We start from the raw sequence: 54020 nt of genomic DNA on the forward strand, positions 1-54020 counted from the left end.
GAGTTGGCGATCGCGAGACCCAGGTCGTTGTGGCAATGGACCGAGAACACCGCCTTGTCGGCGTTCGGCACGCGCTCACGCACATTCGCGAACATGTCGCGGTACTCGGAGGGCGTGGCGTAGCCCACCGTGTCGGGGAGATTGATCGTCGTGGCGCCGGCCTTGATCGCCGCCTCGACGCAGCGGCACAGATAGTCGAGGGGCGTGCGCGTCGCGTCCATGGCCGACCATTCCACGTCCTCCACGAGGTCGCGGGCCTGGGCCACGGTCTTCAGGATGATCTCGACGACCTCGTCCTGGCTCTTGCGCATCTGGTGCGCGAGGTGGATCGGCGAGGTCGACACGAAGGTGTGGATCCGCGCCCGCTGGGCGTGGCGCACCGCCTCGCCGGCCCGGGCGATGTCGGCGGGAATCGCGCGGGCGAGCCCCGCGATGGTGGCGCGCTTGGTCCGCCGGGCGATCTCCGACACGGCCTCGAAATCGCCGTTCGACGCGATGGGAAAGCCGGCCTCGATGATGTCGACGCCCATCGTATCGAGCAGCTCGGCCACCGCGAGCTTCTCGTCGAAGGTCATGGTGGCGCCGGGGCATTGCTCGCCGTCGCGCAGCGTGGTGTCGAAGATCACGATGCGGTCGCGGGCGGAGGTGGTGTTCGTCGTGGTCATGGCATTACCCTGTCGCGGGCCGCCCGGCTCGAGATGGCGCGGCGCGGCGTGGTGCCCTCGCGGGCGGATTCGCGAATGGAAGAACTCCCCTGAAGGCCCAGGCGCGCGCCCGGACGGCCCTCAGGGGCGGGTAAGCAGAAGCGGAAGAGCAAGCCCGGCGCGGCGCGCGCGCGACCGCGGCGCCGTCATGGCGGCGCGGGCGATCTCGGGCGCTGAGCCGGCTCTGGCCAAGGCTCGTCTCTCCTGTCGGCGACCCACGCGGGATGGTCTCACGGCGCGGTGCAGCCCGTAGGTATCCCCGGAACGGCCGGAACACAAGCGAGCGCCGCGCACCCGGTGGATCAGGAGGTGCAGGCACAGTCCGGAACCCGTACGGCCGGCGGATCCGCGAGAACCGCCGCCGCCAGATCGTCGTAGAACAGCATCTGTCCGGCGGCCCAGTCCTCGAATTCCGCCAGCACTGTCGGATCGAAAAAGCTCAGGCGGCTGTCGGCGATCCGGATCCATCCGGCCGCCTCCGCCTCGGCGAGCAGGTTGCCGACATGCGCCCGGGACACGTCCAGCCGCTCGGCGAGGCCGCGCAGGCTGAGCGGCGCGGCCGGCGGCGCCCCGGGAATCGTGGCGGCGTAGTGGGCGCCGACGAGGGCGGCGAGCAGCGGGTAGCCGCAATCCCGGCCGGCGAAATGCAACACCCGGGGGAACGGCGCGATGAGCGTCCCGTGCCGCAGAACATGGGCCGCCGACCGGCGGACGAGTTCCCCGAGCCGGCCGGGCCCGTCGAGTCCTGCCGCGCGGCCCGGATCGCGACCCGCGACGGCGTCCATGGCGACGACGAACAGGCGCCCGGACCGGCCGATCTCGGTCACCAGGGCCGGCGAAGCCTGCAGGCATTTCACGCGTGCATCATCCGGATCCGCCACCGCCGTGACGAACCGCCCGGCCTTCAGGGTCGACACGAAGCCGGCCGTCTGCCGGTGGCTCAGTCCGACCATCGCCTGGAGCGCCGTCAGGGTCGGACGGGGGCCGCCATGGTGGCGCCACGCGTAGTCGTTGTGGATCAGCATGAACGAGACCACGTAGCGCCCGATCTGATTGAGCAGCTTGTGACTCGGCCAAACAATCTGCGACGGCTCGATCATCCCCTGGCAGTAACCGGCGACCGCCCCACGGAAATCGCGCTCGGACCGAAGCAGAGCGATCCGGTCCCGAAAATGATCGTCCAACATCCGCGCCTCGCAGCAGCCGGATCCATGCCTTCGGGATGCCCGGCGCAGCCCCTTCGGTCCAGTATTTCCTGCAAAGTTTGGACTCGGCGGTGAAGATCCGCAGGGGATACGATCCGGAGTGCTCGGCCCGCTGCTGCCGGGACGAGCGGCTCGCCGGGCTCGGCCGGCAAGGACGACGAAGGGGACCGCCAAGCGTGTGCGATCTGCATCGACCCTCCCTCTCACGGCGACTCTCACGGCGCGGCCTGTTGACGGCCGTCGCCGTCGGCACCCTGGCCGGCGCGTCCGCACCGCCGTTTCGCGCCGAAGCGGCCTCCGACGGGGCTCGGTCGAAGGCCATCACGCCCGAGGAGGCTCTGGCTCGGCTGCTCGACGGCAACGGCCGCTACGCGGCCAACGCGCCCGCCAACAGGGATTTTTCGGCCGGTCGCGCGGCGCGGGCCGCGGCTCAGCATCCGATCGCCTGCATCGTCGGCTGCGCCGATGCCCGGGTCGCCCCGGACTTCATCTTCGACCAGGGACCGGGCGACCTGTTCGTCGTCCGCGTCGCCGGCAACTTCGTCAACACCGACGGCCTCGCCAGCCTCGAATACGGCGTGTCCGTCCTGGGCGCCCCGTTGATCCTGGTCCTCGGCCATTCCGAATGCGGGGCCGTGAAGGCGACGATCGACGTCATGCGGACCAAGGCGGTGCTTCCCGGCCATCTCCCGGTGCTGGTCGACGCGATTCGGCCCGCGGTCGATCTGGCCGCGAAGGCCCGGGCGCAGGATCCCCTCGCCGAGGCCATCGCCCAGAACGTCCGGCACACCGTCGGACGGCTGGAGCAGTCCGGGCCGATCATCGCGGAGGCCGTCGCCGCCCAGCGGGTGAAGGTCGTGGGCGGCTTCTACGACATCGCCACCGGCAAGGTCGCGCTCCTCTGAGAGGACGCAGGCGCATCGACGATCGAGCCGGCGCCTTGCCAATGACGGGCCAGCCTCGATAAAGCCCGCCGGCACGTCGAGACCAACCCGCGAGACCGTCATGGCCAGCTACAAGCTCCTGCTCCTCCCCGGCGACGGGATCGGTCCGGAGGTGGCGGCCGGCATGCAGGTCGTGCTCGAGGCGCTCAAGGAGACCGGTCTCGCGACCTTCGAGACCGAGACCGACCTCGTCGGCGGCTGCGCGCTGGATGCCCATGGCAGCCCGCTCGCCGACGCGACCCTGCAGCGCGCCAAGGATGCGGACGCGATCCTGCTCGGCGCGGTCGGTGGGCCGAAATGGGCCGGCGTCGCCTACGAGAACCGCCCGGAGGCCGGCCTGCTGCGCCTGCGCAAGGAACTCGACCTCTTCGCCAACCTCCGTCCGGCGATCTGCTACCCGGCCCTGGCCGAAGCCTCGGCCCTGAAGAGGGAACTGGTCGAGGGCCTCGACATCATGATCGTCCGGGAGCTCACCGGCGGCGTCTATTTCGGCGAGCCGAAGGAGATCACCGTGCTGAAGGACGGCTCCAAGCGGGCGGTGGATACCCAGGTCTACACCACGGCCGAGATCGAGCGGATCGCCCATGTGGCCTTCGACCTCGCGGGCAAGCGCTCGGGACGTGTCGCCTCCGCCGAGAAGCACAACGTGATGAAGTCCGGCGTCCTCTGGAAGGAGGTCGTCACCAAGGTCCATGCGGAGCACTATGCCGACCTCCAGCTGGAGCACATCCTGGCCGACAACTGCGCCATGCAGCTGGTGCGCCGGCCGAAGCAGTTCGACGTGCTGGTGACCGACAACCTGTTCGGCGACGTGCTCTCCGACATCGCCGCCATGCTCACCGGCTCCCTCGGCATGCTGCCCTCCGCCTCGCTCGGCGCGGTCGATGCGGGCGGCCTGCGGCGCGCGCTGTACGAGCCGGTCCACGGCTCGGCCCCGGACATCGCCGGCCAGGACAAGGCGAACCCGATCGCCATGATCGGCTCGCTCGCCATGTGCCTGCGCTATTCCTTCGGCCTCGGCGACGCCGCCGACGCCCTCGACGGCGCCATCACCGACGCCCTGTCGGGCGGTGCGCGCACCGCCGACATCGCCGGCGAGGGCACGAACCCGATAGGCACCCGGGCCATGGCGGCGGCGGTGGCGGACGCGCTCCGCGCACGCGTCGGCTGAGACAGGACTTCGGCGCGTCTCAGCATCGGGGTCGGTCCCCAGCCGCGTGTTTCGACGCATGGCGGCCGGGCCCGACCTTCGCTATGACGCGCCCATCGAGGAATGGGAGCGTCATGAAGGCCGGAAACGGGGCGTCTGAGCGCGCGAGCGCGGATTTCGGCTTCGAGCGCGTGGCGCTCGACGAGAAGCAGGGGCGCGTCGACAGCGTCTTCCACTCGGTCGCCCGCCGCTACGACATCATGAACGACCTGATGTCGGCGGGCCTGCACCGGGCCTGGAAGGCGCAGCTCGTCTCGATGCTGCGGCCCTCCCAGAACCGGGCCTTCGCGCATCTTGACGTCGCCGGCGGCACCGGCGACGTCGCCTTCCGGGTCCTGGCCGCGGGCGGCCCTCGCACCCGGGTCACGGTTCTCGACATCAACGAGTCGATGCTGCGCGTCGGCGCGGAGCGGGCCCGGGAGCGCAAGCTCGACGAGGCCGGCGACCGGATCGCGTTCGTGACCGGGAACGCCGAGGCGTTGCCCCTGCCGGACGCGACCTTCGACGCCTACACGATCGCCTTCGGCATCCGGAACGTGCCGCGGATCGAGACGGCGCTCGCCGAGGCGCGGCGGGTGCTGAAGCCCGGCGGGCGCTTCCTCTGCCTGGAATTCTCCGCCGTCGACATCCCGCTGCTCGACCGGATCTACGACGCCTATTCCTTCAACGTGATCCCGCGCATCGGCGCCCGGGTCGCCGGGGACGCGGAATCCTATCGCTACCTCGTGGAATCGATCCGGAAGTTTCCGACGCGCGGCGCCTTCGCGGGCATGATCGAGCGTGCCGGCTTCCGGCACGTCACCGACCGGCCGCTCACGGGCGGGATCGTGGCGATCCATTCGGGCTGGAAGGTCTCTTGACCGCCGCCGTGCGCGACGGGAGCCAGCACCGGTGATCAGCGCCGCCATCAACCTGTTCCGCGGCGCGCGGGTCGGCTTCGTGCTGGCCCGCGAGGGCGCCCTCGCCTTCGCCGATCCCGCGGAGCTGCCGCCGCATCTGCGGCTCGCCCTGCGGCTCGGCCGCTCCCTCGAGCGGCCGGGTCTCGACGACGGCGCCGCTCGGCTCTCGGCGGCCATGACCCGCCTCGGCCCGTCCTACGTCAAGTTCGGGCAGTTCCTGGCGACGCGGCCCGACATCGTCGGCATGCGGGCGGCCTTCGACCTGGAGAAGCTGCAGGACCGGGTGCCGCCCTTCCCGCAGGAGGTCGCGCTCCGCACCGTCGAGACGGCGCTCGGCAAGCCGGTCAGTCAGCTCTTCGTGTCGTTCAGCGAACCGATCGCCGCCGCCTCCATCGCGCAGGTCCACAAGGCGATCGTCCAGGATGCGGACGGCACGCAGCGCGCGCTGGCCGTGAAGGTGATGCGGCCGGGCGTCCGCGAGCGCTTCATGCGCGACCTCGAGGTCATGCGCTTCATGGCCCGGGTGGTGCACGCCCTGTCCCCGCAGGCGGAGCGGCTGCGTCCCCGCGAAGTCGTGGAGATCCTCGCCCGCTCGGTGCTGATGGAGATGGATTTCCGCCTGGAGGCGGCCGCCGCCTCCGAGCTCGCCGAGAACACCAAGGACGACCTCGACTTCCGCGTGCCGAAGCCCGAATGGGAGCTGACCGCCCGCGAGGTGCTGTCGGCCGAGTGGATCGAGGGCACCCGCCTGCACAGCGCGGCGGAGATCGCCGCCCAGGGGCACGACCCGCAGACCATCGGGCGGACCGTCATCCAGAGCTTCCTGCGGCACGCGATCCGCGACGGCTTCTTCCACGCCGACATGCACCAGGGGAACCTGCTGGTGGACGCCGAGGGCCGCCTGGTGGCGGTGGATTTCGGTATCATGGGCCGCCTGGGCCCGAACGAGCGCCGGTTCCTCGCCGAGATCCTGCTCGGCTTCATCCTGCGCGACTATCGCCGGGTGGCGAAGGTCCATTTCGAGGCGGGCTACGTGCCGGCCCACCATTCCGTGGAGGATTTCGCGCAGGCGATCCGGGCGATCGGCGAGCCGATCCACCAGCGCCGGGCCGACGAGATCTCGATGGCCAAGGTCCTGACCCTGCTGTTCGACGTCACGGCCCTGTTCGACATGAGCACCCGCACCGAGCTGGTGATGCTCCAGAAGACCATGGTGGTGGTGGAGGGCGTCGCCCGCTCCCTCGACCCGCGGCTCGACATGTGGACCACGGCCGAGCCGGTCGTGCGCGCCTGGATCGCCCGCAACATGGGCCCGGTCGGCCGGGCGCAGAGCGGCCTGGAGGCCCTGCGTGTGGTCTCCGACGTGGTCGGCGATATTCCGGATCTCGCCATGCGGTTGAAGCGCGTGCTGGTGCGCCTCGACGAGGCCGGAACGGGCGATGCCCGCCGCCTGGAGCGCTTCGCCCGCAACGAACGCTATCGGGCGATCTGGTCGACGCTGGCTCTCTGGGCGATCGCCGCCGGGGCGCTGATGCTGGCGTTCCGCGGGGGGTGAACCCGCATCGCGGGTCCGCGCGACGGGGGTGATCGCACGGTCCCGTCGGGCGCTGCCGGGTCGGCTCGCCCGGCTCGTGTTGCGGTTTTCCGGTCAGTCCGCGCCGTCCATCGTCGGGACCAGGGCCCGCAATTCCCGGGCAAGTTCGCCGAGACCGGTCGATCCCTTGGCGAGCACCCGGTCGGCCTGACCGGCCAGTCGGCGCCGATCCTCGGCCGTGATGTCCTTGGCGGTGAGCACGACCACCGGCACGTCGCGGCTGTCCGGGCGCGCCCGGAGCGCCCGCAGGAAGGCGAAGCCGTCCATCTCGGGCATCATCAGATCCAGCAGGATCAGGCACGGCCGTTCCGACTCGAGGGTCGCGAGGGCGCGCAGGCCGTTCTCGGCCTCGCGCACCGGGAAGCCCTCGCGCTCGAGATAGGCGCAGACATGGCACCGAACGTCCGCCTCGTCCTCGACGACGAGGATCGGCCCGCTACCGGCCGTAGGTCGGAAGCGGTCGACGATCTGGCGCAGACTTCCCCAGTCGATCGGCTTCTGCAGGTAGTCGGTGGCGCCGAGCGAGAAGGCGAGGTTCTGCTCGTCCAGGACCGTCACCATCACGATCGGTGTCGCGCCGATCTCGGGATCGGCGCGCATGGCCCGCAGCACTGCCCAGCCGTCCATCTGCGGCATGGTCACATCGAGGAGCACCGCCCGCGGGTGCAGGCTGCGGGCGAGATCGAGCCCCCGCCGCCCGTCCTCGGCGACCGTTACCGAGAAGCCCTCGCGCTCCAGGAAGCGGGCGAGCAGATCCCGGGTCGCGGCGTCGTCGTCGATCACCAAGATGGTTCCGCGTTCGCCGGGACTGGCGGCGCTGTCCGCATCCGCTTCTTCCGCCGCACCGGTCTCGAAGCGGACCGGCAGGGTCAGCGTGAAGGTGGTGCCCTCCCCTTGCCGGCTCTCCACGGCGATCGCGCCGCCCAGCATCTCGGCGAAGGCACGGGTGATCGCGAGGCCGAGCCCGGTCCCGCCGAAGCGGCGCGTCGTCGAGGCGTCGGCCTGGGTGAAGCGCTCGAACAGCCGCCCCACCTGCTCCGGCGTCATCCCGATCCCGGTATCGGTCACGGAGAAGCGCATCGTCGTGTCGACCCGGGCGACCGACAAGGTGATCCGGCCGTTCTCGGTGAACTTCGCGGCGTTGCTCAAGAGATTGATCAGGCACTGGCGCAGCTTGGTGACGTCGGTGTGGGCGCTGCCCAGATCCGCCTCTAGCGCCAGCACCAGGGTGTTGCCCTTCTTGGCGATCAGACCCTCGACCGTGACCGCGACCTCCTGCACCACGGTGGCGACGTCGAAATCCTCGGCGTAGACCTCGACCCGGTCGGCCTCGATCTTGGAGATGTCGAGCACGTCGTTGATCAGGCCGAGGAGGTGCCGGGCGTTGGTCTCGATCTTCTTCATGTCGGCGACCAAGTCGGCCTCGCCGATATCCTCCAGCTCCTCCTGCACCATTTCGGAATAGCCGATCACCGCCGAGAGCGGGGTGCGCAACTCGTGGCTCATATTGGCCAGGAACTGGCTCTTGGCGGCGTTGGCGGCCTCTGCGGCGGCGCGGGCCGCCTCGATGGCGGCCTCGGCCTCCTTGCGTTCGGTGATGTCCGTATGGGTCCCGACCCATTCGCGCAGGGTGCCGTCGGATTCGAGGATCGGAACGGCGCGCACGCTCATGTGCCGGTATGCCCCGGAGGCCGCGCGGATCCGGTGCTCCGTCGCGTAGGGCTCCAGGCTGCTCAGGGCGCGGGACCACGCGGCCCGGGTGTGCGGGCGATCCTCGGGATGGACCGCATCCAGGAAGCCGAGCCCTGCATAGGCGGCCTCGTCCTGACCGGTGAAGCGGCTCCAGGCCACCTGGCGTCGGTGCAGGCTGCCCTCCGGGTTGGCGGTCCAGACGATGGCCGCGCTGGCCTCGATCAGCGAACGGAACCGCTCCTCGCTGCGGCGCAGACGGGCCTCGGCCAAATGGCGGATGGTCTCGTCGACCACGACGAGGCCGACGCCCTCCACGTTCTCATCGGTCGAGGCGCTCTCCACGCCCCGGAGCGGGTAGAAGCTCATCGAGAAGTGGCGGACACCGCCGGGAGCGGAGGGAGCCGGCACGGCCACCGGGACGTTCGGCGAGACCAGGCCGTCCTTCAGGGCCGCGGCGAGCTTCAGGGCGAGTTCTTCCCGGAGGGTCGGAAGCATGGCCCAGATCGGCGCGCCGAGATCGGCCCCGAAGCCGCGTTCGCTCATCGTGGCGAGCGCCCGGTTCATGTGCCGGATCTTCAGGTCGCGGTCGAGGAAGCCGAGGCCCACCGGCGCGTTGGCGAGCACGCCGTCGAGCAGGCGCGACATGCGCAAGGATTCCTGCCGGCGCACCAGAGCGAGGCGGGCGAGCAGCACGATCGCGCCCAGCGCCGCCGCCCCCGAGAGCAGGAACAGCAGGAGCCCGCGCCAACCCTCGATCGCCTGAAGGGTGGCGAGACGCTCCAGCGTCGCGGCCTGACGGGCTGCCGCCTCGGCGCGGATCGCGTCCATCAGCTGCTTGCCTTCGCCGGTGCGGACCAGCTCGATGGCCGGCTCGAACCCCTGATTGCGCCGCGCCGCCACGACCCGGGCCGCGAAGTCCCGCTTCTGCGCGATCAGTCCGGCGAGCGAGGGGCCGCCGGCGCGGACCGGATCCTGCGCGGCCGAGCCGAGGCCGGCGAGTTCCGTCTCGATCTTGGTGAGGGCGCTCGTGTAGGGGGTGAGGTAATCCTCGCTGCCGACCAGGACGAAGCCCCGCTCGCTCGTCTCCAGGTCCTTCACCTCGGAGATCAGGCGCTCGATCCCGGCGACGGTGTCGTTCGCGTGGGCCGTCGCGGTCCGGTCGGCCTCGCCGGTGAGGTAGTTCGCCGTGCCGCTGCCCAGGGCGACGACCAGCAGGACGAACGCCGCCGGGGAGCCCAGGAGCCAGCCGAGCGGGCCGGCGCTGCGCCAGTTCCGCCGACGCAAGGAGAAGATCGATCCGACGCGAGACGGGGCGCTCACGTCTCCACCAGCCCGGTGCTGGCACCCGACGCCTCGGAATCGGGCCGGCCGTGCGGCTGGGCGAGGTATTCCCGCGACCGCATCTCGATGAGTCGCGAGACGGTCCGGTCGAACTCGAAGGCCTCGCGGCCGCTCTCGGCGGTGTAGAGCTCCTGCGCGTCGGCGTCCGCGGAGGCCACGAGCTTCACGTGCCGGTCGTAGAGCGTGTCGACCAGCGTGATGAAGCGCTTGGCCTCGTTCCGGTCCGCCTCTGCCATGACCGGGATCCCGTCCAGAATGACCGTGTGGTAGGCGCGGGCGAGCGCCATGTAGTCGGAGGCGCCGAGCGGCTTGCGGCAGAGATCGTCGAAACCGAACCGGGCCACGCCGGTCGCCTGCTCGGGGACCTCCACGGCCCGGCCGTGAACCGTGACCGTCGCCGGAAGGCCCCGGACCTTTCCGGTCAGTCCCTTGAAGGCGGCGTCGAGGGCGGCGCGCGCCTTGGCGTCGGCGGGAACGTGATAGACGGCCGCGCCGCCGAGCTTCTCCAGTCGGAAGTCGGTACGGGCGTCGAGCCGGACGACGTCCACGCGCTCCTTCAGGGTCGCGACGAACGGCAGGAACAGCGCCCGGTTCAGCCCGCCCTCGTAAAGCCTGTCCGGCTCGACGTTCGAGGTTGCGACGATCGTGACGCCCCGCCGGAACAGGTGGTTGAACAGGCGACCCAGGATCATCGCGTCGGCGATGTCGGTGACGGTGAACTCGTCGAAGCACAGCAATGTCGCCTCGTCGGCGAGCTGGTCGGCCACCGGCCCAATCGGGTCGTCGCCCTTGACGGTGCCGGCCTTGAGCGCCTGCCGATAGGCGTGGATGCGTTCGTGTGCGTCAGCCAGGAAGCCGTGGAAATGGACCCGCCGCTTCGGCTCGGGGGCCGCCTCATGGAACAGGTCCATCAGCATGGTCTTCCCGCGCCCGACCGAGCCCCAGACGTACAGGCCCCGGATCGGTTCGGCTTCGTCCTTGCGCCGGAACAGCCAGCCGAGGGCGCTCGTCTTGCTGGCGCGCTTGCGACGCTGCAGGTCCAGGACCAAGCGGTCGAGGGCGCGCACCAGATGCCCCTGGGCCGGATCGCGCTCGATCGCCCCGGTGGCGACCAGGGCCTCGTAGCGCTCGTGGACCGGCCCAGGCGAGACCGCGCTGGCCCGCGCCGCCGGCGACGGGGCGATGTGCTTGCCGGATCTGTCGTTCACGCCGCCGGTTCCTCGCTGCTGGTCGCGGCACCGGTTCGGCACCCCCCGCGCCCGCGTCGGCGGTCAACGACCCGGGACCTGTTCCAGTGCCGCGCAAGCTCGGCCTGAATCAACCCCGCGGCTGAACAGTCGCAGGAAAGCGTCCCATCGGCCCTGCGCATGGCAGATCCGCCGAGGGTCAGCCAAGCGTTTCGCTGCATTGCACAACGACTTTGAGGATGCGAGATCCGCTCCGTCTTTGGGAGGAGCGTCCGGATCTCCCTGCGCGGCACCGCGCACGAACCGGAGCTTCATCATGGCGGCACAAGCCTTCGAGGGTCTGGCCCACACCGTCCGCCGTCTGTGGCCGGCCGACCGCACGGCGGTCCTGAACTATTTCCTGCGGCTGGATCCGGAGACCCGGGCGAGCCGCTTCATGGGCAATGTCAGCGAGGCCGGGGTCAGGGCCTACGCCACGCAGGCCCTGACCGCCGAGGGCGTGATGTACGGCGCGTTCGTGGGTGGTGCGCTGCGCGGCCTCGGCGAATTGCGGCCCATGGGACCGGGTGCCTCGCGCTACGTCCTGGGGCCGCATGCCGAGGCGGCCTTCGCGGTGGAGCGGGCATTCCGTCGGCGCGGCATCGGCGCCGCCCTGTTCGCGCGGATCGCGAGCTCGGCGCGGCATCGCGGCGTCGTCGATCTGCACGTGCGCTGCCTGTCGGGGAACGGACCGATGCTGCGGCTCGCGGCCAAGCACGGGGCGGCCCTCCAGCACGAGGGGCGTGAGATCGAGGGCGCCCTCCACCTCGCGCGTCCGACGCCGTTCTCCCTCTGGTACGAAGGGATCGCGGAGGCTTTCGACTTCACCCTGGCGGCAAGCTTTCCGGAGCAGATGCGGCCCCCGGCCTGAATCCGTGAGCGCCGTCCACGCGGAGAGCCCGCGCGCTCACCCGGCGGCGTCGCCGACGAGCGCGAAGGTCAGGAGATCGACCGACCGGGCCCCGCCGCGCAGCAATGCCCGAGCGGCAGCGTTGCCAGTCGCGCCGGTGGTCATGACGTCGTCCACGAGGAGGATCCGGCGCCCGCGGATCCGGTGCTGTTCGGCGGTTGCCACGCGGAAGGCGCCGCTCAGGTTCTCGGCGCGGGCCGCACGGCTCAAACCCACCTGGGACCGCGTCGCGCGGACGCGCACGAGCGCCGTGGCGACGAAGGGGAGCCCGGCCGATCGGGCAATCACCCGGGCCAGAAGGGCGGACTGGTTGAACCGCCGGCGCCACAGGCGTCCGCGGTGGAGCGGTACCGGGACCACGCAATCGGCGTCGGCGATCAGGGTTCGGCCGCTCGCGGCCATCATCCGGGCCATGACGCGGGCCAGATCGAGGCGGTCCTCGTATTTCAGGCGATGGACGAGGCGGCGCGCCACCGCGTCGTACAGGGCTACAGACCGGGCACGCTCGAAGACCGGCGGCTCGGCGATCGCCCGGGGTGAGAGCAGCGGGCCGACCCCGAGATCGACCGCGAACGGCGTCCCGTAGCGCTGGCAGACCGGCTCCTCGATCAGCCGCAGGCTCGACCAGCAGGCCGGGCACAGGGCGCCGGGATCCGCGGTGGCGCCGCCGCAGCCCGCGCAGGTGGGCGGATAGATCAGCGAGACGACCCCGCGCGGCAGTCCGCGCAGGGTCCTTGCGACGGCCTCGAGAGCCGTCATGCGGCGGACGCGCCGCCCGAATCCGCGCCTCTACTGGGCCGAGACCGGGCGCGCCTGCGGCGCCATCTGCTGCTGCTGCATCTGGCGGTCGCGGGCGTTGGCGCGGTGACGGCCGATGGCGCAGCCGGCCGCAGCGCCGACGAGGCCGTGATGGCCGGCATAGTGCCCCGCGATGCCGCCGACGATGGCGCCCTTGATGCAGCCCTTGGCTTCGGCACCGCCGGCGGCCGCGAGGGTGGTGAGGGCCACGGCGGCCCCGACGAGCATACGCTTCATGATCAATGCTCCATGACGAATCTCGGCCGTTTAAGCCGGTTGCAGCAGGAACAGCGACGCTGCCGAGTCGTTCCGACATTCTAGCGCGGCTCACGGATCCGTGCGCGCGGCCGTGCGAGAGGTGGCGCGGGACGGCTTCAGATGCCATCTCCCCCGCGATGGATGCTCCCTCCGCCCTGTTCGACACGGCCCTCGCCCGCCGTCGCCTCGCCCGAGCCCAGGGCCGCGGCTACGCGGGCTTCCTCGTCGATCGGCTCGCCGAGGATCTCGATGACCGCCTGGGGGCGGTCCTGCGCCGCTTCACTTCGGTGCTCGACCTCGCGACGCCCGTCCCGGTGGCGGCCCGGATGCTCGCGGCCCGGTATCCGGAGGCGCGGCATCTCCGTCTCGCGGCCCGGCCCGAGACGGGCGGCGGCCTGATCGTCGGCGACCCGGAGGCGCTGCCGCTGGCGGCCGGAAGCCTCGACCTCGCCGTCTCGCTGCTGAGCCTTCACGCCGTGAACGACCTCCCGGGCACGCTGATCCAGCTGCGCCGCGCCCTGCGGCCGGACGGGTTGTTCCTCGGCTGCCTGCTCGGCGGCGCCACCCTGACCGAGCTGCGCCAGAGCTTCGCCCAGGCCGAGAGCGAGGTCGAGGGCGGGATCAGCCCGCGCGTGGCGCCCTTCGCGGCGGTGCGTGAGGCCGGCGGGTTGCTCCAGCGGGCCGGTTTCGCCCTGCCGGTGGCCGATACCGATACGCTGACGGTCCGCTACGCCGATCCGTTCGGCCTGATGCGCGATCTGCGCGCCATGGGCATGACCAACGTGCTCACCGAGCGGCGGCGGACGCCGCTGCGGCGGGCGACGCTCCTGCGGACGGCCGAGATCTATGCCGAGCGGTTCGCGGATCCGGATGGGCGCGTGCGGGCCACCTTCGAGGTGCTGTGGCTTTCGGGCTGGGTCCCGCACGAGACCCAGCAGAAGCCGCTTCGGCCCGGGACCGCGAAGACGCGCCTCGCCGACGCGCTCGGAACCGTCGAGTTGAAGCCCGAAGGAGGGAGCACGCCATGAAGGTGCCTGGACCGGACCACCCGATCACCATCGAGCCCGAGCCCCGCCGCGTCCGCGTCGTCGTGGCGGGTGTCGCGGTCGCCGAGAGCCGGAACGCCCTCCGGCTGCAGGAGGCCCAGTATCCGCCAGTCTTCTACGTGCCGCGGAGCGACATCCGGGCCGATCGCTTCGTCGCCTCGTCGCGCACCACACACTGCCCGTACAAGGGCGACGCCCACTATTTCGACCTCGTCGTCGACGGCACCCGGCGCCCCGACGCGGTCTGGAGCTACGGGGACCCGTACCCGGCCGTCGCGGCGATCCGGGACCACGTGGCGTTCTATCCGGACCGGGTCGACGCCATCACGCTGGAGGACTGAGCCGGTCACCCGCCCGGTTTACCCGATTCAATCCCGGACGAGGCTCCAGAACCCGTGCTTGCGGCCGTGCGCCTGCCGCAGCGCCGCGCGGTAGGCCTTCGGATCCGGCTCGGCATCGCCGGCCGCGAGGCGCCCCGCCAGGGCGTCGAGTTCCGCGAGGTAGCGCGCCCCATGCGGGTAGGCGGCGCTGCGGCCGCCCTCGAGGATGGAGTCGAGGAGCCGGCGATACAGGATCGTGGCCGCCCGGGGGTGTTCCTGGGCAAGCGCCTCGGCCGCCGGCGCCAGCACCGCGTACTGATCGCCCTGCCAGATCCCGGGCCTCGCGACCACCAATCCGGCGGCGCGGCGAAGATCCGGCCAAGCCGTCAGGAAGGTCAGAGCCCGGTGCGGCTGCGGGAAGGCCTCGGCATGGTCGAGGGCGCGCTGGAGCGCCTCCTCGTCCTCGAAATCCGGAAGCTTGGCGAGGAAGGTCCGCAGCATCGGCGCGTCGAGTTCCCGCTCGAATCGGGTCCACCGGAGGAGCTGTGCCTCGTCGGACCGGCCGAGGGCATCGAGGACCTCGATCTCCAGCGACTGCCGTTCGCGCTCCGGCCCGCGCGTATCGAATCCCGCGATCAGATCCGCCCGCGTCGCGATGCGCAATCCCGGATCTTGCATGCGCCGGATCCAGTCCAGCGCCTCTTCCGCCCGTCCGGCGGCGAGGAGGCGCCGGGCAATCTCGACGCGGTTCTCCCGCCCCGGCAGCACCGTGCGCTCCAGGGCGATGAAGGCGTCCGGATCGCCGCGCCGGTCGGCTATGGCCTGCCGGAGGCGCAGGATCTGGATCCGGGCCGCCTGCCGATGATGCGTCGCCTCGCGGCGGGGATCGCCGCCCGTCGGCATCGCGGCGTCGGCCGCGGCGAGCCTGTCGTCGATCTCGGCAAGGGCCGACTCGGGCAGCGTCGGGATCATGTCCCCGAGGACGAGTCCCAGTGGACCGAACGGATCCGCCGCAAAGGGCTCGACGAGGCGTGCCGCCAACCCGGCAGCCTCCGCCGGAGGCAGGTTGCCCGCGATCTCCACGAAGGCCGTCGAGGCGCGATCGAACACGCCCTGCACCGCGCCGGTGCTGTCGTCGACACGGTTCAGGACCGCGTCGGCACCGTTGAGGAAGCGTCTCAGGCGATCGAGGGCGGCGCCCGCATCGAGGGGGCGCAGCTCGTCGAGGATCACCGTCACGGTGGCGTTGAGATCGGCCGCGAAGGTCCGTCGCTTCTGCCAGTCGATATAGCCCTGGGCCCCCTCCAGGGCCGTCAGCCGCCGGTCGACGATGGCCGCCACGGCGTCCGGCCCCTGGAGGGAAGCCAAAGCGGCGCTCACCAGCTTCTTGAAGGCGGGATTGCGCGCGGTCTCGCCGAGGATCAGCCCGATCAACCGGTCCGGGCCGAGCGCCGCCAGCGTTTCCGGCGACGGTGTCGTGCGGCGCACGCCCTTCGGGAGGGCGGGCGCCTTCCGGCGTCCCTGCGGCGGCGGTTCCGGTGTCACCCGCCGCGCGCGCGCCACGATGGCCTCCTTCGATGCGTCGGGTTCCACACGGCCGTCCCGTCCGCGCCGGCTACTCCACGACGCGGGCGCGGGGCCGATCGCTGCCCTGGGCGGTCTCGTCGTGCCAGCCGCCGGCCTGATCCTGGTAGCGGATGCCCTCGGTCGAGCCGGGGACCTGCTGCTCTGCCGCCGCGGCCTGGGCCGCCTGCAGCGCCTCTTCGCGACTCGGGAAGGTCTCGGAAAAGACGTCGCCGACCTTGTAGGCGAACCCGCCGTCGTGCTCGACGATGCGATAGGTAACCTCAGACATCACGCCTCCTGTTCACGCCCGGCATTGTTGAGCGCGAACCCGCCGGATGTGCTGGGGGTTCCAGGCGTGGTGCGTGGCGGCCTCCGATCCGCCGGAAAGTGCCGCTATCGGCAGCGGATCCCGATATCCAGACGATCCCGATGCAGCTTCGCCCGCTTCTCGCCCTCGCCCTCCTCCTGGTCGCCCGGCCCGCCAGCGCCGAGGAGGGGTTCCTCGACAAGCTCTTCGGCGGTTCCGGGCGCGGGACGCCGCCCAATCCGTTCGCCTCGAACTACCCGTCCGCGCCGCCCTCCGCGGAAGAAATCCGCGCCGTGCGGGCGCGGCGCGACGAACGCGGCGTCCGGCGCGGCCCGCTGCCTCCGGGCCGCATCCCGGAGGAGTGAGGCTCAGGCGTCGCCGACGACTCCGGCCGCGTCCTGGGCCTGAAGCACGTCCGGGCGCGGCATCGAGATGATGTTGTAGCCGGCATCCACGAAATGGACCTCGCCGGTGACACCGCCCGAGAGCGGCGACAGGAGGTAGAGGGCTGAGCCGCCGACATCCTCCAGGCTCACCGTGCGCCGCAGCGGCGCATGGGCCCGCTGGTGATTGAACATCAGCCGCGCGTCGGCGATCCCGGCGCCCGCCAGCGTCCGCATCGGGCCGGCGGAGAGCGCGTTGACGCGGATCCCGTCCGGACCGAGATCGCTCGCGAGGTAGCGGACGGACGCCTCCAGCGCCGCCTTGGCCACGCCCATCACGTTGTAGTTCGGCATGACCCGGGTCGCCCCGCCGTAAGTCAGGGTCAGCAGGGACCCGCCCTGCGTCATCCGCTTGGCCGCGCGCTGCGCGATCTCGGTGAACGAGAAGCACGAGATCGTCATCGTCCGCACGAAATTCTCGCGGGTGGTCACGTCGACGTAGCGGCCCTTGAGCTGCGCCTTGTCGGAGAAGCCGATGGCGTGGACCACGAAGTCGAGGCCGCCGTCGAATCGCGCATCGAGGGCCTCGAAGGTCGCATCCACGGAGGCGAGGTCCTCGACGTCGCAGGGGAGGACGAGATCCGAATCGAGTTTGGCGGCGAGCGGTGCCACGCGGCGTCCCAAAGCCTCGCCCTGGTAGGTGAAAGCCAGGCGCGCGCCCTGGGCGTGCAGCGCCTTGGCGATACCCCAGGCGATCGAGTGATCGTTCGCGACGCCCATGATCAGGCCGCGCTTGCCTGCCATCAATCCCGTCATGCCGACTCACATCCTGACCAAGCACGCCGCCCCTACCAGGCGGGGACGGTCCGCGATCCGCGCAAGCGAACCGCCAAAGGGTGCCTTAGCGCGGCTCGCCGTGCGTTCCAAACCGGTCGGCGGTCGGACGGCAGGCAAAAAAAAGCCCCGCCTGTTGGCGGGGCGTTCCCGGCGGGGCGGCCGGACTCAGAAATGGCCGTCCGTATGCGATTGGGCCTCGTCGATGAGGGCCTGCTTGGCGTAGATCGCGGCGCAACCGGCGATGACCAGCCCGCTTAGCGTTCCGAAGATGAAAGTCCCCATTGCCACCACCAGATCTCAACATTCGGTAAACGCCGACCTCAAGCCGGCGGTTCCCTTCAGTAATCAGGCGTCGACGTGCTTCAGGACCAGGGTCGCATTGGTGCCGCCGAAGCCGAAGGAATTCGTCAGCACGTGCCCGAGCTGCGCGTCGTCCCGACGCGCCCGCAGGATCGGCATGTCGGCGAAGGCGGGATCGAGTTCGTCGATATGCGCGCTCTCGCAGATGAAGCCGTTGTTCATCATGAGCAGGCTGTAGATCGCCTCCTGCACGCCGGTGGCGCCGAGCGAGTGACCGGTGAGCGACTTCGTGGCGGCGATCGGCGGGCATGCGTCGCCCCGGCCGAAGACCTCGCGGATCGCCTCGATCTCCTTGTCGTCGCCGACCGGCGTCGAGGTGGCGTGCGGGTTGATGTAGTCGATCCGCGCGCCCTTCAGGCCTTCCATGGCCTGCCGCATGCAGCGGACGGCCCCTTCGCCCGACGGCGCCACCATGTCGTGCCCATCCGACGTGGCGCCGTAGCCGGCCATCTCGCCGTAGATCCGGGCGCCCCGCGCCTTGGCGTGCTCCAGCTCCTCGAGGACCAGAACGCCCGCGCCGCCGGCGATGACGAAGCCGTCGCGGTTGGCATCGTAGGCGCGGGAGGCCCGGGACGGCGTGTCGTTGTACTTGGACGACATGGCGCCCATGGCGTCGAACAGCACCGAGAGGGTCCAGTCGAGGTCTTCGCACCCACCCGCGAAGATGATGTCCTGCCGCCCGCCCTGGATGATCTCTGCGGCGTTGCCGATGCAGTGATTCGACGTCGCGCAGGCGGAGGAGATCGAATAATTCACGCCGCGGATCTTGAACCACGTCGCCAGGGTCGCCGAGGCGGTGGACGACATCGCCTTCGGCACCGCGAACGGGCCGATGCGCTTGGGGCCCTTCTCCCGGGCGATGGCGGCGGCCTCGACGATCACCCGGGTCGACGGACCGCCCGAACCCATGATGATGCCGGTGCGCTCGTTCGAGATGTCGCCCTGTTCTAGACCCGCGTCCCGGATCGCCTGATCCATGGCGACGTGGTTCCAGGCGGTGCCGCCGCCGTGGAAGCGCATGGCGCGCCGGTCCACCACGCCTTCGGGGTCGAGGGTCGGCGCGCCCGAGACCTGGCTTCGGAAGCCGTGCTCGGCGTAGCTGGCGTCGCGCGCGATGCCCGAGCGGGCTTCGCGCAGGGAGGCGAGCACCTCCTGCGTGTTGTTGCCGATGGACGAGACGATGCCCATCCCGGTGATGACGACACGGCGCATGATGGTGACACTACCTCCGTCGCGGCCTCGGTCGCCCGGGCCACGTACCGGTCAGCTAAGGTGACGCGGACACAATCTCAACCACCGAGATCGTCCGGCGTTGCGGCCGAGCCGCGAACCGGACGCCCGGCCGACGCGATTCAGCTCTGGAACAGGCCGACCCGCATGTCCTGAACCTGATAGACGCGCTCGCCGTCCGCTTCGAGCCAGCCGTCGCCGATGCCGAGGACGAGCTTGCCCTGACGGACGCGCTTCACGTCGACATTGTAGACCACCTTCTTCATCGTCGGCAGGACTTGGCCGGCGAGCTTCACCTCGCCGACGCCGAGGGCGCGGCCACGACCCGGCGAGCCGAGCCAGCCGAGATGGAAGCCCAGCATCTGCCAGAGCGCATCGAGCCCGAGGCAGCCCGGCATCACCGGATCGCCCTGAAAGTGGCAGGGGAAGAACCAGAGGTCCGGCCGAATGTCGAGTTCGGCGGTCACGTGGCCCTTCCCATGGGCGCCACCCTCGGCCGCGATGGACGTGATGCGGTCGAACATCAGCATCGGCGGAAGCGGCAATTGCGCGTTCCCGGATCCGAAGAGTTCGCCGCGCCCGCAGGCCAGAAGATCCTCGTAAGAATAGTGCGACCGGCGGTTCGCGTCCTGCGCTTGTGTCTCGGCGTCTGGCGGCATTGGGTTGGCTGTTTCCTCGGATGTGCGCGATCTTCACGTCGCGGGCGACTATACTCGGCCCGTCGGCTGGCGCGCGGGTTAGCACGGGGCGTCGCGCCTTCAAAGCCTGCGGCCGCAGGCATGCGGCAACGCTCGGGTTGCGACAGCCTGACCACTTCAATATACTCGGGCGACATCCGTTCCTTCAGGCCCCTCGTCGAGCGTTCAGTCCAGCGATGTCCGAACCGGTGCCATTCCAGGCCGTCTTCAACGGCCGGGTCCCCGCCCCCCAGTTGGAGGCCAACGGGACTCCGCGGCGCGGGTGCCCGCTGTCCGACCTCCGCGACCGCCTGCGTCGGGCCGGCCTGCGGCCGACGCGGCAGCGTCTCTCCCTCGGCTGGCTTCTGTTCGGCCGCGGCGACCGCCATCTCACGGCCGAGATGCTCTACGACGAAGCGATGCGCGCCAAGGTGCCGGTGTCGCTGGCGACGGTGTACAACACCCTCCATCAGTTCACCGAGGCGGGGCTGCTGCGCCAGCTCGCGCTCGACGGGTCGAAGGCCTATTTCGACACGAACCCGACCGAGCACCACCACTTCTACCTGGAAGACGAGAGCCAGGTCATCGACATGCCGGATTGCGGCATCACGGTTGATTCGCTGCCCGAGGCCCCCGAGGGGATGGAGATCGCCGGGGTCGAGGTGATCGTACGGCTGCGCCGCAGCCGGCCGGCGGGCCGCCGCCAGGGCTGACGCCGCGGTACGGCTCAAGGAATCATCAGGATCGTCGCAAAGGCCCGGTTTCGTCCGGGCCTTTGCGTTTGCGCTCGGTCGCGCGACACCGGAGCGCCGGCCATTCCGGTCGGGGTGCGGCGATCGGTGCCGGCATCGGATACCGTCTGCTGCGCGGTCCCGGTATGGGAGTGTCCGTGCCGGCCGGCATCGCCCGATGGCGATGATCGCGCCGAACGCTACTCCACGACCTCGTTCGGATAGACGCCCCACAGGCGGTTCTGGCGGATATAGCCATCCACGTCCCGCTTGTTCGGCAGGGCGACGATCAGGCGGCACCACGTGCCGGTGCAGCTCTTGACGCTGCCGATCACCCCGGTCTGAAGCTTGGCCTCGTCCTCGGCGCCGTCGTCGGCCTTCGCGCGCAGCGATACGGCAGCCTTCTCGACGCCCTTGTCGGGGCCGGCATTCACGATGGCGGTCCGGCGGCCGGACAGCAGGGAGTGCAGCACCCAGCCTTCGGTCCCCTCCGAATCGCGGATCCGGCGCCAGGTCTCGAACTCGCCGATGATCTCGACGGGCAGGCCGGCCCGCTGGAAGACCCAAAGGGTGCGGTGATCCTTGGAGGGGCCCTCGCGGAGGTTGACGCGATCGGTCTTCAGGCTCGCGTAGCGCGGCAGCGGCAGCTTGGTCACCGGTCCGACCCCAGCCTCGGGGCCTGCGGGCGGCGCCGCCCGGGCACCGGTCGCGAGGCCGCCGGCCAGCATCGCCACGACGGCGAAGCTGAGGCGTGACACGCGCATGGTCGTCTCCCTATCCAGACGTGGCGTTGGTGGGCGCCGGACCTGTCGAAAGCAGGGCCGGTTCGACACGCGGACCGGGCCGCATCCGATTGTGTTCCGGCCCACCTCTGGTAGAGAGGCCGATGGGTCGGAACTGGCTCCGGAACCGGCGCCTCGTGACCGATCCTGTCTGGCCGAGTTCGGTTAACGGACGCTTGCGGGAAGCGGTCCGGGCGGAAGCCGCCGGGCGCGTGCCGCAATCAGGGCCGCGGGGCTGACGGGGAGAGAGACGTGTCGAAGCGCAAGCCGCTGGTGGTCGTGACGCGGCGCCTTCCGGATGCCGTCGAGACGCGGATGCGTGAGCTGTTCGACGTCCGGCTCAATGCCGACGACGCTCCGCTGGCGGCGGACGATCTGGCGGCCGCTTTGCGCGAGGCCGATGTCCTCGTCCCCACTGTCACGGACGAGATCGATTCCGGCCTGATTGCCCAGGCCGGACCGAACCTGCGGCTCATCGCCAATTTCGGCAACGGCGTCGATCACATCGACGTGGCGGCGGCGCTGGAGCGCGGCATCACGGTCACCAACACGCCCGGCGTTCTGACCGAGGACACCGCCGATATGACAATGGCGCTGATCCTCGCGGTGGCCCGCCGGGTGACCGAGGGCGCGCGGATCATCCCGGATGACGAGTGGACCACGGGCTGGTCGCCGACCTGGATGCTCGGCCGGCGCATCACCGGCAAGCGGCTGGGGATCGTCGGCATGGGCCGGATCGGCCAGGCCCTGGCCAAGCGCGCCCGCGCCTTCGGATTGCAGGTCCATTACCACAACCGCCGCCGTGTGCCCGCCGCCATCGAGAGCGCCCTCGACGCCACCTACTGGGAATCCCTCGACCAGATGCTGGCGCGCGTCGACATCGTGTCGGTGAATTGCCCGCACACGCCAGCCACCTACCATCTGCTCTCGGCGCGGCGCCTGAAGCTGCTCAAGCCCGAGGCCATCGTGGTCAACACCGCCCGCGGCGAGGTGATCGACGAGAACGCCCTGGCGCGCTTGATCGAGGGCGGCGAGGTTTCGGCGGCCGGCCTCGACGTGTTCGAGCAGGAGCCCGCAGTCAGCCCCCGGCTCGTCAAGCTCGCGCGCCAGGGGAAGGTCGTGCTCCTGCCGCATATGGGTTCGGCAACCTATGAGAGCCGCACCGACATGGGCGAGAAGGTCATCATCAACATCAAGACCTTCATGGACGGCCACAGGCCGCCGGACCGCATCCTGCCCAGCATGCTCTGAGCAGCGCTGCGCCTTCGAAGGGCCTCAGGCCGCCAGCGGCTTTCTGGCGGCCTCGACGCTTTGGAACAGGCGCTCCGAGGTCGGCTTGAGGAAAGCGAAGTCGCATTCCGGGCTCTGATCGGAGAGGTCCTTCAGATCGGAATGGCCGACGCACAGCACCCTGCCCGGCTCCGCGCAGACCGCGAGGCGGTGCGCGCGTGCACCGGCGACGGAAGGCCCAATTCGCCCACGACACTGCCCGCGCCCGCCGCGAGACCGACTTCCGGCGTCCGGAAGCGTAGACGAGCCGCACGGATGGTCTGGCCGCGGTCAGAGGGCGTCGCCGGTCACCGCCTGCGGCTTGGCCATGCCCTGAACGCCCTGGAACAGGCGTTCGCTTGTCAGCTTCAGGAAGTAGAACCCGAATTCGGGGTTTTGGTAGTAGAGTTGCTTTACGTCCGAATAGGACACGCACAGCGCGTGGCCCGCCTCGACGCAGACCAACGACGCGGTTCGGGCATTGCCGGGTGACAGCAGACCCAGCTCGCCGACGATCCCGCCCTTGCGCACCTCGAGGCCGACCTCCGGGATCCGGAACACGCCGCTCTCGATGTAGTACATCTCGTCGGCGAGATCCCCCTTGCGGAACACCACCTCGCCGACGCCGAACGGGCGCCGCGAGCCGAAGGGCCGCAGCCATTCGAGGGACAGGTCGCCGTCGGCGGCCGTCTCCACGTCGCGGACGAGGCGCATCATCTGCCAGAGCCGGTAGGCATTGAAGGGCATCTGGATCAGCTCGGTGAGCACCACCGGCATGCTGCCGATCAGGATGCCGTAGGTGATCACGGCACAGCTTGCGCAGAGCGAGATGATCCGCAACGGAATCATCGTGCTCATGGCCGTCGCCGAAATGGTCAGCGCCGTCCCGAGATAGCCGATGCCCTCGACCCAATCCATGGCCGCCCCCTGAAGCGTGTCAGCCGGGGGATGCCTGTCTTGCCCCGCTCCGGCAAGCTTTTCGGGGCTTTCCGCGCAGCGGGGATCTCAGCCTGTGCCTGCACGGATACGCGTCCCGGCCCCGTCCGTGACGACCGCGGCCACGGCCTCGGCGGCCCGAACGCCCTCCTCGTAGGCGCCGCCGACGGTGCCCCACTGTTCCCAGGACAGCGCCTCGCCGGCGAACCAGACCGTATCGGCCACCGCGCCGCGCAGGGCCTGTCGCGCCGGCGCATGGCCCGGCGGGACTACCGCCCACGATCCGCGCGACCATCGGTCGTGGCGCCACGCGCTCACCGCCGGGATCGTGAGATCGCGCAGCCGTGCGCCGCCGAAATGCTCGGCCAGGACCGCGCGGACATGGCGGCGCACGCCGTCTGCGCCGGAGCCAGCGGCGTCGATCGCCGCCGCCTCGTGCAGGTCGAGTTCGTAATAGTGGAACGGCGTTCCGTCGATGCGGGTCAGAAGCCCCGGCGGCGCGTGACGCCCGCCATGGATCGCCGCGAGCCGGTCGCGGCCGCGGAACGGGCTCGACGGCCAGTGCAGCACCGCGTGCTCGTAGATGCCGGTGGTGAACCCGTCGATGGCGGCGCGGGCCGCATTCGGCAGCGGCGGCGAGAAGACCGGTCCCTCACGCAACACCATCATCGGCACGGTCACGATCACGGCGCGCGCGGCGTGCTCGGCTCCGGCCGCGGTGGTCGCGCGGACCCGGCCGCCCGACCAGTCGATCCGCGTCACCGCTGTCGCGAGCGCCACCGGCAACCCGTCCGCCAAGCGGGCGAGGTAGCTGCCGTAGCCGTCGGCGAGGAAGTAGTTGTCGCCGTATTCGAGGCTGGGGAAGTCCTGAAGCGAGACCTCGTTCAGCGGCCGGCCCGACACGAGGCCATGGACCTGCGCCACCCGCGCCCCCCAGGGCCCGAGCCCCGGCGGCAGCGCGCTGCCTGCCGGCCGGTCGGGACCGGGCTGCGCGGCGCCGCGGGTCATGGCCCGGTCGGCCCGGTCGAAGGCACGCCCGTTGGCCCGGATCTCGGCGGCGCGGCCGGGCCGACGCCCGACCCAGACGTGGCTCTCCTGCGGCGCACGGCGCAGCCGCTCGCCGCGCGTCCGACCGAGCGTCACCAGGGGGTTGATCGGCCCGGCATGAAGCCAATGGGCTCCGAGATCGAGGGCATGGCCGCGCAGGGCGACCGTCAGGGCGCGGCCACCGACGCGGTCCCGTGCCTCCAGCACGGCCACCGAAACACCCCGTGCGGCAAGAGTCCGGGCCGCGCCGATCCCCGCGGCACCCGCACCGATCACCAGCACGTCCGCCACTTCGGGAAGCGGCGCGAGGCGCGGCCTGTAGGCGGGGCGGAACGCCGGGTCGATCCATCGGGACTCCGCAGCCTGCGGCATCGCGACCTGTCCGGCGGTGCCCTGTCCGGTCGTGTCCTGTCCGGTGGTATCCTGCACGCGTTCTCCCCGCACCCTCTCGCCCCTGCGACGGCTCCCGGCCTTGCACCGGTCGCCACACCGCTCCACAACGCGCCTGCGCCGCTTTCGGCGCGGGCCGGAACACTTCGCCCGATGCTCGTCGAGTCCGCCGCGGCGGCGTTGCGCCAGACCTTCTCGCCACCGCTGCGGGCGATCCTGTGGAAATCCCTCGGCCTGACGGTCGGGCTCCTGCTCCTGGTCTGGCTCGGCCTGACCCGGCTCATCCAGGCGTTCCAGGCGAGCCACCACATCTCCACCCAGTACCCGATCCTCGACAACCTCGCCTACTATCTGGCGGGGGTCGGTCTCGTCGTGGTCCTCGCCTACCTGATGCCGGCGGTCTCGATCCTGGTGGCGGGCTTCTTCCTCGACGATGCCGCCGAGATCGTCGAGCGCACCGATTTCCCGAATGACCCGCCCGGACGCCCCATGCCGTTCGGAACCGCCATGCTCTATGCGGTGCGCTTCGCCGGCCTGACGCTTCTGGTCAATCTCGCGGCGCTGGTGATCTTCTTCGTGCCGGTGATCGGAATCGCGGCCTTCTTCGCGGCCAATGCCTATCTGCTCTCCCGCGAGTATTTCGAGATGGCGGCGGCCCGGTTCCGGCCCCTTCCGGAGGCCGCCGAGATGCGCCGCGCTTTCTCCGTCCGGACACTCGGTGCCGGTTGCCTGCTGGCGGCCCTGATGGTCGTTCCGATCCTCAACCTGCTGACGCCGCTCTTCGGAATCGCGCTGATGGTCCACCTCCACAAGCGCCTCGGCCGACGCCCGCTGGTGACCGGACCCCTGCGTTAGGCCCACGCATCTGCGAGGATGCGGCCCGTGACCGCTCTGGCCGGCCCGGCCGTCGCCCGCTACCTTCACCGTGACCCGACCTGACGTTCGGGGCGGAGAGCCGATCGATGAAGGCCCACGACGCAGGTGCGGACGTTCCACCGCCGCCCGGCAAGGTCCCGTTCTTTCTCGTAGGGCTTGCCGCAATGGGTCTCCTGGCCTGGGGCGCCTACGGCCATTGGCAGCGCGACGCGGAGGCGACCGCGACGCTGGAGCGGATCAAGACCCTCGTGCCCCAGGTGCGGACCGTCACGGCCGTGCGGGCGGAGGGTCCCGTCGATCTCGTGCTTCCCGGCGAGATGCAGGCCTTCACCACGGCGGCGATCGCCGCCCGCGCCACCGGCTACATCGCCGAACGCCGGGTCGATATCGGATCGCGCGTGAAGGCGGGCGAGCTGCTCCTGCGCATCGCCGCACCGGATCTCGATCAGCAACTCGCGCAGGCCGAGGCGCAGGTCGGACAATTGAGGGCGCAGTTGCTCCAGGCACAGGCGCAGGTCGAGCAGGCGCGCGCCAACGTCAACCTCGCCAACCTCACCAATAACCGCACTTCCACGCTCGCGGTGCAAGGTTGGGCGTCGCGGCAGAACGCCGACAACACCCAGGCCGGTGTGCTCAGTCAGGCCGCGGCGCTCGCCGCCGCAGAGGCCGGCGTGAAGGTCGCCACGGCCAACATCAAGGTGCAGGAGGCCGTCGTCGACCGCCTGAAGGCGCTCACCGCGTTCGAGCGCGTCGTAGCCCCGTTCGATGGCGTCGTAACGGTGCGCAATGTCGATGTCGGGGATCTTGTCCGGGCCGATAACGGCGGGACGCCGCTCCTGAGCATGGATCAGGACAGCACCCTGCGGATCACCGTCAACGTCCCGCAGAACGACGCCATCGGCGTCAAGCCCGGTGTCCAGGCAGCGATCACCGTCCCGCAGATGCCGGGCCGCCGCTTCGAGGGTTTTGTGGAGCGCAGCTCCGTTGCGCTGAACGCGGCGTCGCGTACGTTGACCACCCAGGTGGACGTGCCCAATCCCGACCGGACCCTGCGCGCCGGGCTCTATGCCTACGTCACCCTCAAGATCCCCCGGACCGAGCCCGGCGTAACGATCCCCGCCGAGGCGACGGTGTTCAACAGCAACGGCCTGCAGGTCGCGACCCTGGGCGACGATGACCGGGTGACATGGCGGACGATCCGCGTGCGGCGCGATCTCGGGCGCACGCTGGAGCTGGATTCCGGTCTCTCCGCGGACAGCCGCATCATCTACAGCCCGGCTCCGGACTTGCGCGACGGCCAGTCGGCCGAACCCGTGAAACCGCCGCAGTCGATGGAGCCGCTCCGATCGGCGCAACGCTGATCGGCCGGGAACAGCCCCCTGCAATCCGCGTCGGGCTCACCATCGGCCTCACCCTCGCGCCGAGCGACGGGACGAGCTGTGAGAAGCGCATCAAGAACGCCGAGGTCACCCGCAATCGCGGAAAAGTCCGAGGCGTGCGGCGCGTTGCGGTTCTTCGGGCCTGCGATGGATGAGTGCCCCCAGGTTCGCAGGATCCTGGAGCGCGATCTGCCCGATGTGCCCGCCGGGGAGATCTTCGAGGCCTGTGATCGGCCGGTCTACAGCCTCGGGGCGGATCGCATCTGCGCGTTCACGTCGGCACGCCTCGTCACCGCTTTGCGCGAGGCACTGCGGCGGATCGGATTGCCAGGACGGCGGCCGGAGCCGGACGCGCGCCGCCCCCGCGAGGAGGTCGCGCGCGCCATCGGTCTGTGGACGGAGGGACCGCCCTATTCGGCGGCGTCGAGGCGCGGGCGCTCCACGTGGCTGCGCTCGGCCTTGACCAGCTCGGCGGTCCGGAACGCCACCTCGAGAGCCTGCTCCGCGTTGAGGCGCGGGTCGCAGTAGGTGTGGTAGCGGTCCTGAAGGTCGTCGGCCGTCAGTGCCCGGGCGCCGCCCGTGCATTCGGTGACGTCCTTGCCGGTCATCTCCAGATGGATGCCGCCCGCGAAGGTGCCCTCGGCCCGGTGAACGCCGAAGAAGCCTTCGATCTCTTGCATCACCCGCTCGAAGGGCCGGGTCTTGTAGCGGCCCGCCGGGATCGTGTTCCCGTGCATCGGATCGCAGATCCACACCACCGAGCGCCCTTCACGCTCGACCGCCCGGATCAGCGCCGGCAGGTGGTCGCCGACCTTGTCGGCGCCGAAGCGGCAGATCAGGCTGAGGCGCCCCGGCTCATTCTCCGGGTTGAGCAGGTCGATCAGCCGGATCAGGCCTTCGGCCTTCATGGACGGGCCGCACTTGAGGCCGATCGGGTTCTTGATGCCGCGGGCGTATTCCACGTGGGCGTGGTCGGGCTGCCGGGTCCGGTCGCCGATCCACAGCATGTGGCCGGAGGTCGCGTACCAGTCGCCCGTGGTCGAATCGACGCGGGTCAGCGCCTCCTCGTAGCCGAGCAGCAGTGCCTCGTGGCTGGTGTAGAAATCGGTGGTCCGCACCTCCGGATGCGTCTCCGGATTGATGCCGATCGCCCGCATGAAGTCGAGGGCGTCGGTCATGCGGCCGGCCACATCCTGGTAGCGCGAGGATTGCGGCGAATCCTTCACGAAGCCCAGCATCCAGCGGTGCGCGTTCTCCAGGTTGGCGTAGCCGCCGGTGGCGAAGGCGCGCAGCAGGTTCAGGGTCGCGGCCGACTGACGGTAGGCCTCGAGCTGGCGGCGGGGATCCGGAACCCGCAACTCCTCGGTGAAGCCGATGCCGTTGATAATGTCGCCCCGGTAGCTCGGCAGGCTCACGCCCTCGAGGGTCTCGGTGGGCGAGGAGCGCGGCTTGGCGAACTGGCCGGCGATGCGCCCGACCTTCACCACGGGCGATCCGCCCGCGAAGGTCAGCACCATCGCCATCTGCAGGAACACCCGGAAGAAATCCCGGATGTTGTCGGCGGAATGCTCGTCGAAGCTCTCGGCGCAGTCGCCGCCCTGCAGCAGAAAGGCTTGGCCCGCGGCGACGCGCCCCAGCGCCGCCTTCAGCTTGCGGGCCTCACCTGCAAAGACCAGCGGCGGAAAGCTCGCGATCTGCGACTCGACGGCACCCAGGGCGGCAGCGTCCGGATAGGCGGGCACCTGCTCGATCGGCAGATGTCTCCAGCTTTTCGGTGTCCAACGCTCGCCCATGGTCTCTCTCCGCGCACCTCTTCGTGCGATCGCGCCGTCGCGCGAAGCGCGGCTTATAGAGAGGTTCCTTCACACTTGCGAGTGCCGCGAAACCGGGGGCAGGCGCGCCTCGGCGTCAGGCCTCGCCGTCTTCCACCTCGATCCCGTGCTCGGCCAGGATCCAGAAGATCGCCTCCAGGTCTTCCGCCGACACGTCCCGGGGTGGCAGCGCCTCCTCCAGATCGTCGTAGGTCAGGTTGCGGCTGCGCTGCGCCTCAGCCTTGGCGAGCAGGCGGTCGATGGCCTGACGGATATCGGGCGGCAGGGCATCGTGGCTCGGCGGCCGATGGAAGGCCGGCCGCAGGGCGTCCGCCAGCAGGCCATCGATGATCGCCTGCCGCCGCGCATGCGCGTCGTCCTCGCGTCGTCCCTTGCCTGTGCTCGGCTTGCCCATGCCACAGATATGGCTCGGTCGCGCACCGCGTCGAGGCCCCGCCCGCACGGAGGTTTCAGCCGACGCCGACCGGATGCTTGGTGACCTCCGGAACCCGCATGGTCACGAGCTCCTCGGCGGCTGTCGGATGGACCGCGATGGTCCGGTCGAAATCGGCCTTCGTCGCACCCATGGTCACGGCGATACCGACCGCCTGGATCACCTCCCCGGCATCGTGGCCGAAGATGTGGACGCCCACCACCCGGTCGCTGGCGCAATCGACCAGCACCTTCATGAGGATGCGTTCCTCGCGTCCGGACAGGGTCGCCTTCATCGGGCGGAAGCGCGCCTTGTAGACGTCGATCTTGCCGTAGATCTCCCGGGCGGCCGCCTCGTTGTGGCCGACGACGCCGATCTCGGGGGTCGAGAACACCGCGGTGGGGATCAGGCGGTGATCGACGCAGGAGGGCCTGCCGCCATAGACCGTGTCGGCGAAGGCGTGGCCCTCGCGGATCGCCACCGGCGTCAGGTTGGCGCGGTTGGTCACGTCGCCCACCGCATAGATCGACGGGACCTTGGTCTGCGAATAGGCGTCCACCGGGATCGCTCCGACCCCGTCGGTCTCGATCCCGACGCGATCGAGGCCGAGCCCGTCCACGTTGGGCCGCCGGCCGGTGGCGATGAGCACCTGATCGACCCGGATCTCGCTGCCGTCGTCGAGCTCCGCGCAGAGGCCGCCGTCCTGCCGTGCGATGCGCCGCAGCGTGCGCCCGAGCCGCAGGTCCATCCGTTGGCCGTAGGCCTCGGCGAGGGCGTCGCGGATCTCGTCGTCGAAGCCGCGCAGCAGTTTTTCGCCCCGGTGCAGCAGCGTGGTGCGGCTGCCGAGCGCCGCGAAGATGCCGGCGAATTCCACCGCGATGTAGCCGCCGCCGATCACCAGGATGCGCTCCGGGAGGCTCTCCAGCTCGAACACCTCGTTCGAGGTGATCGCCAGATCGATCCCGGGCACCGCCGGCTCTTTCACCGGATGCGCGCCCACCGCCACGAGGATGCGTTCCGCCCGGACCGTGCGGCCGGACTTCAGCAGGCGGACCGTGTGGGGATCCTCGATCACCGCCCGCTCGGGCACGATCTCGACGCCGGCGCGGATCAGGTTGGCGTCGTAGATGCCTTCGAGCCGGGTCACCTCCGCGTCGCGCCGGCTTTTGAGGGTGCCCCAGTCGAAACGGGGCTGTCCCACCGTCCAGCCGAAGCCCGCGGCATCCGCGAACTCGTCGGCGAAGCGGCCGGCATAGACCATCAGCTTCTTCGGGACGCAGCCCCGGATCACGCAGGTGCCGCCGACGCGGTACTCCTCGGCCAGCATCACCCGCGCGCCGTATCCGGCCGCGATCCGCGCCGCGCGGACACCACCGGACCCGCCGCCGATGACGAAGAGGTCGACGTCGAACGCGCTCATGCCGGACCGTCCCGCTCGGATCTCTCGTTCGCGTCGGCTGGAGACGCCGCACGCATCCAGGTGATGGCAGCGCCGAGCCCCGCCGTCCACCATGCCGCCCAGCCGTTGTGCTCGACGAAGGCGATCGCGGCCGCGCAGGCCACGAGACCGAGGGCCGTGGCGCGGTCCGGCTGCGTCAGCCGCGCGATCCGGGCAAGCATCAGCATCAGCGTCAGGGCGGCGAGGAGGGCGCCGGGCAGGCCCAGCTCGGCCCAGATCTGCAGGAAGCTGTTGTGCGGATGCCCGACCCCGAGCAGGACCCGCATCTCGGGGGGCACCGTCTCCGCGACGGGCGTCTCGGCGAAGCGCGCGCTGGTGCCGAAGCCCGCGCCGCGCCAGGGATCGGCCGCCACGGCGGCGCCGAAGCTGCGCGCGATCGCGACCCGTGCCCGGGAGGAGGACTGGACGAGCCGCTCGTGCGCCGCCTCCGGCATGGCGCGGGCGAGAAGGTCGCCCTCGACCGGGGCGAGCGCCACGGCGAGGCCGAGACCGAGGCCGGCGAGGCCGAGACCTACCCGCAGGGGCAGCATCCGGCCCAGGGCGGCCATCGCGGCGCCGGCCAGCAGGCCGAGCTGGGCGGCGCCGCTGATCGAGCGGAGGACGCCGAGCGCCGTGAAGCCCAGCACCGCCGCCGCCAAGCCCCGGGCGCTGCCTTTCCAGAGCACCAAGGCCAGCGGACCGGCCACGAGATCGAGGGTCAAGGCCGGCCGGTTGTGAACGAAGGCGGCGACCCGGCGCCCGAGCGCACGCTCCAGGGCAAGATCGGAGGCGAGGTCGATCGCGATCAGGAGGCCTGCGAGCCCGACCGCGATTGCGCCGAGGCGCGGCGCGAAGGCCGGTATGCGGCCGGGCGCCAGACAGGTGAGCAGGTAGGCGGCCAGCAGCGTCGGCAGGAACTCCCCGAGAACCCGGAGCGACGCGGCCGGGAACGGGCTCCAGGCGAGCGAGATCAGGGCCCAGGCCAGGAAGGCGAGCGCTGCGCCGGCGAGCGGCGTCCGGAGCGGTCCCAGCAGATGGCGGCGCAGGGCGGCCGCGTCCTCCGCCCAGCGCCCGGCCAGGAAGGCGAGCGCCGCCAGCCCGCAGATGAGCGGGCTCGACCGGTTGGCGAGCACCATGGCGAGCGGCATGACGGCGAGGAGCACGCCGCCCGCCGCGTAGAGGCGGCCGGCCGCGCTCATGGTCGACCTCTCACGGTGATCGACCCGCGGGGGCGGCCACCCTCACTGCATCTGATGCCCGCGCTTGCCCATCTCGGCGCGGACGCGGACCATGACGTATTCCGAGACGTCCTGCGTCCAGTCCTGCATCTCCTGCACCATCTCGTCGAGAAGCTGGGGCTGCGCCTCGACATAGTGCTTCCCGGCGGGCGAGCGGAAGAAGGTCGCGATCTCCTTCAGCTCGGCTTCGGAGAATTTCGACGCGTAGGTCCGCGCCGCGATGTCGATCATGCGCTGCTTCTGCAGTTCCATCTCCGGCTGCAGCGAGGCCAGGACTTCCTCGAGATCCTTGGAAAGCTCGGGCCTGGTGACTGTCTGCTTGCGGATCTGATCGGCGAAGGCGGGCAGCACCGAGTCGAACGAACGGGCGATACCGGAGCTGAGCATCACCTCGCGGGCGAGTGCCAGATGGCTCGGCGAAAAGGTGGAGGCCGCCGGCGTATTGGCGGCCGGGGTGCCGCCCGCCGGGGCATTCGGCTGCGCCGTCGGCTTGGTCGGCGCGGGTTTTTGAGGCTGGGCTGCAGCTGGATGCGGAAGCGCCAGGAGCGCGAGGCCGAGCGCGAGGCCGGGCGCGGCGATGAGGCGTCGGGACATGCTGGACTTTCTTGCGAGGATGACCTGCGATTGAGGACGGCGCCTCAGGCGAGGCTGCCGAGAACGGTGACCTCGGCCTGCCCGTCCCGCGCCGCCGCCAGGATCGCGGCGTCGGCGATGCCGAGGAACAGGCCATGCTCGACCACGCCCGGCACGGCCCACAGCGCGGCGCCGAGAGCCTCGGGATCGGGAATCGCACCGAGATGCGCGTCGAGGATGTAATGGCCGCCGTCGGTGACCAGGGGCTTGCCATCGGGCCGGCCGCGCAGCCGGACCGCACCGGAGCAGCCGGCCGCCGCGACCGCCGCCTCGACGGCCCGGTGCGTGGCCTTGAGGCCGAAGGGATTGACCTCGATCGGAAGCGGGAAGGCGCCCAGCCGCGCCACGTGCTTGGCCGCGTCGGCGATCACCACCATGCGGCGGCTCGCGCAGGCGACGATCTTCTCCCGCAGCAGGGCCGCGCCGCCGCCCTTGATCAGGCGCAGCTGGTCGTCGACCTCGTCGGCGCCGTCGATGGTCAGGTCGAGTTCCGGCTGCTCGTCGAGGGTCGCGAGGCGGATGCCGAGGCTCTCCGCCTGGGCCCGGGTCGCCTCGGATGTCGGGACCCCGAGGATGTCGAGTCCGGCGCCGACCCGCTCGCCGAGGAGCGCCACGAAGGCCGCCGCCGTGGATCCCGTCCCAAGGCCGAGCCGCATGCCCGGCTCGACCAGGTCGAGGGCGCGGGCGGCCGCAGCCCGGCGCAGATCCGGCCCGCTCACCGGGACACCGCCCGATCGGCGAGGTTGGGCGAGGAATCGCGCGTCATGGGCAGCCGGTCTCTCCGTGAGATTCGGTCGGCCCGTAGCACGGGACCGGGCCGACCGGAACGCCCACGCCGGCAAGGCGGCATCACGGCCGCCCACCCTGTGTCGGCGTGGCGCTGGCCCCGGCCCGACCGGGCGCAGGTCCGGTCAGCGGCGCATCGGACGCGCTCTCGACCCCGGGCTTGCCCTGCTGGGTGCAGACGACTTGCTCCTTCTTAACCAGCACGAAGCAGATGCTCATCTCGCCGGTCCGGTAATTCACCCGGAAGACCCCGGCTTCGCGGGTGTGGCGGCTCGCCACCAGCCCGTATTCCGACGGGGTCTGGGGCCCGGCGCCCTCGCCCGGCCCGAAGCAGACCGTCTGGCCGATTCCCCCCGCCGATTCCTGAAGCCCGTACTGGCAGGAGGTGACCTCTCCGGTCACCTTGTCGACCCGGTACATCCGGTTCAGGTCGGTCTGTGGCGCGGGCACGAACTCGAAGGAGGTCGCGGCCGCCGGCAGGGTTTGGAGCACGGCGCAGACGGCCAGAAGGGGCAGAGACGGTTTCATCGCGGATCCCGGGGCTGGTACGCGCTGCGTTTCGCCGCGCTTTCAGGCGAGTCTGGGGCGCTGGGTGAGACGATCGGTGCATCTGCCGCGTCCCCTCCGCCGGCTTGCCCCGCATCGCCGGCCCCGATAGCGACGCCGTTTCGAGATCCCGGCCAGCACGGAGCCCCGCAGGCATGCCCACCGAACCGACGACCCCGCCACCGATCGCCGTGTTCGACCTGGATGGGACCCTCGCGGAGACCGCGGGCGACCTGATCGGCACGCTCAACGTCCTGATGGCGCGCGAGGGGTTGTCGGAGCTGCCCCTTTCCCAGGCGCGCGGGCTGATCGGGGCCGGCGCCCGGGCGCTGATCCGGCGCGGCTTCGAGGCCGAGGGTCGGCCGCTCTCGCCGGAAGACCACGACCGGCTGTTCGATGCCTTCATCGACCATTACGGGGACCACCTTGCCGACACGACCTACCTTTTCCCCGGCGTGGTCGAGGCCCTCGATTCTCTCGAGGCGGCGGGATTCACGCTGGCCGTCTGCACCAACAAGTTTGAGGGGCAATCGGTGGAGCTGCTGCGCCTCCTGGGCATCGGTCACCGCTTCGCGGCGATCTGCGGCCGCGACACCTTCCCGCAAGCCAAGCCCGATCCGCGCCATCTCACCGGCACGATCGCACGCGCCGGTGGCGATCCGGCGCGTGCCGTGATGGTCGGCGATTCCCGGACCGACATCGACACCGCCAAGGCCGCCGGCATCCCGGTGGTGGCGGTCACCTTCGGCTATACCGATCGCCCGGTTTCCGAACTCGGGCCCGATCGGGTGATCGAGCACTTCTCGCAGCTTGTCGAGGCGGTGGGCGCCCTCGTACCGGCCGTACTCGCCTGATCCTCAGCGCAGCCAGGTCTTCAGCCGCGACACCGCTTCGCGGCACTCGGCCTCCGAGCCCGCGAACGAGAACCGGACGTGGTGGTGGCCGAGATCCGGGTCGAAATCGAGACCCGGCGTAGCCGCGACATCGGCCTCGTCCAGCATCCGCCGGCAGAAATCCGAGGCGTCGTCGGTGAGGTTCGAGACGTCGGCGTAGAGGTAGAAGGCGCCGTCGGCGGGATGCACGCGGCCGAGGCCGAGGGCCGGGAGCGCGTCCAGCAGGATCGCGCGGTTGCGCGCGTAGCCGTCGCGCACGGCGTCCAGGTCCTCCGTGGCGTCGAAGGCCGCCAGCGCACCGACCTGCGAGAGGTAGGGCGCCGAGATGTAGAGGTTCTGCGCCAGCCGCTCGATCGGGCGGACCAGCGCCTCCGGCACGACCATCCAGCCGACGCGCCAGCCGGTCATGCAATGGTATTTCGAGAAGGAGTTGATGACGACCGCGTCGGGGTCGAAGCGCAGGGCCGTGACCGTGGGCAGGCCGTAGCTGAGGCCGTGATAGATCTCGTCGGAGATCAGCGGCAGGCCGAGGTTGCGCGTTGCCGCGCAGAGATCCTGCAGGGCGGCCTCCGTGATCACCGTGCCGGAGGGATTGGCCGGGCTCATCACCAGCGCCCCGGCGACCGGCGCGCGGGCATGGGTCTCGCGGAGCAGGGCGGCGGTCGGGGCGAAGCGGTCCTCGGCGCGCAGCACCATCGGCGCCGGAACGAGGTCGAGGGCCGTCAGGATGCTGCGATAGGCCGGGTATCCGGGCTGCGGCACGGCGACCCGGTCGCCGGAATCGAACAGGCTCATGAAGGCGAGGACGAAGCCGGCCGAGGATCCGGTCGTGATCACCACCCGCTCCGGGCTCACCGCGACGCCGTGCCGCTCGGCATAGTCCCGGGCGATGCGGGCCCGAAGGGCAGGCAGGCCGAGGGCCTCCGTGTAGGGGATGCGGCCGGTGGCGAGCGCCGCCTGCGCGGCCGCGATCACCGGGCCGGGCGCGGGGGCGGAGGGCTGGCCCACCTCCATCCGCACCACGTCGACGCCAGCCCGCGCCTTGGCGGCGGCGGCGGCCATGACATCCATCGCGAGGAACGGCTGGACTGCGGCGGCCCGCCGGGAGATCGGGGTCATGGCATCCCTCGCTGCAAAGTCGTCTGCGCCGCGCTGCCGGCGCGCCGGGGGTAGACCCTCGCGGCCCGCGCCTCAACCGGATGCCGGACCGGCAGCCGCGACCGATTCGATCGGCACGGGCAGGATTTGACCGGACGCCGCGAAAACGCCTAACCCAGCCCCTACCGCTCGCGCCACGCGCGGGCCGGCCTGCCGCGCAAGCGAGGATCCATGCCTTTCATCCGCCCCCTGCCCGCGCTGGTCCTGGCGCTCGGCCTCGTCGCCGTCCCCGCCCTCGCGCAGACCGCGACGCCCCCCGCCGCGCCCTTCACGGACGCGCAGCGCGCCGGCATCGAGGCGATCGTCAAGGACTACCTGATCAAGCATCCCGAAGTGCTTCAGGAGGCCCTTGCCGAGGCTGAGAAGCAGCAGGCCGAGACGCAGCGTCTCGCCCAGGCCGCCGCGTTGAAGGAGTCGCGCGAGGCGCTGCTCAACGGGCCTCACGATGTCGTCGCCGGCAACCCGTCGGGCGACGTCACGCTGGTCGAGTTCTTCGATTACAATTGCGGTTACTGCCGCAAGGCGCTGGCTGACGTCCAGACGCTGATCAAGTCCGATCCGAAGCTGCGGGTGGTGATCAAGGACTTCCCGGTGCTCGGCCCGGAATCCCTCGAGGCGAGCCAGGTGGCCATCGCGGTGCGCCAGCAGCTCAAGGGCGACAAGCTGTGGGAGTTCCACCAGAAGCTCCTGGAGACCAAGGGCCGGGTGAACGGCGCCCGGGCGATCCAGGTCGCCAAGGACCTCGGCGCCGACACGACCAAGCTCCAGAAGGACATGGCCTCCCCCGAGGTGAAGGCCGCGCTTAGCGAGAACCGCGGTCTCGGCGACCGTCTGGGCCTCTCGGGCACGCCGGCCTTCATCATCGGCGACGAGGTGATCCCGGGCGCGGTCGGCGTCGAGCCGATCCGCAAGACCATCGCCGACGTGCGCCAGTGCGGCCACGCCTCCTGCTGAGCTGACGGATCGACCCGACGGACCCCGAAGGCGTTCCGCGCAGCCTTGTCGCGCCGGGGCGCCTTCGTCTAAGAGCCGCCAGCCGCAGGGCCGCGGTGGAGGTCCAGGGCCGAGCCCGGATGGACGCACCGACGTGCCGCGAGACGAAGTAGGCCGGATGCCAAAGAACGACGCCATCGATCCCGAACTCGTGCGCGAGCTCGCCAACCTCGTCACCGAGACCGGCCTGTCCGAGATCGAGGTCGAGAAGGGCGACCTGCGCATCCGTGTCGCGCGGCGGCTCGAACCCGTGAATGTTCAGGTGGCGGCGCCCGCGCCCCTCGCGGCCGTGGCCTCGCCCCCGGCGGCGGCCGCGGCGCCGTCCCCCCTCGCCCCGGCCGAGCCGGCCCGCGCGCAGCCCGGCACCGTGCCCTCGCCGATGGTCGGGACCGCCTATCTCCGGCCCTCGCCCGACGCCAAGGCCTTCGTGGATGTGGGCTCGAAGGTCGAGGTCGGCGACAAGCTTCTGCTCATCGAGGCGATGAAGACCTTCAACGAGATCGTGGCGCCCCGCGCCGGCACGATCAGCGCGATCTTCGTCGAGGACGGTCAGCCGGTCGAGTTCGGCGAGGCCCTGCTCGTCATCACTTAGGACGTCCGCCGGGCGCTCGCCGCTCCGTCCCGGACGATGCCGCAACTCAAGAGGATAGAGCATCCTGCGCGGTCCGGGATCGCCAGGACGCCCTAACGGGTCCGATGTTCGACAAGATCCTGATCGCGAACCGCGGCGAGATCGCCCTGCGCATTCTGCGGGCGGCGAAGGAACTCGGGATCGCCACCGTGGCGGTCCACTCCACCGCCGACGCGGATGCCATGCATGTGCGGCTGGCCGACGAGAGCGTCTGCATCGGGCCGCCCGCCGCCCGCGACAGCTACCTCAACATTCCGTCGATCATCGCGGCCTGCGAGATCACCGGAGCGGATGCCGTGCATCCCGGCTACGGCTTCCTCTCGGAGAATGCCCGCTTCGCCGAGGTGCTGGCCCATCACCAGATCGGTTTCATCGGCCCCAAGGCGCAGCACATCCGCACCATGGGCGACAAGATCGAGGCGAAGCGCACGGCGCTGAAACTCGGAATCCCCTGCGTGCCGGGCTCGGAGGGCGGGGTCGAGGATCCCCATGAGGCCAAGCGCGTCGCAGCGGAGATCGGCTACCCGGTCCTCGTCAAGGCGGCGGCCGGCGGCGGCGGCCGCGGCATGAAGGTCGCGCGCACCGAGGCCGAGCTTGAGCAGGCGATCGGCATGGCCCGGTCCGAGGCCAAGGCCGCCTTCGGCGACGACGCGGTCTATCTCGAGAAATATCTGGAGAAGCCCCGCCACATCGAGGTGCAGGTGCTGGGTGACGGGCGCGGCGGCGCCGTCCACCTCGCCGAGCGCGACTGCTCGCTCCAGCGCCGTCACCAGAAGGTGTGGGAGGAAGGCGGCTCGCCGGCGCTCAACGAATCGATGCGCGCCGAGATCGGCGGCATCTGCGCCAACGCCATGAAGGAACTCGGCTATCTCGGCGCCGGGACCGTCGAGTTCCTGTACGAGGACGGCCGGTTCTACTTCATCGAGATGAACACCCGCATCCAGGTCGAGCATCCGGTGACCGAAATGATCACCGGAATCGACCTCGTCATCGAGCAGATTCAGGTCGCCTCGGGTGGGGCGCTCTCGGTCAGCCAGGCGGACATCAAGGTCGAGGGCCACGCCATCGAGTGTCGGATCAATGCCGAGCACCCGGAGACCTTCCGGCCTTCGCCGGGCGAGATCACCCATTATCACACGCCGGGCGGCCTCGGCGTCCGGGTCGATTCGGCGGCGTTCCAGGGCTACCGGATCCCGCCGAACTACGATTCGCTGATCGGCAAGCTGATCGTCCATGGCCGGACCCGCAACGAGTGCCTGATGCGCCTGCGCCGGGCGCTGGACGAGTTCGTGATCGACGGCATCGACACGACGCTGCCGCTGTTCCGGACGCTGGTCCGCAACCCGGACGTGCAGAACGGCCTTTACGACATCCATTGGCTGGAGCATTTCTTGGAAGACGGCGGCATGAAAGCCTGACCGGACCGGGGCGGGGCTGCGGCGACCGCTCCACGCGCGGGATCTGGTCTTCGCGCCGGCCGCGCGCGACACTCACGGCATGCACGATTCCGCCCGCGTGGACATCACCCCCGAGATCCTGCTGAAGGCCTACGCGGCGGGAATCTTCCCGATGGCGGAGGACGCCGACGACCCGACGCTCTATTGGGTCGAGCCCAAGGCGCGGGGCGTGTTGCCCCTCGACGCGTTCCGCGTCCCCCGGCGCCTCGCCCGGACGGTGCGGTCCGACCAGTTCGTGGTCCGCTGCGACACCGACTTCGAAGCTGTGATCGACGGTTGCGCCGCGCCGCGCCGGGACAGCGAGCGCACCTGGATCAACGCACGGATCCGCGAACTCTACGGCGCCCTGTTCGATCTCGGCCATGTCCACACGGTCGAGGTCTATGCGGGCGCGGACGGGCGGCTCGTCGGCGGCCTGTACGGTGTCTCGCTGGGGGCGGCCTTTTTCGGGGAGAGCATGTTCCACGAGGTGCGCGACGCCTCGAAGGTCGCCCTCGTCCACCTGATGGCCCGCCTCCGCGCCGGGCACTACCGGCTCGCCGATACCCAGTTCGTCACCGACCATCTCACCCAGTTCGGCGCCGAGGAGGTGCCGCGGCACGTCTACAAGCGGCGGCTCGCCGAAGCCCTCGATCAGGTCGCCGACTGGAACGTCTGGCCCGGCGACGGCTCGATGCCGGGCGCGCGGGTCCTCGAGGCTCTGGAATCTCCGGACCTGCCTTAGGGTCGAGATCCCAGAGGATCCCGGTCGAGCTGCCAGGCGTCGGAGCGGACGATCCGGAGGCCGGCGTCAGCGCCGGCGCCGGTGCCGGTAGCCGGTCGAGAACGAGGCGTACTGCCGGCCGCGCGCGGACCGGTAGCGCCGGCGGCGGCTGGTGCTGGCCTCGGCCGTCTCCTCCACCTGGGGGATTGGCTCTGCCATGGCGGCCGCCGGGGTGGCAGCCGTGGCCACAGCGGTGTCGGCCGAGGCGTAGCCGCCGGCGACGTTCTTGGCCGCGGGGCCGAACATCGCGAGGCATTGATTGTAGGCGAGGTCGTTCTTCAGGCGCTCGCATTCACCGATAGAGCGCGGGGTCCCCTGAGCCAGGACCGGCAAGGGCGCCAGCATCACGACGAGGGCAGCCAGAGGCGTAAGGCATAGGGACGGGCGGTGCACGGAGCGGGATCTCGAGCGGGAACGGGCAGGCTTGTGATCCCCGAGTGCGGCAAAATCGAGGGATCGGCGTCAGCGATCGGGCCGCTCCATCCACCGGATCAGCGGCATCAGCGGGAAGATCCAGGCGATGCCGAGAATCGAGTAGATCACCGCCTGCACCGGCGCGGGCGTCTCCGCGATGCGGCTGTCGGCCAGGGCCATCGCCAGCGGGCCGTAGAGGCAGACGAAGGCGAGGATCACGAGGGTGCCGATCAGGGTTCGGGTGCGGCGACGCATTGCTGTGTCCGTGGCCTCGCGGCCGGCGCTCCCGGCGCCGACCGGGGACGGCTACCGTCCTGTGGTCCGGTTGGCAACGCGCCCGCTGACGCGGGCTGCGGCGCCGGCGCCGTTGCTGGGCGGTCGGACATCCCCTAACCCGAAGGCGGCGGCCGGGGCATCCCGGCATCCGCGGAAGGGACGGGCATGGACATGAGTGGCGCGGGCGACCGGCGGTCGGGGGCGGTGCGAACCTGGCTCTACGTGGTCGCGGCCATGGTCGTCGCCATGGTGGCGGTCGGCGGCGCGACGCGTCTGACCGGGTCCGGCCTGTCGATCACCGAGTGGCGCCCCGTGACCGGGGCGATCCCCCCCCTCACCGAGGCCGACTGGGCCGCCGAATTCGCCAAGTACAAGGACACGCCGCAATACAACATCCTCAACCAGGGGATGGGGTTGTCCGCGTTCAAGGTCCTGTATGGCTGGGAATGGGGCCATCGCGTCCTCGGCCGGCTCATCGGCCTCGTGTTCTTCCTGCCGCTGATCGTGTTCTGGTGGCAGGGCCGGATAAGCCGGCGTCTCGGATTCGGGCTGCTCGGCCTCGGCGTGCTCGGCGGCCTTCAGGGCGCCATCGGCTGGATCATGGTCGCTTCGGGCCTCCAGCCCGGCATGACCGCGGTGGCCCCGCTCAAGCTCGCCCTGCACCTCACCACCGCCAGCCTGATCCTGGCCGGCCTCGTCTGGCTGGCGGCGGGCGAGCGCCGCGGCGTCCTGGCGCCGGTCCCGGCACGCCTGCAGGCGACCGCGATGGTGCTCCCGATCCTGGTGCTGGTGCAGATCTTCCTCGGAGGGCTCGTCGCCGGCTCCCATGCCGGCCTCGTCTTCAATACCTGGCCCACCATGGACGGCGCTTTCGTGCCGCCGCTGGACAGCCTGTTCGCGATCCGGCCCTGGATCGAGAACTTCGTCGACAACCACGCCCTGGTTCAGTTCGACCATCGGGTGACGGCCTATCTGGTCCTGGTCGTGGCGATCCTTCACGCCATCGACGCCCGCCTCACCGGGCCGGCGAACGCGGCCGGCCGCGCCAACGGTGTCGTGATCCTCGTTCTCGCCCAGATGGCGCTGGGAATCGCGACGCTGCTCCTCGCCGTTCCGCTCTGGGCGGCGCTCGCGCATCAGGTGCTGGCCATGGCCGTGCTGACGATGGCGACAGTCCATGCCCGGGTCAGCCGGGGATCCGGCGTAGTGATGCCGGCGGCCGCGGAGCCGCCCCTGGGGTTCGAGGGGCTGGCGAGAGGCCGGATCTAGGCTATCGTGCGGTGCGGCCATCGTGCTGCGCTGCACGAGACTTTTACCGCTTTTAGTGGAACCTTGGGATAACTCCGCATCAGCAATCTGCACGGGGAACGACTTAGACTTCTCAAGCTTTATGCTGCAAGCGTTGCAGGAGGCTTCAAGATGTCTCTCGCGGAAGATGGCCGACCCCTCTCCCTGACCTGGCACTACACGCCGCGGGAGATCGTGGCGGATGGCGTGATCCACGGCCTCGGCGTTCTCCTCGGTTTCGCCGGCGCGGTAGCCCTAGTGGCCACGGCGGTCACCACACATCTCGGCCTCGGCGAGCGGGCGGCGGTCGTCGTCTACGCCGCGGCACTGGTCCTGATGCTCGGCGTCTCTGCCCTCTACAACCTGTACCCCGTGAGTCCGCGCAAATGGCTGCTCCGCCGCGCCGATCACGCCCTGATCTACCTGATGATCGCCGGCACCTACACGCCGCTGGTCGCCCTCGTGGGTTCGGGGATCCGAGCCTATGCGCTGCTGGCGATCATCTGGGTGGTGGCGCTGATCGGGATCGCCGTGAAGCTGCTCCTGCCGGGCCGGTTCGATCGGCTGTCGATCGGCCTCTACCTGCTGCTGGGCTGGAGCGGCCTGCTCGCGTACGAATCCGTCATCGCAGCGCTCCAGCCCACGGCTCTGTGGCTGCTGGGCATCGGCGGGGCGCTCTACTCCATCGGTGTGATCTTCCACATCTGGCGGACCCTGCCCTTCCAGAACGCGATCTGGCACGGCTTCGTCCTGGCCGCGGCGGCCTGCCATTACGGGACGATCTGGGCCAGCCTGAACGGCGCACCGCTGACATAGGGCGGGATCGGTTGCGGCCTCGCACGTAAAACTCCGCTTACCGTCCCGACCGAAAGGTCGAGCCCCCCGATCCTGCTTTAAGTGTCCCGCGACCACCGGTGGATCATAACCTGGGAACTTATATTCCCGGGAGCTGAACCGTGGTCCCGAAGTCGAACGCCCCTGGCAGTGCTGAGCGTTACCGGATCCTTCACGTGTTCCGGGCGCCCGTAGGCGGCCTGTTCCGGCACGTAATGGATCTCGCCCGCCTGCAGGCCGCCGCGGGCCATCAGGTCGGGATCGTCTGCGACGCCACCACCGGAGGCGAGCGCGCCGCGGGAGCCCTGGCGGATCTGCTGCCGATCCTCGATCTCGGCCTCCTCCGCATCCCCATGCGCCGTAATCCGCATCCGTCGGACTGGTCCTGCCTCCGGAACGTCGCGCAACGGGCTGCCGCGGTCGGCGCGGAGGTGCTTCACGGTCACGGCGCCAAAGGCGGTGTCTTTGCACGCCTTGCCGGGGCGGGCCCGGCGATCCGCGCGTACACCCCGCATGGCGGCAGCTACAATTACCGTCCGGGCACTGGGCTCCACCGTCTCTACATGGGGGCCGAGGCGATGCTGGCCCGCCGCACCGACGCGTTCCTGTTCGAGAGCGAGTACGTCGCCGGCCGGCACCGGCGCTTCGTCGGCGGTCCCGAGCGTGTGACGCGGATCGTGCACAACGGTATCGCCGAGGCCGAGTTCGCGCCCCTGGACCGCGTCGCGGAGCCCTTCGACCTGCTCTATGTCGGCGAGCTGCGGGAGGCCAAGGGTCTGCCCTTTCTGCTCGAAGCCCTGGTCCGGCTCCGCGCCGAGGGCCGGGCGCTGCGCCTGCTGATGGTCGGCTCGGGCCCGGATGCCCAGAGCCTCCGCGAGACCGTGGCACGCCTCGGTCTCGCCGACGCGGTGGCGTTCGAGCCGCCCCAGGCGATTCGCTCCGTCCTCGCCCGCGGACGGATCCTGGTCGTCCCGTCGCTGGCGGAATCGCTGCCCTACGTCGTGCTGGAAGCCGCGGCGGCGGCGCAGCCCCTGGTCGCCACCCGAGTCGGCGGCATACCGGAGATCTTCGGTCCGGCCGCATCCGATCTGGTCTCGTCCGGGGATGCGGGCGCGCTCGCAGACGGCATCCGGCGCGTCCTCGACGCCCCACCCGATGTGCTCGCCGCCCGGACGCAGAGCCTCAGCGCATCGATCCGGCAGCGCTTCTCGCTGGAGCGGATGGGCAGCGAGGTGATCTCCGGCTACGCCGCGGCCTTCGAGGCCCGCGCGCAAAGCCGCAAGCCTGCCCCCGGTGAGATCGCCGGAGCCCGGACCGCCTGAGCTCGGTCGCAGGGACGTGATGCGCCGGGGCTTGTGCGTCGCAGTGGAAAAGGCGGCGACAGCCTCGCCCTTAAGTCTTCAATCAATGCCCCGTGCCAAGCTCCGTTCGAAGTGGCGGCTGCAGGGCTCGGGGGGAGCCGATCGATGAGCGCGTTCGATATTCGCGATCTTCTCGACGCCGCCGTGCCGATGGAGGCCTCTTCGGCGCCGGCTCGTGACAGCGTCCCCCTCGCCGAGGCTGCGGTTCCCGGGCCCACGGCGATCTCTCCCGTCGTCGTGGCCGGGCTGGTGCGCGCGCTGGAATGCGCCTTGATCTTCGGCCTCGGCACGCTCCTGCACGTGCTGATGCTGCGCGGCCGCGTGCCGTTCGGTCTGACCTATGCAGGCGCCATCGGGATGATCGCCGTGACCACCGTGACGCTGATTCAGGCGTCCGGCGGCTATCGGATCGCCGCCTTCCGGAGCTTCTTCAGGACGGCGATCCGGCTGATCGTGGCGTGGTCGCTGACCTTTCTGATGGTCGCCACCGGCCTCGTGCTGGCCAAGGTGGCCGACCATTACTCGCGCCTCTGGCTGGGAACCTTCTTCGGCGCCGGCCTCGCGATGCTGCTGATCGGGCGCTTCGTCCTCTTCCGGATCATCGATGCCCAGACCCGGGCCGGACGGTTCGACCGGCGCACCGCCATCGTGGGCGGCGGCCAGCCCGCGGAAGCCCTGATCGCCGCCCTGGAGACACAGAGCGAGAGCGGCATCCGAATCGTCGGCGTGTTCGACGACCGCAACGCCGATCGGTCATCGGACGTGGTGGCGGGGCATCCGAAGCTCGGCAATGTCGACGACCTCGTGGCCTATGCGCGGCACGCCCGGCTCGACCTGATCGTCTTCACGATCCCGATCACCGCGGAGGCGCGCATCCTCCAGATGCTCGCCAAGCTCTGGGTTCTGCCGATCGATATCCGGCTCTCGGCCCACGCCGCCAAGCTGCGCCTGCGTCCTCGCAGCTACTCGTATCTGGGCTCGGTTCCGGTGCTCGACGTCTTCGACAGGCCGATCGCCGATTGGGACGTGGTGGTGAAGGCGGTGTTCGATCGGTGCGTCGGTCTGATGATGCTTCTGGCGCTGTCGCCGCTCATGCTGGTGATCGCCCTCGCCGTGCGCCTGACCTCCCGCGGGCCGGTCCTGTTCCGGCAGAAGCGCCACGGCTTCAACAATGAGCTGATCGAGGTCTACAAGTTCCGCTCGATGTACGTGGATCAGTGCGATGCCGGCGCCGCCAGGATGGTCACGCGGGGCGATCCGCGCGTGACGCCGGTCGGCCGCTTCATCCGCAAGACCTCGCTCGACGAGTTGCCGCAGCTGTTCAACGTGCTGAAGGGCGACCTGTCGCTCGTCGGCCCGCGCCCGCACGCCCTTCAGGCGAAAGCCGCCAACACCCTGTACGATCAGGTGGTCGACGGGTACTTCGCCCGCCACAAGGTCAAGCCCGGCATCACCGGCTGGGCCCAGGTCAACGGTTGGCGCGGCGAGACCGATACGTCCGAGAAGCTGCAGCGGCGCGTCGAGCACGACCTCTACTACATTGAGAACTGGTCGGTTCTGCTCGACCTGCAGATCCTGCTCACCACGCCCTTCGCGCTGTTCAAGACCGAGAACGCCTACTGAGCAGAGGGGCCGGCACCCGGACGGTGCCGGCCACGGGTGCCGCTACGGCAGGGCGCCCGCCTTCTCCTTGGCCTTCATGATCGTGTCGCGGCAGCCCTGAGCATCCCCGGCCTTGTCCTGCTGGCTCGCCTGCGCGACGAGCTTCTTGGCCTCCTCGACACCCGCAGCCGTGGGCTTCACCGCGGCATCCGACTCGGTGAGCTTCGGCGGCGTGTCGAGCGCCTTGGGCGAGTTGGACGAGGTTGGGCCGCCGGGCGGCGTCTTGCCCGTCACTGCGACGGCGCCGGCGCTGTCGAGCCGCCTCTGCAGCGTAGAGACCTCGTCGGCGCACGGGGTCGCCAGGGCCGGCGTGGCGGCCGCCAGGGCCAGGGCTGCAACGGCGAAACGCATGATCATCAGGATGAAACTCCACGGTGTCGGATTGCGGCCGGCGCTGACATCCCGTTCCTGAGCGGATTGTGACGCGCCGGCGCGGCTACCGGGGAGACGCCGGGCAGACGGGCCCGTTCCCGAGACAGGAGGCCGCATGCAGGGCCGCGAAACGCGACGGGCGCCCCGCGCGGCCGGTCGGCCGCGGGAGGCGCCCGCTTCTGGACACCTGGGACGGATCAGTACTTCCGGATGATCGGCTCCGGCGACATCGGCACGGGGTCGGCACCGAAGGCGTAGCGGATGCCGGCGTAGACCGAGAACGGCTGCGCCAGGGTCGTGGTCCGCGGATCACTGATCCGCAGGTTGCCGGCCACCGCGCCCGGCTCGGCAAAGGTGCCGAACGTGGCGTAGCGGTTGTTGGTCAGGTTGGTGATCAGGCCGAAGACCTCGAGGTTCTTCGTCACCTGATACTTCGTCTGGAAGTTCAGCACGTAGTAGGGCGGCAGCTTACGGTTCAGATTCGACTCGTCGCCGCGGAAGTAGGACGAGGAGAACGCCTGGAGGTAGAGGCCGAACTGCCAGCTGGGCGTGACGAAGTAGTCGAACCCGGCCTTGATCTGATGGGTCGGCACCAGCGGCACGATGTTGCCCTTGCGGACCTGGATCGCGCCGTCATCCGCCAGCGGGTTGTTGGGCGACGACAGGGTGCCGTTGAACTGGAAGGTCGCATCCACCAGCGCGTAGTTGGCGTAGACCCGCAGGTAATCCGCCGTGTACTCGCCGCCGACCTCGATGCCCTGCCGCTGCGTCGACGGCACGTTGACGAAATAGGCGCGGGCGGTGTTGCCGGGGGTGGCCAGCGACAGGATGTCGTTGGCGAGGTCGGTGCGGAAGGCGCCGATCTTGTAGGTGATGATGCCGCCGTCATAGGTGTTCGGCAGCTGGCCGCGGAAGCCGACCTCGTAGGTCCGCCCGGTGACCTGCTTGAGCGGCGGGTCGGCCACCAGCGAGTTCGGCAGCAGGCACGGCCGGTCCGGGTTGGCGCAGGCCAGTTCCAGCGGGGTCGGGGCGCGGTTCGACTCCGAGTAGCTGCCGTAGAGGTTCAGCGCGTCGAAGAACCGGTAGGTCAGGCCGGCGACCGGGTTGATCTTGTTGAAGTAGTGCGTGCCGGTCACGTCCGGCGAGAAGCCGGTGAGATCCTCGCTCTGGATGCGCGCGAAGTTGAGCCGGGCACCGGCGGTCAGCGACAGCCGGTCGGTCACGTCGAGCGTGTCGAGGGTGTAGAGGCCCATATAGAGGTTGGAGCCGTTGACCGAGCTCGGCGCGATGCCCAGCGCGCCCGCGGTCCGCAGCTGCGGCGTGCCGAGGCCCGGGATGTTGCCGTAGAACGGGTTGCTCGGATCGGTGGTGATCGACAGGTTCGGGTTGATCACGCCCAGGGTGCTGGACGACTTGAACGAGTAGTTGGCCGCGTCGATGCTGCCGCCGACCACGAACGTGTTGGACAGGCCGAAGATCCGGTCGCGGTTGGCCGCCTGCAGCGAGCCGCCGAAGCCGGTGGCTTCCGTCCGGGTCGTGTCCAGCGTGCCGTACGGGATGCCCGCCCGGAACGGGATCCGCTGGTTCTGCTGGCCCAGGATCAGGAACTGGTTGCGGAAGGCGTTCTGCGACTGGCCGGCAGCCGGGCTGAAGCCGTCATCCTCGAAGCAGAGATTCCCGCGGAAGCTCGACCGTGTACTGCAATTCTCGAAGTTGCCGTCGTTGCCGTCGACGTAGGTCTGGCTGAAGCGGCGGAAATAGGCGTTGCCGGCGAGATCCCAGGTCGGCGAGATGTCCACCCGGCCGGTGAGCTGGAGGGTGCCGACCTCGGTGGTGGTGGTCTGCGGGTAGGTGAAGATCGCCCGCGGGTCGCGGTGGGTGAAGTCCACCGGGGTGGCGGCGGCTGCGCCGAAGAAGCTGCGGGCGGCGAGCCCGATCAGGTGGAACTCCGAATCCTGAGAGCGGTAGCCGATATCGCCGTAGATCCGGCCGATCGTGCTCGGGCTCTCGTAGCGCCAGCCGCGGTCGTTCAGGCCGTCGCCGGTGAAGTAGACGCTCCAGGGGCCGGAGACCTTGCCGTATTCGAGGTAGCCGGCGGTGCGTGCGTCCGAGCCGCCCCAAGCCGAGATCTCGGTCCCCTGCCAGGTGAAGCCGTTCTTCATCTGGATGTTGACCGCGCCGCCCAGCGCGTTGAGGCCGAAGACCGGGTTGCCGGTGACGACGTCGATCCGCTGGATCGCCTGCGGGGGGATCAGGTCGAAATTGACGATGTCGCCGAAGGCTTCGTTGATGCGCACGCCGTTCTGGTAGACGGCGAGTCCCTGCGGCACGCCCTGGACCGGCGAGGCCGTGAAGCCGCGATAGGTGATGTCGACGCGGTTGTTGTTGCCCTGCGAGTCGGAGACGTTGATGCCGGGGGTGCGCCGGGCCAGCGTCGTGGTCAGGTTGTTGCTGGCGCGATCGATCGTGAGATCGCTGGCGGTGACCGACTCGACGGTGCTGGGGATCTTGTAGAGGGGCTGCTCGGAGCCGCGCAGCCGCGTTCCGATGCTCGGTCCCACCGAACCCGCCGGCGGCACCGGGCCGGGCCCGTTGAAGATCTGCGCCTGGCTCGAATTGCCGCCGCCGGACCCGACCGGCGACGTCGAGACGACGCTGATCTCGCCGAGCGTCACCGATTGCTGAGCCTGCACGGCGGTGGGGAGAACCGTTCCCGCCAGGACCGATGCTGACGCGACCAGGCTGCTCCGAAGCGCCCGAAGTGACATCCCCAACCCCCTCAAGACCGAACACATGCTCGTGACTTCCGAGCTTGGGTCTCTCTTGGCGGGTGCCGGGGACGCACACAATTGGTTCAAGAACACGCGAGCCGCGTTTCGGCTCTATTTCCGGTCGGAGCCAAGCTAAGCCGTCACGACGTGGTGAAACGGCAACAGTTTCGATAACGATCTCAGAGGCTTAGGGACGTTTCGGCAATATGCTCGGGATGAATCGGCAAGAGGAGGCCGAACGCTGTCAGAGTCGCGCCTGGATCAGGCGGGCGAGCTCGCCGAGCCGCTGCTCCAGCAGCTGTGGAACCTCGCAGACATAGGTCAGTGACTGGCTTCGCTCCTGGAAGATCCGGCGATCCCAGGCGAACTTCGTCTCCAGCTCGGACTGGTCCTTGGGAAGCTCGGTGGCGTCCGAGGCGCTCGGCGCGTCCTTCACCTGGCTGATCTTGTCGGCCTCGTCGCGGATCCGCTCGGCCATCCGGCGCTGCCCCTGCGCGTAGCGCGCGATGCCGCTGACCACCTTGTCCCGCTCGCCGTTCAGCACCTCGAACACGCCCGCGAAGACGCGCGTCAGGGCCTTGTCCTTCGCGTCCTTGTCGGACCCGAATTTCTCCACGAACGTGTCGAGGAGCGGCCCGACCTGCGACAGGTCCGTGCGCCGGGAGGCGATTTTCTGCGCCAGGACCGCCGCATCGTTGTCGCTGCCCCAATCGCCGGCCGCCGCGACGTCCGGTCCGGTCCAGAACTGGCCGGCGCTCAGGGTGGCGACCTTGCGCTGGACGCAGGGCCAATTCGGGTCCGGCTTCGGCTGAGCCAGGGCGGGGCCGGAGAGAAAGGCCAGCCCCAGCACCGGGCCGAGGATGCGGGTGAGGAGGACGTTCATCGGGCAGGCTCCATCAGGTGTTGTCGCCGGCCGGGCCGCCGCGCCGGGCCATGATGCCGCGACCGGGATCGTAGGCGACCACCGCCATGCCGAAAAAGGCGAGCCCCACGCCCACCACCACGGCGCAGGCGACCGGCTCGAACTGGACGTAGAGGGCGTAGCGGACGAGCTGGACCGCGTGGCTGAACGGGTTCAGCTCACAGATCCAGTACAGGGTCTCCGAGGATTCCCGAATCCGCCACAGGGGATAGAGGGCCGAGGAAGCGAAGAACATCGGGAAGATCACGAAGTTCATCACGCTGGCGAAGTTCTCGAGCTGGCGGACCAGCGAGGACAGGAACAGCCCGATCGCCCCGAGCATGAGCCCGGTGGCCAGGAAGGCCGGGAGCGCCGTGAGGTAGCCGAGCACCGGGATGTCGCTTTCCCAGAAATAGGCCACGGCGAGGAACGCGTAGGCCTGCACGATCGAGACGGCGACGCCTGCGATCAGCTTGGCGAGCAGCAGCAGCCAGCGCGGATAGGGCGAAGTCAGCAGCACCTTCATCGAGCCGACTTCGCGGTCGTAGACCATCGACAGGGACGACTGCATGCCGTTGAACAGCTGGATCATCACGGCGAGGCCCGGCACCACGTAGACCTCGTAGAGCACGTAGGTCTGGTAGGGCGGCTCGATGGACACGCCGAGCGTGTTGCGGAAACCCGCCGCGAAAATGAACAGCCAGACCAGCGGCCGGACCAGCGCCGAGAAGAACCGCTCCTTCTGATTGAAGAAGCGCAGCAGTTCGCGGCGGACGATGCCGCCGAGGCAGATCAGGTAGCCCACCGCGTCGAGGCGACCGATCCGTTCCGTTTGGCTCCGCGGCGGGGCGGCGCCGATCCGTGTGGCGAGGGGTGTCGGATGGGTCATGCCGCCGCCCTTCCCGGTTCGGCCACGAGGCGGCGGAACGCGTCGGCGAGCGCCTCGCCGGGCATGCCGATCTCGCCGGCCCGTCCCCGGGCGACGATCCGGCCCCGGTGCAGGACCACCGCATCGTCGTCGTCCGCGATCTCCTCGAAGATGTGGGTTGCCCAGAGCACCGACAATCCCTCCTCCCGCACCAGGGCGCGGACGATCGCCACGATGTCGGCCCGCGACTCGAGGTCGAGTCCGACGGTGGGCTCGTCGAGGAGCAGCAGGTTCGGGCGGTGGATCAGCGAGCGGGCGATCTCGATGCGGCGCGACTGGCCGCCCGAGAGCGTGCGAACCTTGTCGTGGCGCCGGTCCGCCAGACCGACGCGGTCGAGGAGTTCGCCGACCCGGACCTTGGCGGCGGTGCGGGTGATGCCGTGCAGGCTCGCATGGTAGAGAAGGTTCTGCTCGACGGTGAGATCGGTGTCGAGGGTGCGGGCCTGGAACACGACGCCGAGCCGCGCCAGCGCCCGGGACGGCTCGCGATCGAGGGCGTGGCCGAAGATCGAGACCCTCCCCGTCTGGTTGTTGTAGAGCCGGGTGATGACCGAGAACAGCGTCGTCTTGCCGGCGCCGTTCGGCCCCAGCAGCGCGGCAAAGTGCCCGCGCTCCACCGTGATCGAGACGTCGTCCAGCGCAGCGCGGGCGCCGAACCGGTGGCCGACATGCTCGATCAGGAGGGCCGCCGCCTCGGATGTGCTCATCGGCCCAGGACCTTGCGGGCGTCGGCCACGGCGTCGAGGCACTCGTCGAACTCGCCCTCCTTCTGCTCCCGCTCGGCCACCCGCAGGGCCTTCTTGAGCTTCGGCACGGCCGCCTCCGGCGGATTCAGCGCAAGGGCGTCGCGGATCATCGTGATGCCTTCGGCACAGGCGGAGGCATCGTCGGCCGCGAAAGCCGGACCGGCAGCGAGGAGGCAGGCGGAGAACAGGAGGATGCGCATCACTTCACCGTCAGCGTGCCGGTCATGCCCTTGGATTCCAGGCCGCGCGCCGCCCAGCTGTAGGTGCCGGGCTTGATCGCCACGAACTCGATGGCGATCTCGCCGGGATCGTCGAACTCCAGGTGATCGGGCGGTCCGCCGCCGTGGATCTCCTTGTGCTCGATCACGATCTGGTTGAACCAGATGTAGCGGAAGAACTCCGGCGCGTAGAACTTGTATTCCTGGCGCCCCTTGGCGACGATCCGCAGCCGGTAGGCCTTGCCGGATTCCAGGGTGATGTCCTTGTTCTCGACCACGAAGTCGTTGCCCTGATCGTCGCCCAGGACGAGGTCGGGCAGGTTCTCCCGCTTCTTGGTCAGGTCGAGGGCACTCGCCGGGGCTGCGGCGAGCAGCCCTGCCAGGCCGAGGGCCGCCGTTCGAAACATGCGCGTCATGTCGTGTTCCACCCTAGGGCCGCTTCGCGCGCGGCCGTCCTCGCTTGGCGCCCGGAGGTCGCGCTGATCAGTTCGGCGAGATCGCCACGCCCCAGGGTAGGAGCCCGACCGGGATGCTCTTCACCACCTTCTCGGCGGCCACGTCGATCACCGAGACGTCGTTCGAGGTGCCGTTCGTGGTGAACAGCATCTTCTGGTCCGGCGTGAAGGCCAGTTGCCAGACGCGCTGGCCGACCGGCAGATACTTCTCGACCTCGTAGGTCTTGGCATCGATCACCGCGACGCGGTTGGCCGGACCCAGGGCGACGAAGGCCTTGCTGCCGTCCTTGGTGATCCGGATGCCCACCGGCTGGATCGCCTCGTCGTTCACGCTCGGGATCTTGAAGGTGATCTTCTTGATCACCCGGCGCTGCGCCACGTCGATGACGCTCACCGTGCCGCCGACCTCAGCCGAGACCCACAGGTACTTTCCGTCGGCGGTGAACTCGGCGAAGCGCGGCCGGGCATCGACCAGCACGTTGTCGATGACCTGGAAGGTCTTCGTGTCGATGAAGTGGGCCATGTTGGTGGTTTCGGAGGTGTTGACCAGGACCTTGCCGTCCGGCGACAGGCCCATCCCCTCCGGCTCGACCCCCACCGGCACCTCGGCGAGCACCTTGTTCTTCTCGATGTCGATGATCGTGACCTGGCTGTCGTCCTCGTTGGCGACGTAGAGCGGGTTGCCGGAGGCATCGAGGATGAACTGCTCCGGATCCGGCCCGGAGCGCAGCGAGCGCACCACCTTGCCGGAACTGGTATCGAGCACGTCGATCCGGTCGTCGTCGCTGGCGCAGACGTACACCTCCTTGCCGTCCTTGGAGACGGTCACGCCGCGCGGGCGCCGCCCCACCTTCCAGGTCGCCGTCACCGCCATCGTGTTGGTGTCGATGACGCTGACCGAGTTGCCCTTCTCGTTCGTGACGTAGGCGGTGAAGGCGGCGGCCGGACCGCACAGGGCGAACCACGCCCCAAGGGCGATCCCACTCAGACATGCCTCGACGGGGCGGCTCATCCCAATTCCTTCCCTTGCGGCTTCCCGGCGTCCTCGGCGGACGTTCTCTCCGGTGGTTTGTAGTGCGATTCCCGCGCGTTGCGAGGGCCTTGGCCGCTCTCCATCGCCGCAGGCCGCGGGCCTACTTGAATTTGCAGGTGGTCTCCGGGAGGTCGACGCCCAGCGTGTCGAGGGGCGTGCGCTGGTGCAGGAAGCCCTGCTCGGGCGCGACGGAGACCAGCGCCTTGGGCTGCACGACGATGATCGCTTGGCGCAACTGATGGTCCCAGGGCCGGAAACTCAGCGGCACGCCCTTGTAGGCCGGAAGGGTGAAGGCGGGATCGACGAGGTACGGGGCGATCACGGCCGGATCGTTGGTCTTCTTCGCCGTGACGGCTTCGCCGACTGTCCGCACCGCCGCCCAGGCTTGGTAATCCAGCGGGCGCATCAGCCGCGATGCGAGCCGGCGGAAGCGGTTCTGGGCCTGCGCGGCGCCCCAGGTCTCCAGGACCGGCGACCACGTCGTGGGCGTCAGCGCCTGCGTTCCGCCGACGGGCCGCGGATCGACGGTGCGGTAGGGAACGTAGTCGCCCCAGTCGCCCTCCTCATCCGCCACGACGGCCATGTCGTAGTCGAGGCCCCGGGTGAAGACCATCGCCTCGGCCCGGGTCGGCGTGTCGCCGCGCGCCTTGGCGAGCGGGCCGAAGGTCCAGGGCTTCTCGGCGGTGATCTTCAGCGCGAATTTCCGCGCCGAATTGCGCATCGCGTCGGCGTAGGCCTTGTCGGCCTCGGTCGGGCCGACGATCAGGAAGAGCTTCCGCCAGCGCATCACGGTCAGGTACTGCGCCAGGGCATCGGTCAGCATCGCCCGGGACGGCAGGATGTGGAACACGTTGGCGCGGCAATCGGTGCCGCGCAGACGGTCGTCGGCAGCCCCCGCGTTGAGGATGACGGCCCCCGTGTCCTTGACCGCGTCCGCGACCGCCAGGACGGAATCTGCGGGGAGCGCCAGGACGAGGTAGCGGACGCCGTTGCCGATCAGCGTCTTGGCGGCCGCCACGGCGTCCGGCTTGTCGTCCGTCAGCGCCACCTCGTCGAGGACGTAGG

Annotated in this window: 56 protein-coding genes (2 of these 56 cut by a window edge); 21 read left to right on the plus strand and 35 right to left on the minus strand. The window is 70.1% G+C overall.

Annotated features, from left to right (window positions below; translation table 11 throughout):
* Positions 1–665: the beginning of a 2-isopropylmalate synthase gene (locus tag MCBMB27_RS10110; RefSeq protein ID WP_043380649.1), read on the minus strand. Its footprint begins 901 nt before the window's first position; the window shows 665 of its 1566 coding nt (coding positions 1–665); its start codon is at positions 663–665; its stop codon lies beyond the left edge, outside the window.
* 341 nt (positions 666–1006) lie between these two features.
* Positions 1007–1891: a hypothetical protein gene (locus MCBMB27_RS10115; RefSeq protein WP_075380342.1), complete on the minus strand. Its 885-nt coding sequence runs from the start codon at positions 1889–1891 to the stop codon at positions 1007–1009.
* A 194-nt stretch (positions 1892–2085) separates the two neighbouring features.
* On the opposite strand from MCBMB27_RS10115, the gene MCBMB27_RS10120 reads away from it, so the two are divergent.
* The 4 genes from MCBMB27_RS10120 to ubiB all read left to right on the plus strand — a co-directional run bounded on the left by MCBMB27_RS10120 (position 2086) and on the right by ubiB (position 6517).
* Entirely contained in the window at positions 2086–2814 is a 729-nt protein-coding gene (locus MCBMB27_RS10120) for a carbonic anhydrase (protein ID WP_043757808.1), read from the plus strand.
* Between the two features lie 100 nt (positions 2815–2914).
* Positions 2915–4024, plus strand: a complete 1110-nt coding sequence (gene leuB, locus MCBMB27_RS10125) for a 3-isopropylmalate dehydrogenase (protein WP_075380343.1) — start codon at positions 2915–2917, stop codon at positions 4022–4024.
* 113 nt (positions 4025–4137) lie between these two features.
* The gene (gene ubiE, locus MCBMB27_RS10130) at positions 4138–4923 is read left to right on the plus strand and encodes a bifunctional demethylmenaquinone methyltransferase/2-methoxy-6-polyprenyl-1,4-benzoquinol methylase UbiE (protein WP_043345890.1); all 786 of its coding nucleotides are present in this window, start codon (positions 4138–4140) and stop codon (positions 4921–4923) included.
* A 31-nt stretch (positions 4924–4954) separates the two neighbouring features.
* A complete protein-coding gene (ubiB, locus tag MCBMB27_RS10135) occupies positions 4955–6517 on the plus strand; it encodes a 2-polyprenylphenol 6-hydroxylase (protein ID WP_043345888.1) in 1563 nt (520 codons plus the stop codon).
* Between the two features lie 93 nt (positions 6518–6610).
* Here ubiB and MCBMB27_RS10140 read toward each other — a convergent pair whose 3' ends face one another.
* Positions 6611–9568, minus strand: coding sequence for a response regulator (locus MCBMB27_RS10140; RefSeq protein WP_170861822.1), 2958 nt, complete (start codon positions 9566–9568; stop codon positions 6611–6613).
* Complete coding sequence (gene zapE / locus MCBMB27_RS10145) at positions 9565–10797, minus strand: cell division protein ZapE (RefSeq protein ID WP_075380345.1); 1233 nt, start codon at positions 10795–10797, stop codon at positions 9565–9567. Before zapE ends, MCBMB27_RS10140 begins: the two co-directional genes overlap by 4 nt.
* Before the next feature lie 295 nt (positions 10798–11092).
* Here zapE and MCBMB27_RS10150 point away from each other — a divergent pair, with 295 nt between their 5' ends.
* Positions 11093–11686, plus strand: coding sequence for a GNAT family N-acetyltransferase (locus tag MCBMB27_RS10150; RefSeq protein WP_075380346.1), 594 nt, complete (start codon positions 11093–11095; stop codon positions 11684–11686).
* 36 nt (positions 11687–11722) lie between these two features.
* On the opposite strand, the gene MCBMB27_RS10155 is transcribed toward MCBMB27_RS10150, so the two are convergent.
* Positions 11723–12484 carry a ComF family protein gene (locus MCBMB27_RS10155; RefSeq protein WP_053610664.1) on the minus strand — a complete coding sequence of 254 codons (762 nt, stop codon included), beginning with the start codon at positions 12482–12484 and terminating at the stop codon, positions 11723–11725.
* Positions 12485–12514: 30 nt separating this feature from the next.
* Positions 12515–12760, minus strand: a complete 246-nt coding sequence (locus tag MCBMB27_RS10160) for a hypothetical protein (RefSeq protein ID WP_043355746.1) — start codon at positions 12758–12760, stop codon at positions 12515–12517.
* 158 nt (positions 12761–12918) lie between these two features.
* Here MCBMB27_RS10160 and MCBMB27_RS10165 point away from each other — a divergent pair, with 158 nt between their 5' ends.
* The gene (locus MCBMB27_RS10165; protein WP_043380670.1) at positions 12919–13809 is read left to right on the plus strand and encodes a methyltransferase domain-containing protein; all 891 of its coding nucleotides are present in this window, start codon (positions 12919–12921) and stop codon (positions 13807–13809) included.
* The gene (locus MCBMB27_RS10170; protein WP_043380672.1) at positions 13806–14168 is read left to right on the plus strand and encodes a DUF427 domain-containing protein; all 363 of its coding nucleotides are present in this window, start codon (positions 13806–13808) and stop codon (positions 14166–14168) included. Before MCBMB27_RS10165 ends, MCBMB27_RS10170 begins: the two co-directional genes overlap by 4 nt.
* A 27-nt stretch (positions 14169–14195) precedes the next feature.
* On the opposite strand, the gene MCBMB27_RS10175 is transcribed toward MCBMB27_RS10170, so the two are convergent.
* Positions 14196–15710 (minus strand): DUF6880 family protein, encoded by a 1515-nt coding sequence (locus MCBMB27_RS10175; RefSeq protein ID WP_075381921.1) that lies wholly within the window; start codon positions 15708–15710, stop codon positions 14196–14198.
* A 52-nt stretch (positions 15711–15762) separates the two neighbouring features.
* Positions 15763–16002: a hypothetical protein gene (locus MCBMB27_RS10180; RefSeq protein WP_020092122.1), complete on the minus strand. Its 240-nt coding sequence runs from the start codon at positions 16000–16002 to the stop codon at positions 15763–15765.
* A gap of 140 nt (positions 16003–16142) precedes the next feature.
* Here MCBMB27_RS10180 and MCBMB27_RS10185 point away from each other — a divergent pair, with 140 nt between their 5' ends.
* Positions 16143–16385 (plus strand): hypothetical protein, encoded by a 243-nt coding sequence (locus MCBMB27_RS10185; RefSeq protein ID WP_075380347.1) that lies wholly within the window; start codon positions 16143–16145, stop codon positions 16383–16385.
* 3 nt (positions 16386–16388) lie between these two features.
* Here the strand turns inward: MCBMB27_RS10185 and fabI are convergent, their stop codons facing one another.
* The 4 genes from fabI to fabA form a co-directional block, all read right to left on the minus strand.
* On the minus strand, positions 16389–17219 hold the full coding sequence (gene fabI, locus MCBMB27_RS10190) for an enoyl-ACP reductase FabI (RefSeq protein WP_043355017.1): 831 nt from the start codon (positions 17217–17219) through the stop codon (positions 16389–16391).
* 186 nt (positions 17220–17405) lie between these two features.
* Positions 17406–17528 carry a hypothetical protein gene (locus tag MCBMB27_RS30805; protein WP_257787406.1) on the minus strand — a complete coding sequence of 41 codons (123 nt, stop codon included), beginning with the start codon at positions 17526–17528 and terminating at the stop codon, positions 17406–17408.
* A 57-nt stretch (positions 17529–17585) separates the two neighbouring features.
* Positions 17586–18812, minus strand: a complete 1227-nt coding sequence (gene fabB, locus MCBMB27_RS10195) for a beta-ketoacyl-ACP synthase I (RefSeq protein ID WP_043355015.1) — start codon at positions 18810–18812, stop codon at positions 17586–17588.
* A 140-nt stretch (positions 18813–18952) separates the two neighbouring features.
* Positions 18953–19489 (minus strand): 3-hydroxyacyl-[acyl-carrier-protein] dehydratase FabA, encoded by a 537-nt coding sequence (gene fabA, locus MCBMB27_RS10200; RefSeq protein ID WP_043355013.1) that lies wholly within the window; start codon positions 19487–19489, stop codon positions 18953–18955.
* A gap of 215 nt (positions 19490–19704) precedes the next feature.
* On the opposite strand from fabA, the gene irr reads away from it, so the two are divergent.
* The gene (irr, locus tag MCBMB27_RS10205; RefSeq protein WP_012319639.1) at positions 19705–20220 is read left to right on the plus strand and encodes a Fur family transcriptional regulator Irr; all 516 of its coding nucleotides are present in this window, start codon (positions 19705–19707) and stop codon (positions 20218–20220) included.
* Positions 20221–20438: 218 nt separating this feature from the next.
* Here the strand turns inward: irr and MCBMB27_RS10210 are convergent, their stop codons facing one another.
* Positions 20439–21002 carry an SH3 domain-containing protein gene (locus tag MCBMB27_RS10210; protein WP_043355011.1) on the minus strand — a complete coding sequence of 188 codons (564 nt, stop codon included), beginning with the start codon at positions 21000–21002 and terminating at the stop codon, positions 20439–20441.
* Between the two features lie 270 nt (positions 21003–21272).
* Between MCBMB27_RS10210 and MCBMB27_RS10215 the strand changes: the two genes are divergently transcribed.
* Positions 21273–22271, plus strand: a complete 999-nt coding sequence (locus tag MCBMB27_RS10215; RefSeq protein ID WP_043380685.1) for a 2-hydroxyacid dehydrogenase — start codon at positions 21273–21275, stop codon at positions 22269–22271.
* A 24-nt stretch (positions 22272–22295) separates the two neighbouring features.
* Here the strand turns inward: MCBMB27_RS10215 and MCBMB27_RS30810 are convergent, their stop codons facing one another.
* From MCBMB27_RS30810 to MCBMB27_RS10225, 3 genes are all read right to left on the minus strand, one after another.
* Positions 22296–22430 carry a hypothetical protein gene (locus tag MCBMB27_RS30810; protein ID WP_257787407.1) on the minus strand — a complete coding sequence of 45 codons (135 nt, stop codon included), beginning with the start codon at positions 22428–22430 and terminating at the stop codon, positions 22296–22298.
* Between the two features lie 150 nt (positions 22431–22580).
* Complete coding sequence (locus MCBMB27_RS10220; RefSeq protein ID WP_043380688.1) at positions 22581–23207, minus strand: Crp/Fnr family transcriptional regulator; 627 nt, start codon at positions 23205–23207, stop codon at positions 22581–22583.
* A gap of 87 nt (positions 23208–23294) precedes the next feature.
* Positions 23295–24644 (minus strand): flavin monoamine oxidase family protein, encoded by a 1350-nt coding sequence (locus tag MCBMB27_RS10225; protein WP_075381922.1) that lies wholly within the window; start codon positions 24642–24644, stop codon positions 23295–23297.
* A gap of 171 nt (positions 24645–24815) precedes the next feature.
* Between MCBMB27_RS10225 and MCBMB27_RS10230 the strand changes: the two genes are divergently transcribed.
* Positions 24816–25517 carry a sulfate transporter family protein gene (locus tag MCBMB27_RS10230; protein WP_043757826.1) on the plus strand — a complete coding sequence of 234 codons (702 nt, stop codon included), beginning with the start codon at positions 24816–24818 and terminating at the stop codon, positions 25515–25517.
* Between the two features lie 107 nt (positions 25518–25624).
* Positions 25625–26899 (plus strand): efflux RND transporter periplasmic adaptor subunit, encoded by a 1275-nt coding sequence (locus tag MCBMB27_RS10235; protein WP_075380348.1) that lies wholly within the window; start codon positions 25625–25627, stop codon positions 26897–26899.
* 428 nt (positions 26900–27327) lie between these two features.
* Here MCBMB27_RS10235 and MCBMB27_RS10240 read toward each other — a convergent pair whose 3' ends face one another.
* The 7 genes from MCBMB27_RS10240 to MCBMB27_RS10270 form a co-directional block, all read right to left on the minus strand.
* Positions 27328–28710, minus strand: a complete 1383-nt coding sequence (locus MCBMB27_RS10240; protein ID WP_043380697.1) for a class II 3-deoxy-7-phosphoheptulonate synthase — start codon at positions 28708–28710, stop codon at positions 27328–27330.
* A 115-nt stretch (positions 28711–28825) separates the two neighbouring features.
* Complete coding sequence (locus MCBMB27_RS10245) at positions 28826–29143, minus strand: RNA polymerase sigma factor region1.1 domain-containing protein (protein WP_043380700.1); 318 nt, start codon at positions 29141–29143, stop codon at positions 28826–28828.
* Between the two features lie 55 nt (positions 29144–29198).
* Positions 29199–30581, minus strand: coding sequence for a glutathione-disulfide reductase (gene gor / locus MCBMB27_RS10250; RefSeq protein ID WP_075380349.1), 1383 nt, complete (start codon positions 30579–30581; stop codon positions 29199–29201).
* On the minus strand, positions 30578–31798 hold the full coding sequence (locus MCBMB27_RS10255) for an O-antigen ligase family protein (protein WP_083683459.1): 1221 nt from the start codon (positions 31796–31798) through the stop codon (positions 30578–30580). Before MCBMB27_RS10255 ends, gor begins: the two co-directional genes overlap by 4 nt.
* Positions 31799–31840: 42 nt before the next feature.
* Positions 31841–32431 carry a DUF2059 domain-containing protein gene (locus MCBMB27_RS10260; protein ID WP_043380704.1) on the minus strand — a complete coding sequence of 197 codons (591 nt, stop codon included), beginning with the start codon at positions 32429–32431 and terminating at the stop codon, positions 31841–31843.
* Between the two features lie 44 nt (positions 32432–32475).
* Complete coding sequence (rpiA, locus tag MCBMB27_RS10265; RefSeq protein WP_053610672.1) at positions 32476–33189, minus strand: ribose-5-phosphate isomerase RpiA; 714 nt, start codon at positions 33187–33189, stop codon at positions 32476–32478.
* Positions 33190–33319: 130 nt separating this feature from the next.
* Positions 33320–33784 carry a hypothetical protein gene (locus MCBMB27_RS10270; protein WP_043345945.1) on the minus strand — a complete coding sequence of 155 codons (465 nt, stop codon included), beginning with the start codon at positions 33782–33784 and terminating at the stop codon, positions 33320–33322.
* Between the two features lie 173 nt (positions 33785–33957).
* Here MCBMB27_RS10270 and MCBMB27_RS10275 point away from each other — a divergent pair, with 173 nt between their 5' ends.
* The gene (locus MCBMB27_RS10275) at positions 33958–34656 is read left to right on the plus strand and encodes a phosphoglycolate phosphatase (protein ID WP_075380350.1); all 699 of its coding nucleotides are present in this window, start codon (positions 33958–33960) and stop codon (positions 34654–34656) included.
* Positions 34657–34659: 3 nt separating this feature from the next.
* Here MCBMB27_RS10275 and MCBMB27_RS10280 read toward each other — a convergent pair whose 3' ends face one another.
* Positions 34660–35814, minus strand: a complete 1155-nt coding sequence (locus MCBMB27_RS10280; protein WP_053610674.1) for a pyridoxal phosphate-dependent aminotransferase — start codon at positions 35812–35814, stop codon at positions 34660–34662.
* A gap of 210 nt (positions 35815–36024) precedes the next feature.
* On the opposite strand from MCBMB27_RS10280, the gene MCBMB27_RS10285 reads away from it, so the two are divergent.
* From MCBMB27_RS10285 to aat, 4 genes are all read left to right on the plus strand, one after another.
* The gene (locus MCBMB27_RS10285) at positions 36025–36807 is read left to right on the plus strand and encodes a DsbA family protein (RefSeq protein WP_043345940.1); all 783 of its coding nucleotides are present in this window, start codon (positions 36025–36027) and stop codon (positions 36805–36807) included.
* A gap of 157 nt (positions 36808–36964) precedes the next feature.
* On the plus strand, positions 36965–37438 hold the full coding sequence (gene accB, locus MCBMB27_RS10290; RefSeq protein ID WP_053610675.1) for an acetyl-CoA carboxylase biotin carboxyl carrier protein: 474 nt from the start codon (positions 36965–36967) through the stop codon (positions 37436–37438).
* A 104-nt stretch (positions 37439–37542) separates the two neighbouring features.
* Positions 37543–38895 carry an acetyl-CoA carboxylase biotin carboxylase subunit gene (gene accC / locus MCBMB27_RS10295; protein ID WP_043380714.1) on the plus strand — a complete coding sequence of 451 codons (1353 nt, stop codon included), beginning with the start codon at positions 37543–37545 and terminating at the stop codon, positions 38893–38895.
* Between the two features lie 79 nt (positions 38896–38974).
* Positions 38975–39658: a leucyl/phenylalanyl-tRNA--protein transferase gene (gene aat / locus MCBMB27_RS10300; protein WP_043757844.1), complete on the plus strand. Its 684-nt coding sequence runs from the start codon at positions 38975–38977 to the stop codon at positions 39656–39658.
* 66 nt (positions 39659–39724) lie between these two features.
* On the opposite strand, the gene MCBMB27_RS10305 is transcribed toward aat, so the two are convergent.
* A complete protein-coding gene (locus MCBMB27_RS10305; RefSeq protein WP_083683462.1) occupies positions 39725–40090 on the minus strand; it encodes a hypothetical protein in 366 nt (121 codons plus the stop codon).
* Positions 40091–40159: 69 nt separating this feature from the next.
* Positions 40160–40366 (minus strand): DUF2842 domain-containing protein, encoded by a 207-nt coding sequence (locus tag MCBMB27_RS10310; protein WP_043345928.1) that lies wholly within the window; start codon positions 40364–40366, stop codon positions 40160–40162.
* Positions 40367–40552: 186 nt separating this feature from the next.
* Here MCBMB27_RS10310 and MCBMB27_RS10315 point away from each other — a divergent pair, with 186 nt between their 5' ends.
* From MCBMB27_RS10315 to MCBMB27_RS10330, 4 genes are all read left to right on the plus strand, one after another.
* A complete protein-coding gene (locus MCBMB27_RS10315) occupies positions 40553–41656 on the plus strand; it encodes a COX15/CtaA family protein (RefSeq protein ID WP_075380352.1) in 1104 nt (367 codons plus the stop codon).
* Between the two features lie 150 nt (positions 41657–41806).
* Entirely contained in the window at positions 41807–42490 is a 684-nt protein-coding gene (trhA, locus tag MCBMB27_RS10320) for a PAQR family membrane homeostasis protein TrhA (RefSeq protein ID WP_043345925.1), read from the plus strand.
* Between the two features lie 140 nt (positions 42491–42630).
* Positions 42631–43830, plus strand: coding sequence for a glycosyltransferase family 4 protein (locus tag MCBMB27_RS10325; RefSeq protein WP_075380353.1), 1200 nt, complete (start codon positions 42631–42633; stop codon positions 43828–43830).
* Between the two features lie 144 nt (positions 43831–43974).
* A complete protein-coding gene (locus MCBMB27_RS10330; protein ID WP_075380354.1) occupies positions 43975–45492 on the plus strand; it encodes an undecaprenyl-phosphate glucose phosphotransferase in 1518 nt (505 codons plus the stop codon).
* A 42-nt stretch (positions 45493–45534) separates the two neighbouring features.
* On the opposite strand, the gene MCBMB27_RS10335 is transcribed toward MCBMB27_RS10330, so the two are convergent.
* The 9 genes from MCBMB27_RS10335 to MCBMB27_RS10375 form a co-directional block, all read right to left on the minus strand.
* Positions 45535–45888, minus strand: a complete 354-nt coding sequence (locus tag MCBMB27_RS10335; RefSeq protein ID WP_078947280.1) for a hypothetical protein — start codon at positions 45886–45888, stop codon at positions 45535–45537.
* Between the two features lie 212 nt (positions 45889–46100).
* The gene (locus MCBMB27_RS10340) at positions 46101–48671 is read right to left on the minus strand and encodes a TonB-dependent receptor (RefSeq protein ID WP_075380355.1); all 2571 of its coding nucleotides are present in this window, start codon (positions 48669–48671) and stop codon (positions 46101–46103) included.
* Positions 48672–48918: 247 nt separating this feature from the next.
* Positions 48919–49557, minus strand: coding sequence for a hypothetical protein (locus tag MCBMB27_RS10345; protein ID WP_043348195.1), 639 nt, complete (start codon positions 49555–49557; stop codon positions 48919–48921).
* Positions 49558–49570: 13 nt separating this feature from the next.
* Entirely contained in the window at positions 49571–50464 is an 894-nt protein-coding gene (locus MCBMB27_RS10350) for an ABC transporter permease (RefSeq protein ID WP_043348198.1), read from the minus strand.
* Positions 50461–51210 (minus strand): ABC transporter ATP-binding protein, encoded by a 750-nt coding sequence (locus MCBMB27_RS10355; protein ID WP_075380356.1) that lies wholly within the window; start codon positions 51208–51210, stop codon positions 50461–50463. The genes MCBMB27_RS10350 and MCBMB27_RS10355 overlap by 4 nt, the downstream gene beginning before the upstream one ends.
* Complete coding sequence (locus MCBMB27_RS10360) at positions 51207–51449, minus strand: hypothetical protein (protein ID WP_075380357.1); 243 nt, start codon at positions 51447–51449, stop codon at positions 51207–51209. Before MCBMB27_RS10360 ends, MCBMB27_RS10355 begins: the two co-directional genes overlap by 4 nt.
* Complete coding sequence (locus MCBMB27_RS10365) at positions 51449–51883, minus strand: cupredoxin domain-containing protein (protein ID WP_083683465.1); 435 nt, start codon at positions 51881–51883, stop codon at positions 51449–51451. The genes MCBMB27_RS10360 and MCBMB27_RS10365 overlap by 1 nt, the downstream gene beginning before the upstream one ends.
* A 67-nt stretch (positions 51884–51950) precedes the next feature.
* Positions 51951–52934, minus strand: coding sequence for a YVTN family beta-propeller repeat protein (locus tag MCBMB27_RS10370; RefSeq protein ID WP_043348205.1), 984 nt, complete (start codon positions 52932–52934; stop codon positions 51951–51953).
* 121 nt (positions 52935–53055) lie between these two features.
* Positions 53056–54020, minus strand: the 3' portion of a protein-coding gene (locus MCBMB27_RS10375; protein ID WP_075380358.1) for an ABC transporter substrate-binding protein. Its footprint extends 307 nt past the window's final position; the window shows 965 of its 1272 coding nt (coding positions 308–1272); its start codon lies beyond the right edge, outside the window; its stop codon occupies positions 53056–53058.

Source organism: Methylobacterium phyllosphaerae, from assembly GCF_001936175.1.
GTDB lineage: Bacteria > Pseudomonadota > Alphaproteobacteria > Rhizobiales > Beijerinckiaceae > Methylobacterium > Methylobacterium fujisawaense.

Excerpts from the sequence above, each read along its gene's own strand:
- MCBMB27_RS10285 (WP_043345940.1), top strand. The coding sequence starts at position 36,025 with ATGCCTTTCATCCGCCCCCTGCCCGCGCTGGTCCTGGCGCTCGGCCTC.
- MCBMB27_RS10365 (WP_083683465.1), bottom strand. The coding sequence starts at position 51,883 with ATGACGCGCATGTTTCGAACGGCGGCCCTCGGCCTGGCAGGGCTGCTC.
- fabB (WP_043355015.1), bottom strand. The coding sequence starts at position 18,812 with ATGCGCCGTGTCGTCATCACCGGGATGGGCATCGTCTCGTCCATCGGC.
- MCBMB27_RS10180 (WP_020092122.1), bottom strand. The coding sequence starts at position 16,002 with ATGTCTGAGGTTACCTATCGCATCGTCGAGCACGACGGCGGGTTCGCC.
- MCBMB27_RS10315 (WP_075380352.1), top strand. The coding sequence starts at position 40,553 with ATGGACATGAGTGGCGCGGGCGACCGGCGGTCGGGGGCGGTGCGAACC.
- MCBMB27_RS10225 (WP_075381922.1), bottom strand. The coding sequence starts at position 24,644 with ATGCCGCAGGCTGCGGAGTCCCGATGGATCGACCCGGCGTTCCGCCCC.
- accB (WP_053610675.1), top strand. The coding sequence starts at position 36,965 with ATGCCAAAGAACGACGCCATCGATCCCGAACTCGTGCGCGAGCTCGCC.
- MCBMB27_RS10350 (WP_043348198.1), bottom strand. The coding sequence starts at position 50,464 with ATGACCCATCCGACACCCCTCGCCACACGGATCGGCGCCGCCCCGCCG.
- MCBMB27_RS10360 (WP_075380357.1), bottom strand. The coding sequence starts at position 51,449 with ATGCGCATCCTCCTGTTCTCCGCCTGCCTCCTCGCTGCCGGTCCGGCT.
- MCBMB27_RS10220 (WP_043380688.1), bottom strand. The coding sequence starts at position 23,207 with ATGGATTGGGTCGAGGGCATCGGCTATCTCGGGACGGCGCTGACCATT.
- MCBMB27_RS10245 (WP_043380700.1), bottom strand. The coding sequence starts at position 29,143 with ATGGGCAAGCCGAGCACAGGCAAGGGACGACGCGAGGACGACGCGCAT.
- MCBMB27_RS10185 (WP_075380347.1), top strand. The coding sequence starts at position 16,143 with ATGCAGCTTCGCCCGCTTCTCGCCCTCGCCCTCCTCCTGGTCGCCCGG.
- MCBMB27_RS10230 (WP_043757826.1), top strand. The coding sequence starts at position 24,816 with ATGCTCGTCGAGTCCGCCGCGGCGGCGTTGCGCCAGACCTTCTCGCCA.
- leuB (WP_075380343.1), top strand. The coding sequence starts at position 2,915 with ATGGCCAGCTACAAGCTCCTGCTCCTCCCCGGCGACGGGATCGGTCCG.
- MCBMB27_RS10115 (WP_075380342.1), bottom strand. The coding sequence starts at position 1,891 with ATGTTGGACGATCATTTTCGGGACCGGATCGCTCTGCTTCGGTCCGAG.
- accC (WP_043380714.1), top strand. The coding sequence starts at position 37,543 with ATGTTCGACAAGATCCTGATCGCGAACCGCGGCGAGATCGCCCTGCGC.
- aat (WP_043757844.1), top strand. The coding sequence starts at position 38,975 with ATGCACGATTCCGCCCGCGTGGACATCACCCCCGAGATCCTGCTGAAG.
- MCBMB27_RS10370 (WP_043348205.1), bottom strand. The coding sequence starts at position 52,934 with ATGAGCCGCCCCGTCGAGGCATGTCTGAGTGGGATCGCCCTTGGGGCG.
- trhA (WP_043345925.1), top strand. The coding sequence starts at position 41,807 with ATGTCTCTCGCGGAAGATGGCCGACCCCTCTCCCTGACCTGGCACTAC.
- gor (WP_075380349.1), bottom strand. The coding sequence starts at position 30,581 with ATGAGCGCGTTCGACGTCGACCTCTTCGTCATCGGCGGCGGGTCCGGT.
- MCBMB27_RS10330 (WP_075380354.1), top strand. The coding sequence starts at position 43,975 with ATGAGCGCGTTCGATATTCGCGATCTTCTCGACGCCGCCGTGCCGATG.
- MCBMB27_RS10270 (WP_043345945.1), bottom strand. The coding sequence starts at position 33,784 with ATGAAACCGTCTCTGCCCCTTCTGGCCGTCTGCGCCGTGCTCCAAACC.
- MCBMB27_RS10155 (WP_053610664.1), bottom strand. The coding sequence starts at position 12,484 with ATGACGGCTCTCGAGGCCGTCGCAAGGACCCTGCGCGGACTGCCGCGC.
- MCBMB27_RS10280 (WP_053610674.1), bottom strand. The coding sequence starts at position 35,814 with ATGACCCCGATCTCCCGGCGGGCCGCCGCAGTCCAGCCGTTCCTCGCG.
- ubiE (WP_043345890.1), top strand. The coding sequence starts at position 4,138 with ATGAAGGCCGGAAACGGGGCGTCTGAGCGCGCGAGCGCGGATTTCGGC.
- irr (WP_012319639.1), top strand. The coding sequence starts at position 19,705 with ATGTCCGAACCGGTGCCATTCCAGGCCGTCTTCAACGGCCGGGTCCCC.
- MCBMB27_RS10335 (WP_078947280.1), bottom strand. The coding sequence starts at position 45,888 with ATGATCATGCGTTTCGCCGTTGCAGCCCTGGCCCTGGCGGCCGCCACG.
- MCBMB27_RS10275 (WP_075380350.1), top strand. The coding sequence starts at position 33,958 with ATGCCCACCGAACCGACGACCCCGCCACCGATCGCCGTGTTCGACCTG.
- fabA (WP_043355013.1), bottom strand. The coding sequence starts at position 19,489 with ATGCCGCCAGACGCCGAGACACAAGCGCAGGACGCGAACCGCCGGTCG.
- MCBMB27_RS10210 (WP_043355011.1), bottom strand. The coding sequence starts at position 21,002 with ATGCGCGTGTCACGCCTCAGCTTCGCCGTCGTGGCGATGCTGGCCGGC.
- MCBMB27_RS10170 (WP_043380672.1), top strand. The coding sequence starts at position 13,806 with ATGAAGGTGCCTGGACCGGACCACCCGATCACCATCGAGCCCGAGCCC.
- MCBMB27_RS10355 (WP_075380356.1), bottom strand. The coding sequence starts at position 51,210 with ATGAGCACATCCGAGGCGGCGGCCCTCCTGATCGAGCATGTCGGCCAC.
- MCBMB27_RS10255 (WP_083683459.1), bottom strand. The coding sequence starts at position 31,798 with ATGAGCGCGGCCGGCCGCCTCTACGCGGCGGGCGGCGTGCTCCTCGCC.
- MCBMB27_RS10150 (WP_075380346.1), top strand. The coding sequence starts at position 11,093 with ATGGCGGCACAAGCCTTCGAGGGTCTGGCCCACACCGTCCGCCGTCTG.
- MCBMB27_RS10310 (WP_043345928.1), bottom strand. The coding sequence starts at position 40,366 with ATGCGTCGCCGCACCCGAACCCTGATCGGCACCCTCGTGATCCTCGCC.
- MCBMB27_RS10240 (WP_043380697.1), bottom strand. The coding sequence starts at position 28,710 with ATGGGCGAGCGTTGGACACCGAAAAGCTGGAGACATCTGCCGATCGAG.
- MCBMB27_RS10345 (WP_043348195.1), bottom strand. The coding sequence starts at position 49,557 with ATGAACGTCCTCCTCACCCGCATCCTCGGCCCGGTGCTGGGGCTGGCC.
- MCBMB27_RS10340 (WP_075380355.1), bottom strand. The coding sequence starts at position 48,671 with ATGTCACTTCGGGCGCTTCGGAGCAGCCTGGTCGCGTCAGCATCGGTC.
- fabI (WP_043355017.1), bottom strand. The coding sequence starts at position 17,219 with ATGACGGGATTGATGGCAGGCAAGCGCGGCCTGATCATGGGCGTCGCG.
- MCBMB27_RS10160 (WP_043355746.1), bottom strand. The coding sequence starts at position 12,760 with ATGAAGCGTATGCTCGTCGGGGCCGCCGTGGCCCTCACCACCCTCGCG.
- MCBMB27_RS10165 (WP_043380670.1), top strand. The coding sequence starts at position 12,919 with ATGGATGCTCCCTCCGCCCTGTTCGACACGGCCCTCGCCCGCCGTCGC.
- MCBMB27_RS10235 (WP_075380348.1), top strand. The coding sequence starts at position 25,625 with ATGAAGGCCCACGACGCAGGTGCGGACGTTCCACCGCCGCCCGGCAAG.
- MCBMB27_RS10260 (WP_043380704.1), bottom strand. The coding sequence starts at position 32,431 with ATGTCCCGACGCCTCATCGCCGCGCCCGGCCTCGCGCTCGGCCTCGCG.